Origin of the sequence: Nonomuraea basaltis, from assembly GCF_005893125.1 — a bacterium.
Taxonomy (GTDB): Bacteria; Actinomycetota; Actinomycetes; order Streptosporangiales; family Streptosporangiaceae; genus Nonomuraea; species Nonomuraea basaltis.
Genome location: NZ_VCJS01000078.1, coordinates 1 through 53,125, shown reverse-complemented (window position 1 = coordinate 53,125; position 53,125 = coordinate 1). Strand labels below are relative to the sequence as shown.

General features: G+C 66.6%; 50 protein-coding genes. 22 read left to right on the top strand and 28 right to left on the bottom strand.

The window, feature by feature from the left end; translation table 11 throughout:
• The first annotated feature begins 2 nt into the window (after positions 1–2).
• Entirely contained in the window at positions 3–458 is a 456-nt protein-coding gene (locus EJK15_RS32270; RefSeq protein ID WP_138714260.1) for a nuclear transport factor 2 family protein, read from the top strand.
• Here the strand turns inward: EJK15_RS32270 and EJK15_RS32265 are convergent.
• Positions 451–1,743 carry an ArsB/NhaD family transporter gene (locus EJK15_RS32265; protein ID WP_138714259.1) on the bottom strand — a complete coding sequence of 431 codons (1,293 nt, stop codon included), beginning with the start codon at positions 1,741–1,743 and terminating at the stop codon, positions 451–453. The two genes, EJK15_RS32270 and EJK15_RS32265, sit on opposite strands and share 8 nt — an antisense overlap.
• Before the next feature lie 309 nt (positions 1,744–2,052).
• Here EJK15_RS32265 and EJK15_RS32260 point away from each other — a divergent pair, with 309 nt between their 5' ends.
• Entirely contained in the window at positions 2,053–2,256 is a 204-nt protein-coding gene (locus EJK15_RS32260; RefSeq protein WP_138714258.1) for a hypothetical protein, read from the top strand.
• Between the two features lie 6 nt (positions 2,257–2,262).
• Here the strand turns inward: EJK15_RS32260 and EJK15_RS32255 are convergent, their stop codons facing one another.
• Complete coding sequence (locus tag EJK15_RS32255) at positions 2,263–2,862, bottom strand: mycothiol-dependent nitroreductase Rv2466c family protein (protein ID WP_138714257.1); 600 nt, start codon at positions 2,860–2,862, stop codon at positions 2,263–2,265.
• A 342-nt stretch (positions 2,863–3,204) separates the two neighbouring features.
• Here EJK15_RS32255 and EJK15_RS32250 point away from each other — a divergent pair, with 342 nt between their 5' ends.
• Both EJK15_RS32250 and EJK15_RS32245 read left to right on the top strand, forming a co-directional pair.
• Entirely contained in the window at positions 3,205–4,806 is a 1,602-nt protein-coding gene (locus EJK15_RS32250; RefSeq protein ID WP_138714256.1) for a pectate lyase family protein, read from the top strand.
• 10 nt (positions 4,807–4,816) lie between these two features.
• Complete coding sequence (locus EJK15_RS32245; protein ID WP_138714255.1) at positions 4,817–5,776, top strand: pectate lyase family protein; 960 nt, start codon at positions 4,817–4,819, stop codon at positions 5,774–5,776.
• 106 nt (positions 5,777–5,882) lie between these two features.
• Here EJK15_RS32245 and EJK15_RS32240 read toward each other — a convergent pair whose 3' ends face one another.
• On the bottom strand, positions 5,883–6,935 hold the full coding sequence (locus tag EJK15_RS32240; protein ID WP_138714254.1) for an ROK family protein: 1,053 nt from the start codon (positions 6,933–6,935) through the stop codon (positions 5,883–5,885).
• Between the two features lie 309 nt (positions 6,936–7,244).
• On the opposite strand from EJK15_RS32240, the gene EJK15_RS32235 reads away from it, so the two are divergent.
• Positions 7,245–9,023, top strand: a complete 1,779-nt coding sequence (locus tag EJK15_RS32235; protein WP_138714253.1) for an ABC transporter ATP-binding protein — start codon at positions 7,245–7,247, stop codon at positions 9,021–9,023.
• Positions 9,023–10,846 carry an ABC transporter ATP-binding protein gene (locus EJK15_RS32230; protein WP_138714252.1) on the top strand — a complete coding sequence of 608 codons (1,824 nt, stop codon included), beginning with the start codon at positions 9,023–9,025 and terminating at the stop codon, positions 10,844–10,846. The genes EJK15_RS32235 and EJK15_RS32230 overlap by 1 nt, the downstream gene beginning before the upstream one ends.
• 17 nt (positions 10,847–10,863) lie before the next feature.
• Here EJK15_RS32230 and EJK15_RS32225 read toward each other — a convergent pair whose 3' ends face one another.
• On the bottom strand, positions 10,864–11,403 hold the full coding sequence (locus EJK15_RS32225) for a helix-turn-helix domain-containing protein (protein ID WP_138714251.1): 540 nt from the start codon (positions 11,401–11,403) through the stop codon (positions 10,864–10,866).
• A 90-nt stretch (positions 11,404–11,493) separates the two neighbouring features.
• Here EJK15_RS32225 and EJK15_RS32220 point away from each other — a divergent pair, with 90 nt between their 5' ends.
• Positions 11,494–12,483, top strand: a complete 990-nt coding sequence (locus EJK15_RS32220) for an alpha/beta hydrolase family protein (RefSeq protein ID WP_206061215.1) — start codon at positions 11,494–11,496, stop codon at positions 12,481–12,483.
• Positions 12,484–12,634: 151 nt separating this feature from the next.
• Here EJK15_RS32220 and EJK15_RS32215 read toward each other — a convergent pair whose 3' ends face one another.
• Complete coding sequence (locus tag EJK15_RS32215; protein ID WP_138714250.1) at positions 12,635–14,233, bottom strand: SLC13 family permease; 1,599 nt, start codon at positions 14,231–14,233, stop codon at positions 12,635–12,637.
• 206 nt (positions 14,234–14,439) lie between these two features.
• Here EJK15_RS32215 and EJK15_RS32210 point away from each other — a divergent pair, with 206 nt between their 5' ends.
• Both EJK15_RS32210 and EJK15_RS32205 read left to right on the top strand, forming a co-directional pair.
• A complete protein-coding gene (locus tag EJK15_RS32210) occupies positions 14,440–15,486 on the top strand; it encodes a tartrate dehydrogenase (protein WP_138714249.1) in 1,047 nt (348 codons plus the stop codon).
• A gap of 191 nt (positions 15,487–15,677) precedes the next feature.
• Complete coding sequence (locus EJK15_RS32205) at positions 15,678–16,073, top strand: YciI family protein (RefSeq protein WP_138714248.1); 396 nt, start codon at positions 15,678–15,680, stop codon at positions 16,071–16,073.
• 123 nt (positions 16,074–16,196) lie between these two features.
• Here EJK15_RS32205 and EJK15_RS32200 read toward each other — a convergent pair whose 3' ends face one another.
• Both EJK15_RS32200 and EJK15_RS32195 read right to left on the bottom strand, forming a co-directional pair.
• Positions 16,197–16,928 (bottom strand): alpha/beta fold hydrolase, encoded by a 732-nt coding sequence (locus EJK15_RS32200; protein WP_138714247.1) that lies wholly within the window; start codon positions 16,926–16,928, stop codon positions 16,197–16,199.
• A gap of 249 nt (positions 16,929–17,177) precedes the next feature.
• Positions 17,178–17,786, bottom strand: a complete 609-nt coding sequence (locus EJK15_RS32195) for a TetR/AcrR family transcriptional regulator (protein ID WP_138714246.1) — start codon at positions 17,784–17,786, stop codon at positions 17,178–17,180.
• Positions 17,787–17,872: 86 nt separating this feature from the next.
• Between EJK15_RS32195 and EJK15_RS32190 the strand changes: the two genes are divergently transcribed.
• Positions 17,873–18,361 carry an HXXEE domain-containing protein gene (locus EJK15_RS32190; RefSeq protein WP_138714245.1) on the top strand — a complete coding sequence of 163 codons (489 nt, stop codon included), beginning with the start codon at positions 17,873–17,875 and terminating at the stop codon, positions 18,359–18,361.
• 11 nt (positions 18,362–18,372) lie between these two features.
• On the opposite strand, the gene EJK15_RS32185 is transcribed toward EJK15_RS32190, so the two are convergent.
• Together EJK15_RS32185 and EJK15_RS32180 are read right to left on the bottom strand one after the other, a co-directional pair.
• On the bottom strand, positions 18,373–19,158 hold the full coding sequence (locus EJK15_RS32185; protein WP_138714244.1) for a phytanoyl-CoA dioxygenase family protein: 786 nt from the start codon (positions 19,156–19,158) through the stop codon (positions 18,373–18,375).
• A 204-nt stretch (positions 19,159–19,362) separates the two neighbouring features.
• Complete coding sequence (locus tag EJK15_RS32180; protein WP_138714243.1) at positions 19,363–20,268, bottom strand: class I SAM-dependent methyltransferase; 906 nt, start codon at positions 20,266–20,268, stop codon at positions 19,363–19,365.
• Between the two features lie 104 nt (positions 20,269–20,372).
• On the opposite strand from EJK15_RS32180, the gene EJK15_RS32175 reads away from it, so the two are divergent.
• From EJK15_RS32175 to EJK15_RS32160, 4 genes are all read left to right on the top strand, one after another.
• Entirely contained in the window at positions 20,373–21,560 is a 1,188-nt protein-coding gene (locus tag EJK15_RS32175; protein WP_206061214.1) for an amidohydrolase family protein, read from the top strand.
• A gap of 144 nt (positions 21,561–21,704) precedes the next feature.
• Positions 21,705–22,211, top strand: a complete 507-nt coding sequence (locus tag EJK15_RS32170) for a SigE family RNA polymerase sigma factor (protein ID WP_138714242.1) — start codon at positions 21,705–21,707, stop codon at positions 22,209–22,211.
• Positions 22,208–23,308, top strand: a complete 1,101-nt coding sequence (locus EJK15_RS32165; RefSeq protein ID WP_138714241.1) for a hypothetical protein — start codon at positions 22,208–22,210, stop codon at positions 23,306–23,308. Before EJK15_RS32170 ends, EJK15_RS32165 begins: the two co-directional genes overlap by 4 nt.
• A 92-nt stretch (positions 23,309–23,400) precedes the next feature.
• Positions 23,401–23,970, top strand: coding sequence for a dihydrofolate reductase family protein (locus tag EJK15_RS32160; protein WP_138714240.1), 570 nt, complete (start codon positions 23,401–23,403; stop codon positions 23,968–23,970).
• Here the strand turns inward: EJK15_RS32160 and EJK15_RS32155 are convergent.
• The gene (locus tag EJK15_RS32155) at positions 23,963–24,652 is read right to left on the bottom strand and encodes a DUF4386 domain-containing protein (protein WP_138714239.1); all 690 of its coding nucleotides are present in this window, start codon (positions 24,650–24,652) and stop codon (positions 23,963–23,965) included. The genes EJK15_RS32160 and EJK15_RS32155 overlap by 8 nt on opposite strands.
• 230 nt (positions 24,653–24,882) lie before the next feature.
• Here EJK15_RS32155 and EJK15_RS32150 point away from each other — a divergent pair, with 230 nt between their 5' ends.
• Positions 24,883–27,771, top strand: coding sequence for an AfsR/SARP family transcriptional regulator (locus EJK15_RS32150; RefSeq protein ID WP_138714238.1), 2,889 nt, complete (start codon positions 24,883–24,885; stop codon positions 27,769–27,771).
• A gap of 216 nt (positions 27,772–27,987) precedes the next feature.
• Here the strand turns inward: EJK15_RS32150 and EJK15_RS32140 are convergent, their stop codons facing one another.
• The gene (locus EJK15_RS32140) at positions 27,988–28,311 is read right to left on the bottom strand and encodes a hypothetical protein (RefSeq protein ID WP_138714237.1); all 324 of its coding nucleotides are present in this window, start codon (positions 28,309–28,311) and stop codon (positions 27,988–27,990) included.
• Between the two features lie 373 nt (positions 28,312–28,684).
• Here EJK15_RS32140 and EJK15_RS32135 point away from each other — a divergent pair, with 373 nt between their 5' ends.
• Complete coding sequence (locus EJK15_RS32135; RefSeq protein WP_138714236.1) at positions 28,685–29,437, top strand: hypothetical protein; 753 nt, start codon at positions 28,685–28,687, stop codon at positions 29,435–29,437.
• An 85-nt stretch (positions 29,438–29,522) separates the two neighbouring features.
• Here the strand turns inward: EJK15_RS32135 and EJK15_RS76490 are convergent, their stop codons facing one another.
• Positions 29,523–29,651, bottom strand: a complete 129-nt coding sequence (locus tag EJK15_RS76490; RefSeq protein WP_276615446.1) for a hypothetical protein — start codon at positions 29,649–29,651, stop codon at positions 29,523–29,525.
• A 322-nt stretch (positions 29,652–29,973) separates the two neighbouring features.
• Here EJK15_RS76490 and EJK15_RS71020 point away from each other — a divergent pair, with 322 nt between their 5' ends.
• Together EJK15_RS71020 and EJK15_RS32125 are read left to right on the top strand one after the other, a co-directional pair.
• The gene (locus tag EJK15_RS71020) at positions 29,974–30,117 is read left to right on the top strand and encodes a hypothetical protein (protein WP_171074652.1); all 144 of its coding nucleotides are present in this window, start codon (positions 29,974–29,976) and stop codon (positions 30,115–30,117) included.
• 28 nt (positions 30,118–30,145) lie between these two features.
• On the top strand, positions 30,146–30,334 hold the full coding sequence (locus EJK15_RS32125; protein WP_138714235.1) for a hypothetical protein: 189 nt from the start codon (positions 30,146–30,148) through the stop codon (positions 30,332–30,334).
• A 131-nt stretch (positions 30,335–30,465) separates the two neighbouring features.
• On the opposite strand, the gene EJK15_RS32120 is transcribed toward EJK15_RS32125, so the two are convergent.
• Positions 30,466–31,257 (bottom strand): neutral zinc metallopeptidase, encoded by a 792-nt coding sequence (locus EJK15_RS32120; RefSeq protein ID WP_138714234.1) that lies wholly within the window; start codon positions 31,255–31,257, stop codon positions 30,466–30,468.
• Between the two features lie 312 nt (positions 31,258–31,569).
• Between EJK15_RS32120 and EJK15_RS32115 the strand changes: the two genes are divergently transcribed.
• On the top strand, positions 31,570–32,307 hold the full coding sequence (locus tag EJK15_RS32115; protein WP_138714233.1) for a phosphotransferase family protein: 738 nt from the start codon (positions 31,570–31,572) through the stop codon (positions 32,305–32,307).
• A gap of 122 nt (positions 32,308–32,429) precedes the next feature.
• Here the strand turns inward: EJK15_RS32115 and EJK15_RS77765 are convergent, their stop codons facing one another.
• The 5 genes from EJK15_RS77765 to EJK15_RS32090 all read right to left on the bottom strand — a co-directional run bounded on the left by EJK15_RS77765 (position 32,430) and on the right by EJK15_RS32090 (position 37,329).
• Positions 32,430–32,615 (bottom strand): transposase, encoded by a 186-nt coding sequence (locus tag EJK15_RS77765; RefSeq protein WP_420847112.1) that lies wholly within the window; start codon positions 32,613–32,615, stop codon positions 32,430–32,432.
• Positions 32,616–32,841: 226 nt separating this feature from the next.
• Complete coding sequence (locus tag EJK15_RS32105) at positions 32,842–33,576, bottom strand: aminoglycoside 3'-phosphotransferase (RefSeq protein WP_138714232.1); 735 nt, start codon at positions 33,574–33,576, stop codon at positions 32,842–32,844.
• A 290-nt stretch (positions 33,577–33,866) separates the two neighbouring features.
• Entirely contained in the window at positions 33,867–34,610 is a 744-nt protein-coding gene (locus EJK15_RS32100) for a hypothetical protein (RefSeq protein WP_138714231.1), read from the bottom strand.
• A gap of 341 nt (positions 34,611–34,951) precedes the next feature.
• Positions 34,952–36,220 (bottom strand): hypothetical protein, encoded by a 1,269-nt coding sequence (locus tag EJK15_RS32095; RefSeq protein ID WP_138714230.1) that lies wholly within the window; start codon positions 36,218–36,220, stop codon positions 34,952–34,954.
• Complete coding sequence (locus EJK15_RS32090) at positions 36,217–37,329, bottom strand: HesA/MoeB/ThiF family protein (protein WP_138714229.1); 1,113 nt, start codon at positions 37,327–37,329, stop codon at positions 36,217–36,219. Before EJK15_RS32090 ends, EJK15_RS32095 begins: the two co-directional genes overlap by 4 nt.
• Positions 37,330–37,756: 427 nt before the next feature.
• Between EJK15_RS32090 and EJK15_RS32085 the strand changes: the two genes are divergently transcribed.
• Positions 37,757–38,944, top strand: a complete 1,188-nt coding sequence (locus tag EJK15_RS32085) for an HNH endonuclease (protein WP_138714228.1) — start codon at positions 37,757–37,759, stop codon at positions 38,942–38,944.
• 302 nt (positions 38,945–39,246) lie between these two features.
• On the opposite strand, the gene EJK15_RS32080 is transcribed toward EJK15_RS32085, so the two are convergent.
• The 7 genes from EJK15_RS32080 to EJK15_RS32050 all read right to left on the bottom strand — a co-directional run bounded on the left by EJK15_RS32080 (position 39,247) and on the right by EJK15_RS32050 (position 50,081).
• Positions 39,247–39,999, bottom strand: coding sequence for a M48 family metallopeptidase (locus EJK15_RS32080; RefSeq protein WP_138714227.1), 753 nt, complete (start codon positions 39,997–39,999; stop codon positions 39,247–39,249).
• Positions 40,000–40,007: 8 nt separating this feature from the next.
• Positions 40,008–43,430, bottom strand: a complete 3,423-nt coding sequence (locus tag EJK15_RS32075; protein ID WP_138714226.1) for a type I restriction endonuclease subunit R — start codon at positions 43,428–43,430, stop codon at positions 40,008–40,010.
• Between the two features lie 29 nt (positions 43,431–43,459).
• The gene (locus tag EJK15_RS32070) at positions 43,460–44,674 is read right to left on the bottom strand and encodes a restriction endonuclease subunit S (RefSeq protein ID WP_138714225.1); all 1,215 of its coding nucleotides are present in this window, start codon (positions 44,672–44,674) and stop codon (positions 43,460–43,462) included.
• Entirely contained in the window at positions 44,664–47,105 is a 2,442-nt protein-coding gene (locus EJK15_RS32065) for a type I restriction-modification system subunit M (RefSeq protein WP_138714224.1), read from the bottom strand. The genes EJK15_RS32070 and EJK15_RS32065 overlap by 11 nt, the downstream gene beginning before the upstream one ends.
• A gap of 13 nt (positions 47,106–47,118) precedes the next feature.
• A complete protein-coding gene (locus EJK15_RS32060) occupies positions 47,119–47,790 on the bottom strand; it encodes an RloB family protein (protein WP_138714223.1) in 672 nt (223 codons plus the stop codon).
• Positions 47,790–49,049, bottom strand: coding sequence for an AAA family ATPase (locus EJK15_RS32055; protein ID WP_138714222.1), 1,260 nt, complete (start codon positions 49,047–49,049; stop codon positions 47,790–47,792). Before EJK15_RS32055 ends, EJK15_RS32060 begins: the two co-directional genes overlap by 1 nt.
• Positions 49,050–49,607: 558 nt before the next feature.
• Positions 49,608–50,081 (bottom strand): NUDIX hydrolase, encoded by a 474-nt coding sequence (locus tag EJK15_RS32050; RefSeq protein WP_138714221.1) that lies wholly within the window; start codon positions 50,079–50,081, stop codon positions 49,608–49,610.
• Between the two features lie 194 nt (positions 50,082–50,275).
• Between EJK15_RS32050 and EJK15_RS32045 the strand changes: the two genes are divergently transcribed.
• A complete protein-coding gene (locus EJK15_RS32045) occupies positions 50,276–51,211 on the top strand; it encodes a DUF2332 domain-containing protein (protein ID WP_138714220.1) in 936 nt (311 codons plus the stop codon).
• Positions 51,212–51,416: 205 nt separating this feature from the next.
• On the opposite strand, the gene EJK15_RS32040 is transcribed toward EJK15_RS32045, so the two are convergent.
• A complete protein-coding gene (locus EJK15_RS32040) occupies positions 51,417–51,644 on the bottom strand; it encodes a GntR family transcriptional regulator (RefSeq protein WP_138714219.1) in 228 nt (75 codons plus the stop codon).
• Positions 51,645–51,936: 292 nt separating this feature from the next.
• Here EJK15_RS32040 and EJK15_RS32035 point away from each other — a divergent pair, with 292 nt between their 5' ends.
• Positions 51,937–52,224, top strand: a complete 288-nt coding sequence (locus EJK15_RS32035; protein WP_138714218.1) for a hypothetical protein — start codon at positions 51,937–51,939, stop codon at positions 52,222–52,224.
• Positions 52,225–52,258: 34 nt separating this feature from the next.
• Here the strand turns inward: EJK15_RS32035 and EJK15_RS32030 are convergent, their stop codons facing one another.
• Positions 52,259–52,489 (bottom strand): P-loop nucleotide/nucleoside kinase family protein, encoded by a 231-nt coding sequence (locus EJK15_RS32030; RefSeq protein WP_206061212.1) that lies wholly within the window; start codon positions 52,487–52,489, stop codon positions 52,259–52,261.
• 131 nt (positions 52,490–52,620) lie between these two features.
• Complete coding sequence (locus tag EJK15_RS32025; protein ID WP_138714217.1) at positions 52,621–52,926, bottom strand: hypothetical protein; 306 nt, start codon at positions 52,924–52,926, stop codon at positions 52,621–52,623.
• Between the last annotated feature and the right edge of the window lie 199 nt (positions 52,927–53,125).

The window sequence follows — 53,125 nt, the reverse complement described above, 5'->3', positions numbered from 1 at the left end:
AGATGTGTATAAGAGGCAGGCCGTTCACCGAGGAGAGCGCCCGCGTCAAGGTCCAGGCCGCCGAGGACGCCTGGAACACGTGCGACCCGGACCGCGTCGCGCTCGCGTACACAGAGGACTCCGCCTGGCGCAACCGCGGCGAGTTCGTGACCGGCCGCGACGAGATCAGGGAGTTCCTGCGCCGCAAGTGGGCCAGGGAGCTGGACTACGCGCTGCGCAAGGAGCTGTGGGCCGTGCTCGGCAACCGCATCGCGGTCCGCTTCCAGTACGAGTCCCGCGACGCCTCCGGGCAGTGGTGGCGCAGCTACGGCAACGAGCAGTGGGAGTTCGACGAGTCCGGGCTGATGAGGCGCAGGGAGGCGAGCATCAACGACGTGCGCATCGAGGCCGCGGACCGCCGGATCTTCGGCCCGCGCGGCGACGACGAGCGCGGGGTGGACGTCCTGCCGCTCAGGTGAGGTAGCGCAGCCACAGGTACGGCACCGACAGCGCCACGGTCACGAACGTCACGACGACGCCGTACCTGGTGAACTGCCAGAAGCTGATCGGGGTGCCGTTGCGGGCGGCGATGCCGAGGATCACCACGTTGGCCGCCGCCCCGACGGCCGTGGCGTTCCCGCCCAGGTCGGCGCCGATGGCCAGGGCCCACCACAGCACCTGGGCCGAGCCGTTGCCGCCGTTGGCCTGGACGAGGTCGGCGACGATGGGGCTCATGGTGGCGACGTACGGGATGTTGTCCACGACGGCCGACAGCCCGGTCGAGGCCCACAGCAGCAGCATGGTGGTCAGCGCCACCTGCCCCTGCGTGGCCTGCGCCGCAGCCTCGGAGATCAGCCGGATCACCCCGGTCTCCACCAGCGCCCCGACCATGACGAACAGCCCCGCGAAGAACACCAGGGTCGGCCACTCCACCTCGCCGATGGCGTCCTCGGTCGTCACCTTGGTCGCCGCCACCAGGACCCCGGCCCCGAGCAGCGCCACGACCGACGGCTCGTAGTGCAGCACCGGATGCAGCACGAACGCCGCCATCACCAGCGCCAGCACGGCGAGCGACTGCCAGAGCAGCCTGCGGTCGGCGATGGCCTCCCGCTCGTTCAAGGCCATGATCTCCGCGGCCCGCTCCGGGTCGTAGATGAACGATTTCCTGAACAGCCACCGGCACAGCCCGACGAACACGCCCAACAGCACGATGATCAGCGGCGCCAGGTGGATGAGGAAGTCGTTGAAGGTCAGCCCGCCCCGGCTGGCGATGATGATGTTCGGTGGGTCGCCGATCAGCGTGGCCGTGCCGCCGATGTTGGACGCCATGGCCTCCGCGATCAGGAACGGCGCCACGGGTAACGCCAGCCGCTCGCACACCAGGAACGTCACGGGCGCGATCAGCAGCACGGTGGTCACGTTGTCCAGCAGCGCCGACGCGGTCGCCGTGATCAGGACCAGCAGGACCATGAGCCGGAACGGCCGGCCCCTGGCCCGCTTGGCCGCCCAGATCGCCAGGTACTCGAAGACCCCGGTCTGTTTGAGCACCCCGACAATGATCATCATGCCGAGCAGCAGGAAGATCACATTCCAGTCGATCCCGGCAGCCTCGTCGAAGAAGGCCGCGTTCGCGTCGGTGGCGTGGATCAACAGCATGATCCCGGCCCCGCCGAGCGCCGCCGCCACCCGGTGCACCTTCTCGGTGGCGATCAGCGTGTACGCCGTGAGGAAGGCGGCCACCGCCACCCAGGCCGTAACCGTCAAGCCATCTCCAGGATCAGCGAGTGGACCGCCGAATCGGACCTTTCCGGCGAACCCGCCGATAACTTATCAAGAGCACTCGCGTTACAGCAGGGGCGGGGGAGCTCTGCCGGAAGGGGTGGGCTGCACCGGCTGCGGTCCCCTCCCGTCCCGTCCCGTCTGCGGGAGCTGTGGTCCGAGATCGAGTGGTGGTGGCTCTCCCTCCACCGGCACCTGGAGGGCAATGCGCTCTCCGTCTTCAACGCCCTGCCGGCGGCGGCCACGCTCTTGGCGGGCGCGGCCTGTCTCTGGGGAGGGCGGCGGCTCGGCACGGTGGCCGGAGTGCTGGCGGTGCCGATCATGGCCGTCGTCGCCCTTGACTGGGCGTTCATGACCCTCTCGATGTTCTTGATCAACTGCGGTGGCTGGGAATGGCACTACGGATGGACGCTGTGGCGCCTGCTGATCCTGCTCGGATACACCGCCGCGATCGTCCTGATGACCACCGCGATCCGGGCCCGCCACGGGGCACGCTGAACGCCGTCAATCCGGCCGGGGCTCCTCGTGCGGCCGGCCCTTGAGCTCATGGAACCCCGGGGTCCCGGCCACCAGCAGCGTGCCGTCCCAGAGCCGGCCGGCCGCCTCGCCCCGGGGGACGCGGGACACGACCGGTCCGAAGAACACGACGCGCCCGCCGTCTACCGAGACGATCGGGGTGCCCACGTGGTCGCCGATCAGGCCGATGCCCTCGGCGTGCGAGGCGCGTACGACGTCGTCGTAGTCCGCCGACATCCCGGCCTCGGCCAGCTCCACCGGCAGCCCTGCCGTGGCCAGCGCCTCGCGCAGATCCCCGATCCAGTCGCCCGAGCCGGTGGTCCACATCGCGGTGTACAGCCTGCCGAGCGCCTCCTGCCCGTGATCGTGCTGGACGGCCGCACAGACGCGTACCGGAACCCACAAATACCCCTCGGGATCACCCTCGGGGTCGTCGTCGCGGCCCTCGTTGAGCACCGACAGGCTCATCACGTGCCAGCGCACCTCGATCGGCCGTACCGCCTGCGCCTCCAGCAGCCACCGGGAGGTGAGCCAGGTGTACGGGCAGGACGGGTCGAACCAGAAGTCCGCCACAACAGCGCCACTCATGATCCCCACAGTAGGCCCTTGGCTGGGTGATCTTTCCACAATCGCTTGCAAGATCTGTATCTCACTACAGGATCGATGCACCTCCTGCCACAGCAGAAGAGCCGACCAGCTGCGACAACCGATTGCAACAAAACTGCACACCATTCGAATTGACTCGCCTAACAATCGGCTGCATAAAGGTGTGAAGCTCGCGAGTTTACGCGCAACACCACATCCAGTGAGGAACCCGTTCACGGCAGCGGGTTCCACGGCCACGGCTTGCCGTCATCACTGCGATCGGGCGCGGACATCGCTCGCGAGGGCGGAGCGCGCCCGGTCGCCATCACGACCGGAGGCTCCACGGTGCGCAGAACGAAAGCACGCAAGACCCGCTTAGCCCTCGCCGCGCTCGCCGCGGCCATCGCCACCGCGACGGCCGCGGCGCTGGTGCTGCTGGGGGTGCCCAGCGCGTCCGCCGCGACGCTGTACGGCGACGACTTCGAGGACGGTGACGCCACGGGCTGGTCGCGGTCCGGCGGGAGCTGGTCGGTGGTGACCGACGGCTCCAGGGCGTACCGGCAGTCCGGCACCAGCGCGGACGCCCGGGCGGTGGCCGGCGCCGGGTGGGCGGACCAGGCGGTGCAGGCGCGGGTCAAGCCGATCGCGTTCAACGGCTCAGGCCGGCACGTCGCGGTGCTGGCCAGGGCGCAGAGCACCAGCAGCTACTACTTCCTCGGGCTGAGCAACGGGGGCTCGGTCGTCCTGGGCAAGCGGACCGGCGGCGGCCCGGTCACGCTGGCCACGGCCGCGGCCGGGGTCACGGCCGGCACCTGGTACACGCTCCGGCTGGAGGCGTTCGGCACGACGCTGCGCGGCTTCGTGGACAACGTACAGGTCGTCTCGGCGACGGACTCGTCGTTCGGCTCCGGCCGCGCCGGACTGGCCGGCTACTACGCCAGCGCCTCGTTCGACGACGTGCTGGTCACGGATGTCGGCGGCCCGACCGACCCGCCGACCACCCCGACGATCCCGCCGGGCACGTGCGCCACCTCGGGTACGCCCACCGGGTTCGCCTCGGTCAACGCCTGGGGCCAGAGCGGAACCACGGGCGGCGCGGGCGGGCCCACCGTCGAGGTGGACACGGCAAGCGAGCTGATCGCCGCGATCGGCCAGAGCGGCCCGCTGAACGTCTGCGTACGCGGGATGATCACGGTTCCGGCCGGCATGCACAACGTCGCCTCCGACAAGACGATCGTCGGCGTCGGCGCGGGTTCCGGCATCACCGGGGGCGGCTTCAACATCGGCCTCGCCGTGGACGACTCGATCACTTCGCCGCCCGCGAACGCCGTCCACAACGTCATCGTCCGCAACCTGGTGTTCAGGAACGCCACCGACGACTCGATCAACGTCCAGATGTTCAGCCACCACGTCTGGATCGACCACAACGACCTGGCCGGCGGCTACGACGGGCTGGTCGACGTCAAGCGCGGCTCCTCGTACGTCACCATCTCCTGGAACCACGTGCACGACCACACCAAGACCATGCTGCTCGGCCACGACGACGGCAACGACGCGCAGGACGTGGGCCGGTTGAAGGTCACGTATCACCACAACTGGTTCGACCGGACGCCGCAGCGCAACCCGCGGGTGCGGTTCGGGGAGCCGGTGCACGTGTTCAACAACTACTACGTCTACAACACCGACGTCGGGGTGGCCTGCCAGGCGAACGCCGGCTGCGTGGTCGAGGGCAACTACTTCGAGCGGGTCGAGGAGCCGGTGACCAACTCCTACGCCGGACCGGGCGGACGCTGCGTCGCGCGGAACAACGTGTTCGTGGACGAATCCGGTACGCCGGACTGCAGCGGCAGCGTGCAGGAGCCCAGCACGTACTACGCCTACACCCTGGACGATCCGAACTCCGTGAAGGCGGCGGTCACCGCCGGCTCAGGGACCGGGAAGATCTGAGGAGGCCACCATGTCAACGCTCTTCCGCCTCGTCGCCGCGGCCGCGCTGGTCATCGCACTGACGCCGGTGCCGGCGGCCGCCGCTGACGGGCCGATCGGATTCGCGTCCGTCAACGCCCTCGGCCAGAACGGCACCACCGGCGGCGCCGGCGGTACCGAGGTCACCATCACCACCGGCGCCCAGCTGCAGGACTACGCCGGGCGGGCCGGGGCGTACATCCTGCGGATCTCCGGCCGCATCCAGATCAGCGACATGATCACCGTGGTCGCCAACAAGAGCATCCTCGGCGTCGGCAGCACGGCCGAGATCACCGGCGGCGGCCTGCAACTCGGCTCCACGACCCGGCCGGGCAACAACGTGATCATCCGCAACATCACGTTCACCAACGCCGACGACGACTCCATCAGCGTCACCAACAAGGCCCACCACGTGTGGATCGACCACAACGATCTCTCCGCCGGCTATGACGGCCTGCTGGACGTCAAGCGGGAGTCGGACTACGTCACCGTCTCCTGGAACAAGTTCCACCACCACAGCAAGTCGATGCTGCTCGGCCACTCCGACACCTACACCGCCGACATCGGCAAGCTGCGGGTCACGTACCACCACAACTTCTTCGACGGCACCGACCAGCGCCACCCGCGCGCCCGCTTCGGCGAGCCGGTGCACGTGTTCAACAACTACTACCGGAACAACTCGCTGTACGGCATCGCGTCCACGCAGAACGCCGGAGTGCTGGTGGAGGGCAACTACTTCGAGAACGTCGCCCATCCGATCCACGTCGGTTACGCGGAGAGCGATCCGGGCCGGGTGGTCGAGCGCCGCAACGTGTACGTCAATTCCGGGGCGCCGGAAACGGCGGGCACCGTCGTGGAGCCCGGCACCTACTACTCCTACACAGTCGACGACCCCGCGACCGTCCCGGCCGCGGTCCAAGCGGGCGCCGGGGTCGGCAAGATCGGCCTCTGACCGCCTCGGGCCGCCGCCCGTTCCCTCCGGGCGGCGGCCCTCGCCCGCACCATCCCTTCACCGCCCCGCCGCCCCGGCCTCGCGCGGCTCTCGGAGCTGACTGCCGTCACCGGGCGTGACCGGCACCTCCGCCGGAGCGCGCCGGCCGCAGGGCGTTGCGAGCGGCGATCGCCGCGCCGCGGGCCCCGGCCATGTCCAGGTCGGGGACGAGGGCGAAGGCCGCCACTCGCAGTTGCTCGACGCGGAGCACCGTGTGCTCGCGCACCCGCGCCAGCAGCCAGTTCCGGAACCGGGACTCGGCCGCCACGACACCGCCGCCCAGGAAGTAGGCGTGCGGATCGGTGAAGTCGGCGGCCATGGTGAAGAGCCGCCCCAGTGCCTTCGCCTGCTGCTCGAAGATCGCCAGCGCCATGGGATCCTCCCGCTCGGCGTACGAGCGAAGCGCCCTGGCCGCGTACGGGAGTGGCTCCGCGGCCAGGGGATGCCCCGGGAAGCGGGTCAGCCAGTGGGGCAGCAGGTTCCGCTCGATCGCGGTCAAGGACGCGAAGCTCTCGACGTCCCCGGCCTTGCCGCAGTTGCACGCAGGCGGCGGCTGCCCCTCGTCGAGCAGGCCGTCGAGCGGCAGGCCGATGTGGCCGAGCTCGCCGGCCATGCCGGACGCGCCCCGGATGACGTGCCCGGACTCGACCACTCCGCCACCCAGCCCGGTGCCCACGATCGCCGAGACCGAGGAGCGCCGCATCGCCTCGGGCCCGAAGTACGTGTGATGCGCGTAGAGAGCCGCCGCATTGGCGTCGTTGCTGTACACCACCGGAAACTGCAGCTTGTCCTCGAGTGCCGTACGGATGTCGAAGCCGCACCACTCCGGGTGGATGAAGTTCGTCGAGCCGCGGGCCGAGATCACCCCGTCGGCGCTCGCCGGCCCCGGTGTGTCCAGTCCGATTCCCGCCACGGCCGATCTGGGCGTGTCCGTGAGCTCCAGAACCTGGTCCAGTGCGGCGGTGAGCGCTTGCAGGGCCGCCTGGGGACCTTCGCGGACGTGGCTCGGCGACTCCGCCATCCCCAGCACGAGGAACCGCCCCGAGGAGTCGAGGACGGTGGCGTTGTTCGCGGTGCCGCCGTTGTCGAGACCGACGATGTACCACGGACTGGAGCTCATGCTCGCTCCTCATGGTGAAGCCGACCATTCTGGGCAGCCGAGGCCCCGCCGCTGACCCACCCACAGCATGGCCGACCTCCGCCGGACCAGCAAGGTCCGCTCACCAGCCCCTGCCGGTGGGCGTCGATCTGCTCCTGCGTGCCCTCCCACGATCCCTGAATCCACCGGCGAAAAGCGCTGTGAAATTGTCGGTGGCCGGTGATAGAAAGCAGGTTCGAAGTTTGCCTAACCGCAGCGGGGGCGGTGCCAGTGACCACCAGCCATTCGGAGTTCTCCGTTTCCGGTCCACGCCATAGCCGGCATGGCCCGGTGCGCTGGCTCTGGTCCCATCTACGGCGCCATCCGCTGCACCTCGCCGGGTTTCTCGGCGGGTCGGTGGTCATGGTGGTGCTCAACGCCATGGTGCCGCAGTTCACCGGCGACGCCTTCGACGCCGTGCTGGGCGAGCGGGGTGAGCCGCTGGACGCGCTCGGGTTGATCGCGCTGGCGCTGCTGGCGATCGTGCTGGCCCGAGGGCTGTTCGATCTTGTCGCGCGGCTGGCGAGCGAGGTGCTGGCCAAGCGGCTGGAGCGGGATACGCGTGACGAGCTCTACGTGAGCCTGCTGGGCAAGAGCCAGACCTTTCACAACCGGCAGCGGGTCGGCGACCTGATGGCCAGGGCGGCCAACGACATCCGGCAGCTGTCCTTCATGATCACGCCTGGTGTCGATCTCATCGTGGACTCGGGGCTCACCGGGATCGTGCCGCTGTTCTTCATCGCCACGATCGATCCGCGGCTGCTGCTGGCCCCCGGAGTCTTCGCGGTCGTGTTCGTGATCGCGCTCTGGCACTACATGAGGCAGCTCAACCCGGTGGCGACCCGCATGCGGGAGCAGTTCGGCGATCTCAACGCGGGGCTCAACCAGGCCGTGCGCGGCATCGAGGTGATCAAGGTCACCGCGCAGGAGGGGCAGGAGCGGGAGCGGTTCCGGGCCAACGCGCGGCGCTATCGCGACCTGTTCGTACGGAACGGGCTGGTGCAGGCTCGCTACCTGCCCACTCTGCTGTTCTCCTTCGCGATGGCGGGGGCGTTGTGGCACGGCCTCTATCTGCAGGGCATCGGAGCGATCACCATCGGGGAGATGGTGGCGTTCATGGGGCTCATGGGCATGCTGGGGTTCCCGACCCAGATGTCCATCTTCACGTTCTCGCTCATCCAGATCGGGCTCGTGTCCTCGCGCAGGATCCTGAGCATCATCACGTCCGAGAGCGAGATCGACCAGCCGGCCGACGGGCACGCCGCGCCGATCAGCGGAGAGATCGTCTTCGAGGACGTCACGTTCGGCTACGAGGAGGACGGGGATCCGGCGCTGCGCGGGGTGACGTTCACCGTGCGGCCGGGGGAGACGGTGGCGATCGTCGGGGAGACCGGGTCGGGCAAGAGCACGCTGACCAAGCTGGTTCCACGGATCTACGACGTCAGCTCCGGGCGGATTCTCGTTGACGGGGTCGATGTGCGTGAGTGGGACCTTGACTCGCTGCGGTCGCAGATTTCCACGATCGAGCAGGACATCGTGCTGTTCTCGCGGTCCGTGTCCGAGAACATCGCCTTCAGCCTCGGGCAGCGGGCCGATCATGAGGCGGTGGTCAGGGCGGCCGAGGATGCCCAGGCCGCGGAGTTCATCGCCGAGCTGGACGACGGTTACGAGACCGTGATCGGGGAGCGGGGAGTCACGCTCTCCGGCGGTCAGCGGCAGCGGCTGGCCATCGCGCGGGCGTTGCTGACCGATCCGGCGATTCTCGTGCTCGACGACTCCACCAGCGCCATCGACTCGGCGACCGAGGACATGATCCAGCAGGCGATCGGGCGCATTCTCGATGGGCGCACCACACTGCTGATCACCCATCGGCTCTCGCAGATCCGGTGGGCGGACAAGGTGCTGCTGCTCAGGCGTGGCGAGGTCGTCGACTTCGGCACGCATGACGAGCTGATCGCGCGCAGTCGCCTCTACCGCCGGGTCTTCGCCCATTACGACGAGGTCGAGCTGGGCGATGAGGTCCATGAGGAAGGGCCGGTCATGGCGAGCGAGCAGGGAGGGGCACGCTGATGGGCTTCCTCATGGACGGCCTCGACGCCGAAGACTACGACCGCACCTACAACGACCGCGACCTGGTGCGCCGGATCCTGTCGTACTTCCGGCCGAAGCTGGGCGCGATGGTCCTGGTCGCCACCATGATCGTGCTGCTGTCCGCCGGGCAGGCGGCCGTGCCGGCGCTGAGCAGCCTGGCCGTCGACGCGCTCGCGGACGGCACGATCGGCGAGGTGGGCTGGCAGCTCACGGCGGGGATTCTGATCACCGGAGCGCTCTCCTGGGGGTTCAACTTCGTCCGGCAGAAACACAGCGCCCGGGTCACCGGCGACGTCGTGCTCCGCCTGCGCGAGGACGCGTTCGACGCGGTGCTCCAGCGGGACCTGTCGTTCTACGACGAGACGCCGTCCGGCAAGATCGTCAGCCGGGTGACGTCCGACACCGACGACTTCGCCACCGTGTCCACCCTGACGATGGACCTCATCAGCCAGGTGCTGATGGTGGGCTTCGTCACGGTGCTGCTGTTCGTGCGCAGCGTCGAGCTCGCGCTGCTGACGTTGCTGGTCGTGCCGGTCGTGGTGGGGCTCGCGCTGCTGTTCCGGCGGCTGGCCAGGGCCGGCACGCGGCGGGCGCAGCGCTCCCTGAGCAGGGTCAACGCCAACCTGCAGGAGACCATGGGCGGGATCGCGGTCGCCAAGAACTTCCGCCAGGAGCGGCAGGTCTACGACGAGTTCCGGCCGATCAACCAGCAGAGCTACCAGGTGACGCTCAGGCAGGGGTTCGTCTTCTCCACCATCTTCCCCGTGCTGTTCCTGGTGGCCGGGCTCGCGACTGTCGCGCTCGTCCAAGCGGGCGGGGCGAGCGTGGTCGCCGGCGGCCTGTCCGCCGGCGACTGGTACCTGTTCCTGCAGGGCGTGGCGCTCTTCTGGTTCCCGCTGACGTCGATCGCCGCGTTCTGGTCGCAGTTCCAGCAGGGGCTGTCCGCCTCCGAGCGGGTCTTCGCGCTGATCGACGCGCCGCCGCGGGTGGTGCAGACGGATGCGCTGCCTGCGGGGGAGCTGGCGGGGCGCATCGAGTTCCAGGGCGTGACGTTCGGCTACGACCCGGACAATCCCGTGCTCCGCGACTTCGACCTGGTCATCAAGGCCGGCGAGACCGTGGCGCTCGTCGGCCACACCGGGGCCGGCAAGTCGACGCTGAGCAAGCTGATCACCCGGTTCTACGAATACCAGGACGGTCGCCTGCTGATCGACGGGCGCGACATCCGCACCCTGGAGCTGGGCAGCTATCGCCGGCAGATCGGCGCGGTGCCGCAGGCGCCGTTCCTGTTCAGCGGCACGGTCGCGGACAACATCCGCTATCCGCGGCCGGAGGTGGGCGACGACGAAGTGCGCGCGGCAGCCGCGGCGGTCGGCGGCGGAGACTGGATCGACGCCCTGCCGAACGGCCTGCAGACGGACGTGGGCGAGCACGGCCGGGCCCTTTCCATGGGGCAGCGGCAGCTCGTCGCGCTGGCCCGGCTGCTCGTCCAGGACCCGGCGATCGTGGTCCTGGACGAGGCCACGGCCAGCGTGGATCCGCTGACCGAGGCGCAGATCCAGGAGGGCCTGGACCTGGTGCTGGCCGGCCGGACCTCGATCGTCATCGCGCACCGGCTGTCCACGATCGAGCACGTTGATCGGATCATCGTGCTCGATCACGGGCGGATCGTCGAGGAAGGCGATCACGCGACGCTGCTGGCGAGCGGGGGCCGATACTGCGAGGTCTACAACACCTATTTCCGGCACCAGTCGCCGAACTACCGGGCCGGAAGCGGGTTCGTGCAGGTGGGGACCGACTGAGGGCCGGTCAGCTCAGCTCAGGGCGCCGACGGGTCCTCGATGGGGAACAGGATCGGGCTGAGGAGATAGCGCGTGCGGTGCGGCTCGGGGTCGTGCGCCAGATGGGGGACTATGGCGGCGCGCATCTTCTCGATCAGGTCGGCGAGCTCGTCCGGGCTGAGCCAGAGCGCGTGCTGGCGGTAGCCCACGGAGTCGGCGACCGGGTCGGCGTGGTCGCGGTCGAGGTAGGCGTTGAACTCGGCGAGCAGTGTGGCGATCGCCGCCTCGAACACCTTGCGATGGTCTTCGCGCGACAGCGCCGCGATCATCTCGGGATCGACCGTCGCGCGGTCCCTGCGTAGCCGGTAACGGCGTTCCACGGCGCCGCGTATCCGCTCCTCGCCGTCCACGCCGAGGACGCCCGCGTCGGCCAGCACGCCGACGTGCCGGTAGACGGTGGCCTTCGAGACGTCGGGGATGAGGTCGCAGAGCTGCGAGGTCGTGAAGACCCGGTTGCCGGCCATGGCATGCACGATGCGCAGGCGTACTGGATGGGCGAACAGTTTCAACGCGTCCACCACACCATGATTTCATGTCGCGATAACGTTCGCAGCGATTGCGAACATTATCGTCTATTGATAGCGTCTTAGCCAAGGACGCGACATATCGTGACCGGACTCAAAGGGTGGTTCTGGTCCGAGGAGGAGAGGAAGGCGATGGACGCGACCGTGCGAGAGATCGATCTGACGGTGACGGCGGATGACGGGCTACCCCTGTCCGGCACGCTGACGTTGCCCGCTGCCGAGGGCCCGCACCCCGCCGTACTCCTGCTTCTTCCCGGCAAGCTCGACCGGGAGGGCAACATCGGCAAGGCCCGGATCGCGCTGGGCCGGGCGCTCGCCGCGGTGCTGGCCGACAACGGGGTGGCGACGTACCGATATGACCGCCGCGGTGTGGGTGCGACGCCCGGAGACTGGCGGGCGACGGGGTTCTACCAGCACCGGCAGGACGCCGCCGCGGCACTTCGCGGGCTGGCGGACCGTTCCGAGATCGGTGCCCTCGGCGTGATCGGCTACAGCGAGGGCGCGCTCCACGCCGCGGCCCTCGGCGCGTACGAAGGCGCAAAGGCCGTCGTCATGCTCTGCGGGCATGCCAAGACCGGCGAAGAGACACTGCTGTGGTGGGCTGCGCGGCAGGACGAGGCCGGGTTGTCGTGGCCCATGCGGATCCTGGTGCGGCTGACAGGGCGCCGGACGATGCGGGGTCTGGCGGCGCGTTTGTCCGGCAAGCTCAAGGCGACCACGGGTGATGTGGCACGCATCTACGGCATCAAGGTCGGCGCCCGGGCCTTGCGCGAGTTCCTGACCCACGATCCCAAGAAAGACCTCGCCGACGTCCGGGTTCCCCTGCTGGCGATCACTGGCGACAAGGATGTGCAGGTCGACCCCGATGACCTCGATATGATCGCCGAGCTGGTGCCCGGACCTGTCGAAACGCGCCGTTTCCCGGACCTTACTCACCTGCTCCGCCGCGACTTCGGCCCGGCCACTCAGCGCACCTATGGTGAGCAGTACAGCCGTCCGGTGGACGCCGGCCTGCTGGAAGAGGTGGCGGCATGGACCGCCGCCCGTCTCGGGGCGCAGGCGGAGCGTACGTAACCGCCGCCGCAGGCCGCTCAGCGAGCTCGTCCTGGCCGCGGTCGACGAGTACAGGCCGGACTCGGCGCCGGGGCGCGCCGGCCCATCACAGCTCAGGTCCCGTGGCCGGCGCACCGGCCAGGGGAAAGACCCAAGCGCTGAGGGCGGGGCGTCAGCCGCCGATGCCGGTCACCCCGATCAGCAGCGGCAGGAGCACGATGAGCAGGATGGCGCCCAGAACGTCGAAGCTGACGCCCGAGCGGATCATCGTGGTGATCGGGACCACGCCGGAGCCGTACGCGATGGCGTTCTGCGGCGTCGAGACCGGCAACATGAACCCGAACGACGCCGCGAACGTCGCCGCCAGGGCGGGCACGAACGGGTTGATCCCGGCCGCCACGGCGATCGGGATGATGATCGGCACCACGACGGCGGCGGAGGCCGTGTTGCTGGTGGTCTCCGAGACCAGCACGGCGAGCAGCACGGCGAAGGCGGTGATGGCGAACACGCTGCCCAGCCCGAGCGCCGAGGCAGCCGAGGAGCCGATGGTCTTGGCCAGCCCCGTGTCCTCCAGCAGGGAGCCGAAGATGATGCCGGTGCCGAACAGCACGATCGTGCCCCAGTCGATGCGGGCGGCGTCGCTCCAGTTCAGGGTGAACTCGCGCCTGCCCCAGTCGGTAGGCAGCAGGAACAGCAGGGCGGCGCCCAGCACGGCCACGATGCCCTCGTTGAGCCGGCCGCTGACGGTCGTGTAGAGGGCGGACTCCGTCCCGGCGACCAGCGCGATCACACCCGGGAAGATCCACAGGAACACGGTGACGCCGAAGGCGATGAGCGTGTTCTTCTCGGCGCGCGACAGCCTGCCCAGGGTGGCCCGCTCGGTGTGCACGTACTCCTCCACGCCCTCGATCTTGCGGATCTCCGGCCGGTTGAGCAGGAGCAGCACGGCCGCCAGTGCGACGAACATGAGCGCGCAGATCGGCAGGGCCGTGATCATCCACTGCGCGAACGAGATGCGCCGCCCGGTGGCCTCCTCGATGAGGCCGCGGCCGATCAGGTTGGGCGGGCTGCCGACCGGGGTGAGCAGGCCGCCGACGCTGGCGCCGTACGCGAGCATCAGGACGAGCGCGGCGCCGACACGCAGCCGCAGCGGGTTGAAGTCGGCGGCCACCAGCCCGCGGTCCTGCAGGAGCTTGGCGATGACCGCGAGCATGCCGAGCGCCGTGGGCAGGAGCATCGCCACGGTGGCGGTGTTGGACACGAACGCCGACAGCAGACAGGTGATGGCGCCGAAGGCGACGATCAGGCGGAACGTCGAGCGGCCCACGCCGGGCAGCGACAGGACCCGGAAGGCGAAGCGGCGCGCCAGGCCGTGCTTGAGCATCGCCTGAGCCAGGATGAACGCCCCGATGAAGGTGAAGATGGTGGTGGAGCCGAACGGGGCGACCGCGTCCACCGCGGAGACCACGCCGAGCAGCACGATCACGCCGACGCCGATGAGGCCGCCGACGGGGATGGGCACCGGCTCGGTGACCCACAGGACGATGACGCCGAGCAGGACGGCCGCCAGCGTGTGCTGGTTGGCGGGCATGTCGATGGGCAGCAGCAGGAAGCCCACCGTGATCAGCGGCGCGAGCCACATGCCGGTGGTGCGCCTGCCCTTCTCGAACTTCTCCTCGGCCGGTGACAGCTTCTGCTCGCCGAGGCTGCGGTAGGTTGCGTGGCCCAGCAGGGCTTGGTCGACGTCGGTTCTCGGACCGTTGGAGTTCATCGCCTGCTCCTCACGTTTCCGCCGTCATTGAAGATCGGGGTAGCGCGCGGTGCAAGACGCGTCGGCTACTTGGCTTATAGGTACCTCCGATGAGGAGCGTTCAAAGGGCGTCCGGAGAGGGATCTGGGCCTGCCGCCCGCGGCCGTGCCGGAAGTATCGAGCGCGTGTGTTGGACGCTTTCGCGGCCCGCCGATTGAATCGAGAGCATGACGACGCATCACATCGCCGTGATCCCTGGAGACGGCATCGGGCTCGAGGTCACCCCTGCGGCTCTGGAGGTGGCGCAGGCAGTCGGCCGGCGGCACGGCTTCGAGTTCCGGTTCACCCAGTTCGACTGGTCGTGCGAGCGGTACCGGCGCGAGGGCGCCATGATGCCTCCCGACGGACTGGAGAGGCTGCGCGGCCACGACGCGATCTTCCTGGGCGCGGTCGGCGCGCCCGGCGTACCCGACCACGTCTCGCTCTGGGGCCTGCTCATCCCGATCCGCCGCGCCTTCCGGCAGTACGTGAACCTCCGGCCGGTCCGCCTCTTCGAGGGCATCGAGAGCCCCGTACGCGCGGCGATCGACCTCGTGGTCGTCAGGGAGAACACCGAGGGCGAGTACAGCGAGATCGGCGGCCGGATGAACCGCGGCTTTCCCGAGGAGATGGCGGTCCAGGAGGCGGTGTTCACCCGCGCGGGCGTGACGCGCGTGCTCGACTACGCCTTCGAGCTCGCGGGCCGCCGCAACGGCTACCTGACCTCCGCCACCAAGTCCAACGGGATCGTCCACACGCTGCCGTTCTGGGACGAGCTGGTCAGGGAGCGCGCGGCCGGCCACCCGGGCGTGCGCTGGGACCAGGAGCACATCGACGCGCTCTGCGCCAAGCTGGTTCTGGAGCCGTCGCGGTTCGACGTGATCGTCGGCTCCAACCTGTTCGGCGACATCCTCAGCGACCTGGCCGCCGCGGTCGCGGGCAGCATCGGGATCGCCCCGTCGGCCAACCTCAACCCCGAGCGCGAGTTCCCCTCGATGTTCGAGCCCGTGCACGGCTCCGCCCCCGACATCGCCGGCCAGGGCGTGGCCAACCCGATCGGCGCCATCTGGTCGGCCGCGATGATGCTGGAGCATCTCGGGCATCCGACGGCGGCCGACGAGGTCGTGGCGGCCATCGCCGCCGTCCTGGCCAAGGGCGACGTCCGTACGCGCGACCTCGGCGGTACGTCCGGCACCAAGGAGTTCACCCGCGCGGTCCTCGCCCTCCTGACCTGACGCCCTGCAAGGCGTTCGCACGCGTCAGAACGCTCTGCCACCGCCCAGCCGCGAGCGAGTAGCCGACGGACGCCAGCGGGCCCCGGACGGACTCAGAGAAATTCTCGCAAGAGACGTCGAGACCCGGCCCCGGGCTCCGACCACTGATCAAAGGCACCCGGCCGTGGGCGCCACGAACGTGAGGAACTGCCATGCGGTACCTGCTGATGATCTACACGAACGAGCACACCTGGGGCCACCCCGCCTTCCTGTATACGCCCGAGGCGCAGGCCATGCCGGAAGAGGGGCGCGAGGAGCTGAGCGCGCAGTTCGGGGCGCTGATGCAGGAGCTCGTCGATTCCGGCGAGCTGGTCGGCGGCGAAGCGCTCGCCGACCCGGTGACCACCAAGACCGTCCGGGTACGCGGCGGCGCCCCGGTGGCCACGGACGGGCCGTACGTCGAGGCGAAGGAGCACCTCGCCGGCTACTTCGTCATCGACTGCGAGAACGCCGAACGGGCGATGGAGATCGCGTCCCGCTTCCCCGACGCCCGTTTCGCGGGAGTGGAGGTACGCCCCATGATGAGCTCCTCAGGCGAGGAAATGTGAACAAGGAGCAGATCTTCGCCGCTGTGACCGAAGCCCGCCGACTCCAGTCCTGACCTGGGGCGATACCGGTCCTCGGCGGCTGTTGACCACGTCAGCGGCCGAGGACCCCGTGGAGCGGTCGCCCTACGAACTCGCCTTGAGGAGTGCGGCGGCGAGCTCGGCCGGGCGGGTGAACTGGGCCTCGTGGCTGCCGGGATGCTCGATGACGGGGGTGTCGGCGCCAAGGCGCTCCGGGAAGCGGGGCGTCCAGCCCATGTCGCCGGGCGGCAGCGCGATGTCCTCGGATCCGACCACGTAGACGGCGGGCACGCCGAGCGCGGCCGGATCCACCGGCGTGACGGTCTCGGTGAAGTAGCGCATTGGCTGGGGGACGAGCAGGCCGTGGATCAGGCGCTGCATGTCCTCGGCGGCGTCCTGCATGAACGCGGCGCAGAAGACCTCGAAGGGGAAGACGACGCTGTTGTTCCCTGACGCCGCCGCGACCTGCGTGAACATCTCGGCGAAGTGCGGAGGCACCTCCTCCATCAGGGGCCTGCCCTCCGCCGGGACGAACGCGCCCCAGTAGACGAGCTTGCGCAGCCTGGGGGCGAGCCGATGGCTGGCGCCGGTGAGCGGGTAGCCGCCCCAGCTGTGCCCGACCAGGGTGACGTCCCTCAGGTCGTCGCGTTCGACGAGGTCGACGATGAAGTCGCTGACATCCGCCAGGCTGTGCTGCCGCGGGTCGTCGCCGTCACCCAGGCCCGGCAAGGTGGGGGCCAGGACCCGGTGGCCTGCGGCACGCAGGTGCTCGGCCACGAGTCTCCAGGTCCAGCCGCCATGGCAGGCACCGCTGATAAGGACGAAGGTCTCGGCCATGACGTCTCCTCGCGACGTGGCGGCACCGCCACTCGGTGTGGAGGCGCGCATTTGAAATATGGGCCGAATGTGAGACGTTCGTCAAGCAATTGACACATATTGTGAGTGGCTTGTGCGTAGCCTCCATGATCTGTTCGGGGAGATGGCGGGCTCCATCGGCGCTTGTTGCCTTCCAATTCCCATACGGCCGCCTCGGAGATGTCACATTTTCCCGGCGGACGCCCAAGTGGCGTGACGTGAAGTGCCCGCCTAGCGCAGGTATTTGGTCACGATCGTGCTGATCTCCTTGGCCAGCCCGTCCGCGTCGACCTCGCTGGCGCGGCCGATGAAGCGGTGGGTCAGGGACTCGATCGTGGCGATGACGAACCGTGCCCGTACCGCCACCTGTGACGCTTCCAGCCCGGGATCGCCGCGTAGCAGCTCCTCGACGGCGATCACGGCCTCGTGTTCGAGCCGGCGGAACAGGCCACGCAGGTCGGGCGGCCGGGGAGCCTCTTCGAAAAGCACCTGGTGCAGGCGTGGATTGCCCGCGTGCAACTCGACCACCGCTTCGGTGAGCGCCGGGAGCCACTGGTCCAGCGGACGGGGCTCGGCGAGTGCCTGCCGTACGGCTTGGGCGGTCTCGTCCAGGTGAGTCCGAGCGAGGATGAGCAGGATCGCGTCCTTGTTCGGGAAGTACTGATACAGCGAGCCGATCGACAGCCCGGCCTCTTCGGCGATGCGGTCGGTGGTCCCCGACGCGTAGCCGTACTCGGCGAAAATGTGAGCCGACGCCGCGAGTATGCGTTCACGGGTCTGCCAGGCCCGCTGTTGTCGCGGCGTCTTCCTGGGCTCATACGCCGACCTGGGCATCGGCATCGCGCGCCTCCAATGCGAATACAAAAACCGAGGAATTCCTCATATTCTAGCGACCTCCTCTTCCAACAACCCCCAGGAGGTATACGTTGACGCTCACATCCAGCACACCGAGCACTCAGGCACCGGTGCACCCGGCGGCACTCTTCCTGCTCCCGTTCGTGGTCTACGTCCTGCACACTCTCGAGGAACTGCAGGGCTTCGCCGCCTGGGCGACAAGGCACTTCGGCCCAGAGACCACGGACATGTTCGCGGCCTATCACATCCCGCTGATGCTGCTGGTCCTGCTGTGCTCATGGCGGGCGACCCACGCAGGACGGCACGGTGGCTGGGTGGTGATGGCCACCGCCTTCCAGTGGCAGTTCGGTGTCAACGCCCTCTTCCACCTGACCAGTTGGGTCATCCTCGGTGAGTACGCGCCCGGAGCCGTCACCGCGGCCGTGGTGTCCATCCCGGCGACGGCGTACTATCTCGCGTGGATCCGGCGCGAAGGCCGTGCGACCGGCCGGGAGATCGCCCTGGCGATCGGGATCGGGACCATCATCGCCGCCCTCGCGATCGGCTTCCTCTTCCTGTGAAAGTCACCAGGTCACGCCAGTCCGAGCAGCACCGCGCGTTCGACGGGCGAGTGTGCGCCGTCGGGGTGGTCGAGATCAAGAGGGGCGGTCGGGAGGAGCGGGGGCTGGGCGATGAACCGGGGCACGGTGCCGCGGTGGGGCTGTGCGCCGTGGATGAGGAAAGGGTGGCACAGGTAGACATCGCCTGCCTGACCGGTGGCCAGCGCCAACGGCCGATCCGGTGAATCGAGCTTGCCCGCGGCGTCCATGGTTGTGCACAGGTCGAACATGTTCATGCCGCGCTCGCCCGTGGGTGCGAGGAAGGGCGGGACGTCCAGGTGCGAGCCGACCTTGATGCGGGTCGGCGCGTCGTCGGCGCCGATGTCGGAGAACAGAAAGAGCATCAGCAGCGCCCGGCCGCGGGAACGCAGGTTGAGCCAGAATCCTTGTTCACCCTCGGGTGCGTAGCTCGCGTCCATGTGCCATCCGGCGTCGCCGGGATCGTCCGCGTGCGGGAAACGGATGGGAAAAGTGCCCAGGCCGCTGCGGGGCACCCATCGGCCCGCGCCGACGATCTGGTCGAAGGCGCTGTGGAGGCGTGGTGTGCCGGCTGCTTGCTGGAACGGCCCGTGCCCGTACCCGTTGAGCCTGATGACGGGCTGTGTCCAGGTTGTGGGGTCGTCCGGGTCGAGACCGGTTTCACGCCAGAGAAACGCCCGGCACTCATCGGCCACCGAGCGGGGGAAGGCCGCGGGGAGATGGACGAAGCCGTCGGTGATGAACCGCTCGACCTGATCTGCCGTCAGCGCTGCCGTCATGCTGACGATTGTCGAAGATTCCGGTAAAGATCGACAACCGATTTTCCGTCCGCCAAGAACGGGCGCAACGGGTGGCGTCCCTCACCCGACAAGGACCGGTGCCCTTAAGCGGTACGGCGCGGTTGCCGGCACCCGGCTCCTGAACGATCTCGAAGATCACCATCTGACCGAGGTCCTGCGGCGGGCGGGAGCAGCGGAAGCCGACTACTTTCGAGGAGTGGAGCGTCGGCGGAGCCAACCGGCCGCGCGGTGAGCGACCGGGCCGAGCAGGCTGACCTCTCTGGTGGCCTTCTTCAGCGCCTGAACGGCGTTCCGCGACTCCGCCGTGACCCCTTTCAGCTCCGCCGTCGTGCGCCGCAGCTCGGCGGTGAGCCGGTCCAGGTCGTTCCCCGGCGACGCGGGCTTCGGCTTCTTGCGCTGGTTGACGCGTACGAGATCCCGATCCCCGAGCACGTCCGTCGTGTGCCACAGATCGGTACGGGACTCAAGCCATTCGAGCAGGCGCCGCTGGACGGGCACTGGATCGCCCCACGTGGCGTACAGCTTCTGCGTGCTGATGCAGATCGGCGCCAGCCCGAGGCCGGCGACGGCCTCCCAGACCGCGAGCGCGACACCCGGCGTGTGCTCGCTGCGGTAGTCGTCGAAGGCGACGATCCCGTCGTCCTTGAGCACGGCCCGCGCCGCCAGGACGTCACCCTTGACGTGGGTGTACAGGTGCGACGCGTCGACATGGACGAACCTGCAGGTGTCCGCCTTCACGTGATCGAGGATGATCGACGTCGGCCCGTGCACGATCTCGGGCAGGGTGTCGTGGACGCTCAGGTAGTTCTGCTCGAACTGGCGGCGGGTGAGCGTGGAGTACGACCCGGTGGTCTCGGCGTTGTTGTCCGCGTCCGGCGCGTCCGACTCGAACAGGTCGCAAACGGTGAAGGTCTCTCCCTGCCGCACATGCCCGCCGATCAGGACGGCGCTCTTGCCGAGGTACGTCCCGAGTTCGAGGACGTCGCCCGGGGCGCTACCCGACAGGAACCACTCGAACAGGCGCTGGTCGGCCGGCCAGAACCAGCCGGGAATGCGCTCCAGCGCGGCGGTGAGATCTTCTGTGGACATGCCCGGACGCTAACAGCCTCGGTTTCCGAGGTAGAAGGGACTTTGCCGCATGGCCATCGGGAGGTCGCCGGGAGTTCCAACAGCCCCGGCGAAACGCTGGGGCAGTGACGCGGCGAGAGGCCTTCGCGGGTTTCCCACCACCACAGGGGAACACCCCGTACGAGAGCATGAACATGGCGAACGAGACGGGGCGCACAGGCGACGGCCGCCACCGGGAGCGGCTGCGCGTGCGAGGCGTTGCGCTGCCGTCGGAGGAGTGGGTCGAGTTCTGGATCGCGAACGGCAGGCTGACGCGCGAGCCGCTGCCTGGCGCCATCACGGTCGTGGACGGCGGCTGGCTGCTGCCGGGGCTCGTGGACGCGCACACGCATCCGGGTGCCCTGCATCCGGGAGACCCGCTGGATCCGGCGCTGCTCCGGCGGCACGGCCGCGAGCACCTGGAGGCCGGCGTGACGCTCCTGCGCGTGCCTGGCTCGGCCGACAGGCTCCCCGCGTGGTTCGGCACAGAACCGGACCAGCCACGCGTCGTCTCGGCCGGTCGCTGGCTGGGACTGCCCGGCATGTTCTACGACGGATGGACGCGGCACGTCGGCGAGGCAGAGCTGGCGGACGCGGCGGTCGAGGAGGCACGCGCGTCCGGGGGCTGGTGCAAGGTCTACGCGGACTGGGTGGTCGGCGAGGAGGGGCTGGAGGCGCAGCCGCTCCCGGCCGGCCTGCTCGCCGAGCTGACCCGGCGGGTGCACGCGATGGGCGGCCGGGTCGCCGTGCACGCGCAGACGGCGGCGGGCGCCCGGGCCGCGGTCGAGGCCGCGGTGGACAGCCTCGAACACGGCCTGTGCCTCGACCCGGCGCTGCTGGACCGGATGGCCCGCCAGCGGACGGCCCTGGTGCCCACGTTCACCGTTTGGGAGACCTTCGAGCAGGTCGCCCGCTCCTCGGGCTCCGAGCGGTTCCGTGAGTGGTTCCGGGCGGCCCACGCCCGTCTGGGGCCGCTGGTGTCGGCCGCGTACGAGGCCGGCGTGACGGTGCTGGCCGGGACCGACAGCTACGGGACGCCCGAGCTCCCGCACGGACGGGTGGCCGGCGAGGTGCGCCATCTGGCGGCGTCCCCCATGCCCGCCGCAGCGGCGATCGGCGCGGCCTCCTGGACGGCGCGGTCCTTTCTCGGCTTTCCCGGACTCGGCGAGGACGCCCCCGCCGACCTGGTCGCCTACAACCTGGACCCGCGCACCGATCTCGCCGTCCTCCACACGCCCGCGCGCGTCATCCACCGCGGCCGGATCATCCGCTGAGCCCTCCGCGCACGTCGCGTACCGGCGTTCGATGTCGGATCTGGGCCGGATAAGAGAGGCGGAGCGTAACCGGCGTAAACCTGAGACAGAGGTGCAACCTTTCGCCTAGCGGGTCGCGTTTGAACGGGGGGAGAGGAGAGCACATTGGATCATGACGACGGCTTCCGCGAGTTCGTGCTGGCCCGTCAGCAAGCGCTGATGCGGACCGCGTACCTGCTCATGGGAGACGCCCATCTCGCCGAGGACCTGCTTCAGAGCGTGCTGACCAAGGTCGTCGGGCATTGGTCCAAGCTCGCCAGGGACGGCAATCCCGAGGCGTACACGCGCAAGGCGCTGGTCAACCAGTACATCTCCTGGAGACGCCGCCCCCATCCCGAGTTACCGAGCGCCGACCCGCCCGAGCGGAGCGCCTCCTATGACGAGGCCACCCTCGACCGGATCGTGCTACGCCAGGCGCTGGCCAAGCTCACCCGCAAGCAGCGAGCCATGATCGTGCTGCGCTTCTGGGAGGACCTCACCGAGGCTCAGACGGCCGACGCGCTCGGCTGCTCGATCGGCAACGTCAAGAGCCAGACCCATCACGCACTGGCCCGCCTGCGCGCCCTCGCGCCCGAGCTGGCGGACCTGCACACCGAGGAGGTAGCCCGATGACGAGGCTGCGCAACGCGATGAACGGCCTCGCGGAGGAGGCCCCGCTGGTGAGCCTGGCCGACGTAGCCATCGTGGCCCACCGGCGCAGGCGGCGCACCACGCTGGCGGTGACCACTGTCGCGACGGTCGCGGCGCTGGTGGCGACGACGGCGGGCGCGGTGGTGGTCTGGCCCCGTGGCGACCACGCGGCCACCCCGCAGCGCGTGGACACGGTGCCTGACCTGCCCGACGGCAAGGTGGGAGCGATCAGGTACGCGTACCGGACGGACTGCAAGATCGACACGGTGAGGCGTGACGCCGACTGCAGTGCCGTGGAGTGGCGGGTGGTCACCCAGAGCGGCAAGACGTACAGGGCGCCGCAGGCGCTCGTCTCGTCCCGCAAGGCCCCGCGGGTGCCCGTCGCGATCAGCCGGGACGGGCGCATGCTCGCCTACTACAGCCGCGACACCCAGGCGCACGTGGTCCGCGACCTGGCGACCGGCGCCGTGGTGACCTCCCCCGTCACGGTGAAGGAGGACCGGATCGGCATAGGCTCCCTGCTCGCGGTCTCCGACGACGGCCGGTACGTGGTCTTCGACCCGCGCGAGGGAAGCAAGGAGCCCAGTCTGCTGATCGACATGCGCACTGGCAAGACGGTGTCGATACCTGGCAAGTACGAGGTGATCAGCATCAAGGACGGCGTCGCCGAGCTGATCCGGTACGTCAAGACCGACCTGTGGCTGATGCCTGTCACGGGCGGAGGCAAGCCGGTGCGCTTCGACGGTGTGTTCATCATGTTCAGCGAGCTGTCTCCGGACGGCCGTACGACGGTCGCCGTCGAGTTCCCAGAGCTCAAGAAACGCATTCTCACCCTGCTGGACACCAGGACCGGGCGGACCCTGCGGAAGGTGCCCATCCGCGGCCTGCCGAAGGCCGGCTCGGTCGACGGCACCGCCATCTGGCTGAGCCGATCCGAGGTTACGGTCGTCGTCAATGACAGGGGAGACAGGTACTCCTACGCGGTCGACGTCAACACCGGGCGTGCCCGGCGCTGGGCCGACCACTCCGCCCAGCGCAGAGGTAGCCTGATCCTGCCCGGAGTCAGCTACGGCTGGTGATAGCCGAACGGCTTGGGCCCGCCGTGTTCCTCCCGATGAGTTTTCGGCGGCTGAGTGGTCCATCTCCTGAGCGTGAGTTTCAGGAGGTCTGGATGAGCATTGTGGTGCTGCACAAGAGCATGTCGCTGGACGGCTTCGTCGCCGGTCCGAACGTCGGCGCCGAACATCCGATGGGCGAGGGTGGCATGCGGCTGCACGACTGGCTGCTGACCGATCGTCCCGATACGCGTGACAAGGAGGTCGCCGCCGCGGTGTCGGCCTCCGTGGGTGCGGTGGTGGTCGGCAGGCGGACGTTCGACGTCGGCGTGCCCATCTGGGAGGACACCCCGTACCCCGTGCCGACGTTCGTGCTCACCCACCGGGCCCGCGAGGAGCTCGTCATGCCAAGCGCGACGTTCACCTTTGTCACCGATGGCGTCGAGAGCTGTCTGAAGTCGGCCCGGCTCGCGGCCGGCAACGGAGATGTGGTTCTGATGGGCGCGGAGACGGGGCGGCGGTTCCTGGCCGCCGGGCTGGTGGACGAGATCCAGATCAACCTGGTGCCGGTCGTGCTGGGCAACGGCCTCCGGCTGCTGGAGAACCTGCACCACATCGAGCTGGAACGCATCGGCCTGGTCGCCTCCGAAACCGTCACTCACCTGCGGTTCAGGGTGCTCAAGTAGGGCGGGGCGTTCGCGCCACTTCGCTGAATCCTTTTACCAGCAGCCAAACCGCCAGCACCATCTCGTTCAGCGCCAGTGGGGAGACAAGAATGGCATGGAACGCCGAGGACGGGGCGAGCAGGCCGAACATGACGAGGAAAGCATCGGCCAGGTACGGCACCACCGCGACGAGCGCCCAGCCCGCTATCCATCGGGGGACGAGTCTTGACCGGTACAGCAGGTAATTGAGAAGCAGGGCGCCGAGGCAGAAGAAGAACAAGCTGCTGGCGTGGCCCCACCGGTCGTACGTCTGTGTCAATATCCGCACGGTATCCAGGTGCACCGCGTTGTCAGGTGTGCCGGCGTCCGATTGAGTGGTGCTTATCGACACCATCATGAGGGGACCGATGGCGGCGGGAAGCAGGAGGACGACCTCGATGATCCTGGCGGCGACGTAGCCAAGCGCGGGTGCCTCGCCGTGTTTGTTGAGAACCGGAAACAGCGTCGGCGGGATCATCGCGATCGCGAGGGTCATGACCAGCACCATGATGGCGCCCGCCGTTATTCTGTGCGCATTGTCGGCGATGGATTGGGACGAGTACCAATTATCGAGTGGCCCGAGAAGGACCGCGCTGAGCACTCCCGCGGCCGTCGCGGTGAGGAAAAGTAAACCCGTCACCCGTGCCGTTGTCTGCTTGTGCATACCCTCGCTCCGTCAGTCCGATGTTGCTTCCACCACGATCGGGCTCTTGACTGGCCCACCGTCCGGGAGGCCGGCAAGTCATGGAGCCGTTGGCCTGTCGTGTCCGCCGTGCCGATGGTCGCCGACGCCGGTGTGCGGACGGTGGGTTCCCGGTGTGCGGGCGGTGGGGGCTTGCCCAGTGTTTGGGCCTGTGGCAGTCTCGGCGAAGGTCAACGTCCGGGAGCAGCCCTGTGGTGCGGATCGGTCTGCTCGGTGGTGTCCGCGCCGCTACCGACGACGGCCGGCCGATCGACATCGGTCCGGCGAAGTCGCAGACGGTGCTCGCGGCGCTGGCCTTGTCGCCCGGGGCACCGCTGGCGGTGTCGCGCCTGGTGGAGCTCGTGTGGGGTGACGCGCCCCCGCGAACGGCGTACAAGACTCTGCAGTGGCACGTAGCGCGACTGCGCAAGGGCCTTGGTTCCGCGACGATCGTGCGGGTCGGTGCCGCGTACCGCCTCGACGTAGCGCCCGACGCGGTCGACGTGACGCGCTTTCAGCGGCACTTGCGCGAGGGCGATCTCGCTGCGGCCCTCGCGCAGTGGGGCGGACCTCCGCTGGCCGGTCTGGACGCGCCCGGCCTCGCGGCGGCGGTGGCCGGTCTGACCGAACAGTGGCTGAGCGCTGTCGAGGCCGACCTTGAACGCCGTGTCGAGTCCGATCCGAGGGGGGTCATCGGGCCATTGGCGGAGCTCGCGGAGCGTCATCCCCTCCGCGAAGGTTTCTGTGCCCTGCTGATGACGGCTCTGTACCGGGCGGGCCGCCAGGCCGACGCCCTCGCGGCCTTCCGGCGGGCCCGGCACCATCTCGTCACGCAGCTCGGTGTCGAACCTGGGCCGGCGTTGCGCGAGCTCGAGTCGCGGATCCTCGACCACGACGAGCGGCTGCGCGGACGTGCCGTACCGGAGCACGCGCCGCCACGCCGTCCGAGCGGGACGGTGACCTTCGGGCGGCTGACCGGGACCCGGCGGGGCTACCTACCCCATGGCGTCGGCCGCCTCATCGGCCGCGACAGGGACCTGCGGGCCGCCGCCGACGCGCTCGCGCGGTCCCCGATCGTGACCTTGGTGGGACCAGGAGGGATCGGCAAGACCCAGCTCGCGCTGGCGGCGGCCCGCACGGCGGCAGCCGGTCACGGGTCGGACGGCTGGCTGATCGAGCTGGCGGAGATCACATCGCCGGCCGACGTGCCCCGCGCGGTTGCCGACGTACTGGGAGTCGCGCAGCGTCCGGGACACACTCTGACCCAATCGATCGTCGCGGTCCTGCGGTCGCGCCGGGCATTGCTGGTCATCGACAACTGCGAACACGTCATTGACGGCGCGGCCAAGCTCGTACAGGCCATCGTGGCGGGCTGCCCGCAGGTGCGCGTGCTGGCCACCGCACGGGAACGTCTCGCTGTCGCAGGCGAACAGGTGCTGGTCGTGGAACCACTGGACCCGGCCGCCGGCACCGAGCTGTTCCATGCCCGCGCGCTCGCCGCCGACCGGACCTACGATGCGGATGCGCATCACCGCCACGTCGAGGAGATCTGCCGGCGGCTCGATGGCATACCGCTGGCCATCGAGTTGGCCGCCGCCCGGACGATGAGCCACCGGCCGGTCGACCTCGTCGCCCGGCTCGACGATCGTCTCCGGGCGACCGGTGGCCGCCGGACCGGCGCCGCACGGCACCGCACGTTGCGGGCAGCCATCCAATGGTCCTACGACCTGCTCACGCCAGCCGAGAAAACACTGTTCCAACGCCTGTCCGTCTTCAACGCACCGTTCGACCTCAGCGCGGCGGAAGCCGTCAGCGACGAGCAGGACGTCGACGACCTTCTGGGCGACCTGGTCGAGCGGTCGATGGTCACCGTCGCCTTCGGCCCGTCGGGCCGGCGTTTCCGGCTGCTGGAGACCATGCGCCAGTTCGCCGCCGAGCACCTGCGTGAGCATGGGCATACCGACCTGGCCGCCGGACGCCACGCGCGTTGGTGTCTGCGCGAAGTCACCCACATCCACCGCCTGCTCACGGGCCCCGGCGAGATCGAGGGCGTCGCTCGCCTCGGCGACCTGTGGGCGAATCTGCGTGCGGCCGTCACGTGGGCGTGTGCGGCCGGAGACCCGCGGCTGGCCGACGCGCTGGTCCGGCCGGTCGTCACGGAACTCCCCCTGCGGGGGCGGCAGGAGATCGGCGTCTGGGCCGAGCACATCCTGGCCACGACGCCGGCGGAGGACCAGGAGGACCAGGACCTGCGTGCCTTCTGGCTCGTCTGGGTCGCCGAGCGCTACACCCAGAACGCCAACCAGGCAGGTTACCGCCACGTGGCGGACCGGCGCGGCGAACCCGCCCGGCCGCTGAGCCGCTATGCGCACGCGTACGCATCCGGCGACGGCGAGGCCCTGCGGCGGCACCTGCCGGACGCCGTGACCGATCTACGCCGCCAGGATGAGCAGTATCTGGCGGCCTTCCTCGAAATGACTTCGGCGGGGCCGCTGCTGGGCATCGGGCGTTTCGAGCAGGTCGATACGTCAGTCTCGGCCCTGGCGGATCGCTATCGGACCCACGGCCCGCCAACCCTCCTGCACTGGGCGCTGCAAACCCTCGGCTACTCCGCCTCGTTCCAGGGCCGGCACGACGAGGCCGACCGGTATTTCGACGAGGCAGCCCGCGTCGACGTCCCAGCGGGCGCGCTGTCGGCCAACAAGACCACCGAAGCCCGGTCCGCGTTCCGGCGAGGCGACCGGCCGCGCGCCTTTCAACTCCTCCGGTCCCACATCGACGAACTGATCGACACCGACAACGTGATCGCCGCCAGCGTCGTCTGCATCGAATTCATCAACATGATGGCCGCGATCGACCGGATCGCCGAGGCGGCCCGCATGCTCGGATATCTTGAGGCGGCCAACGACTTCGGCGCCCTGGCCGCCCGGACTCTCGTCACCGAAGCCGCCGACAAGATCGCTGCCAGCGTCCGGCACAGCTCAGATCCGACACCGGCATCCGTGCGCCACATCGACGACCGCGCCGCCCTCGTATACATGCGTGACGTTCTCGTAGGACTCGCTCGGCCTGGCGCGCAGCCCGAAACCTCGGCCAGTTGAGCGTCTGCAGTTCGGCTACAACCGCACCTGTCCCGGTCACCGAAGACGAGCGCGCGGCGGTGATCGAGGAACTGGAAGATCTCGACGCCGAGCATGAGCGCCGCCGCGGCGGCGGGCGCGGTCCCGGCCGTCCGGCGCGGCGGCCGTGTCCGCCGCCGGCGCCGGAACAGCGATCATCTTTGTCGCCCGGTCAAGCCGGTGACATCACCGGCAGCCTTACACGCACCACCAGCGGATGCCGTCGTACCGGTTTGATCGAGCCCACTTGAACGACCTCCACCTGTTGGCCCCGACGGAGACGCAGGGACCGTCCAGGAAGAGTCTCTTGAGCACCAAGCTGACGCGGTAGCGGCAGCGGTTCTTGACGGTCACCGTCTGCGTCGCTATCCCCACGGAGTGGCTCACCGACACGCAGGACGGCTTGGCCGCCGTGGCGGCCTGAGCCGGAGCGGCCGCGACTCCTGCGCCGCCCAGCAGTCCGGCTGCCAGGACCAGCGCGCCGGCGGTGGTGCGGACTTTGCTCGTGATTCCCTGTGCCATTGCGGCTCCTTTCAGATGAGCGAGGAATTGGCCGGCGGCCGGCGCCCTCATGGCGGATCTCCGCGTTCTCGTGGACAACCTGATGCACCGAAGCGACGATGTAGGTGCTCTTTCGCGCGTCTCGATGTCACCTGAGGACGTCGGCCGCCCCGTTGCCATGGTTTTCCGCGGATGGGGGCGCCCGCCACACCATCGAGTTGCGCAATGAAAGGCGCAACAAAGGCAACAATTCCCGGGAGACGGCGGGTCCTCCATGAGCGGACGTGGAAGGAAAGACCGCCCCATTGATCGGAACGCGGGGCCGGTTGCGGAGTTCGTCGATGACCTGCGCAGGCTGAGGGGACGGCTATCCCTCAGGCAGGTGGGACAGCGCATGCTGTACCACCCGAGCACGGTGTCGCGCAGGCTCACGCCGACGGAACTGCCGCCTCTCGACTTCGTCCAGGCCTACGTCGCCGCGTGCGGGGACGACCTTGAGACGTGGGAACGACGCTGGCACTCCTTGGCGCATGACGGAGCCTCCACATCCGGGGAACCGGCCGCATCCTGGGAACCGGCGGCATCCGGGGAACCGGCCGCATTCGAGGAACCTGCTCCCACCGGGACACCGTCCGATACCGTCGCGCCGGCCCGCCGCGGCCGTCCCCTGCTACTGGCGGGATCGGCTGTCGCGGTGGTCGCCGTGGTGACCATCGTGTTGGTCCCGCGCCTGGCCGGAACCGCTCAGCCGCCAGCCGAATCGGCCGCCTCCGCGAGCGGCGTCCCACCGTCGGTGCCCGCCGAGTACGGGTTCAGCTGGGAAGTCGAGCGAATGTCGGTACGTCTGATCTCACGGTCGTGGACACAATCGGCACCGGGCGCGATCGAGGTCTGGGCGAATATCGCCTGTCCTCGCGAGGTCGCCTCGTACTGGATGGCGATACGCCCCGACACGAAAGCGGTCAGGTTCGCCTGCAACTCCTGGCAGTACCACAAATGGACGGAAGTGGCGGCGGGCACGCACCATTTCGAAATGTGGAAGGCCGGCAATGGCCTGGCCATTCATGGGAGGGGCGCGCTGCGCTCGAGCATGACCATCCGGCAGCAACCCAAGCCCGTGTCGCCTTCACCTTCTCCTGCAACGTGACCCGGGCACCGGGTCTCCCACCGAGCGCTCGTCGAGCAGCGCGGACAGCTTTCTCATGGATGCGCAGCAGCAAGGCGCAGCGCCACTAGCATGAGCGGCTACGCCGTCCAAGTCCGAGCGTGCCCGCCTCGACGCGCTCATCGAACAGGCCACCGTCGACGCCTATGACGAGCACGAGCAGCTTGTCGGGTTCCAGACGGTCATCGAAGAGCACCTGGCCGTTCCGTTTCAGACGCAGGTGCTGGGCGTCGAGGTGACCGTACGGAAGATCGACTGGCGTCCCGGGTCGGGGATCGTCGCGATCTGCGCCCGAGGAAAAAAGAGCGGTAGGCGATCGGCATTCTCGACCTGCCGATGCCTGCTCCGCCTCCCGCCGGCGCCGAATGGATCGAAGCCTTCCGTCAGTGGGGGCCATGAGGGATGAGCGAGTACCAGTACTACGAATTCCTCGCGATCGACCGGCCGCTGGACGATCACCAACAGTCCCAGGTGCGGGCACTGTCCACGCGAGCGCACATCACCGCGACGAGTGCCGGGTGCTGCTTCGCCTGCTGTGCACCGTACTCAGCATGAAGACCGCCGAGCAGTTCTGCGTGGGCGAGCACGTCACCGCCCAGGCCTCCGGCGGCCATCTGATCCTCGACCTGTCCAGCGAGGGCGAGGAGGAGTGCCCGGGATGAGGAGGGGGCGTGGGCGCGGGTGGAGGCGTTGATCGCGTCCAAGCGGCCCGGGGACTATGACGAGGCGGTCAAGCTGCTCAAGGATCTCGAAGCGGTGGCGTACGGGGCCGGCGCGATCGGCCCGTTCTCGGACCGGTTCACGAACCTGCGAGCCCGGCATCTCCGCAAGCCGACCCTTATCCAGCGGTTCGATCGCGCCGGGCTCATGCCGAACTGAGCACAGGGCGGCGAACGGATTCGCCTGTGAATCAGCTCGGGATCACCTCCGGGCACCAAGGTCGCCCCCCTGCTAGGGCTGTCCACCACGGCCGACCCGCTCTGCGGTGGCCCGAAGCCTTTCACTCCCGGTCAGGAGACCTTGGCAGAGGAAGTCGTCCAGGTGTTGCAGGTCTTTGGGGAGGTGGCGCGGAAGCCCTTGCCCAGCCAGGCCGCTATGTTGCGCCCCTTACCGTGATCGCGGACCTTGGACTGTTCGTCCCCGCTTTCCCGCATGATCTGCAGCAAGATGTCCCAGTCTTCTTCACTGCGCTCTTGGAGGGAGTCCCAGACGCTGCCGATGAACACCCCGCCCAGGCATTCCGCCTGCAGCTCAAAACGGCGGATCTGCTCGTTCAACTCGCTCTTGTTTCGGTACGGATAGCGATCGTGGGCGCGGCCGATCCCGGTGAGATACTGCACGTGGTGCCCGTACTCGTGGGCGGCCAGACGGAACAGGAACAGGTCGGAGGTGTCCTCGAGCAGATCCCGCTCCAGCAGCACGATGAAGCGCCGCTCGGCGTCGCAGTAGGTGGCCGCGGCGGCACCCCAGGCGCTGCCGCAGTACTTGCGCGGCTTGGTGATGAATCCGATCTTCGCCTTGGTGAAGGGCAGGCCCGCCCGCTTGAAGTGCGCGCCCCATGACCGGTTGAGGCAGTCCAGCACTGCGGTCAAGTACCGCTTGGCGGCGGCGACGTCGTTCGGCTTGATATCGCGCTCTGGGCAGTCGCTCTGTTGCAGCTCGCCCGTGCCGTACAGCTTGTTTCCGGTCAGCGCTCGGTCGCGGATGGGGTAGGCGCCGGCCGCCGCGGGCGCAGTGCCGGATAACAGTAGGCAGGCGAGGGTGGCTGCGGCGAGAAGGGGAGCAAAACGCATGATCGGCATCGTAGGGTATACAGCCTTCACCTCCGGCCGATCCCTCGCAGAAGGAATGCATCGGCGTCACCAATGACCTGCGCGGCCCGCTCGTGCCCACGATGCATCCTGTCGCTGCGACGCTCATCCTTCGACAGGCCCTGCCGCCAATTACGAGCAGCAACTCACGTCTCGGACATCGACGCGCCGTTCGGCGGTGTCCGGCCCGTCGGCGGCCGGGGTCGTGCACGAGGTCGCCGGCCAGGGGGACCTGGTCAGCCGGGCAGTGGCACGCGATAAACCCGTTGTGACGTCGGTGATCATCTCCCGATAATGGCCGGCATGGAGGAGATTGAGGTCGTCGTCGCCCACAGCGAGCGAGCGACCCTGCGCGTCGGTGATGTGTTCCTGAAGATCGACGCTGATCAGACGCGCACCGATGTCGAGGTCAAGGCGATGGCCATGGTGCCGATCCCGACTCCGGAGGTGCTGTGGCGCAAGCCGCCCGTGCTTGCGCTCGCCGCCCTGCCCGGCACGGCACTCGGCCACCTCGGTGAGCCGTCGACCGCGTCGTCGGCGGCGTGGGCCGCGGCGGGTGCCGCCGCACGACTGCTGCACGACGCGCCGCTGCCGCCCTGGCCCGGCCGGAGCCTCGACGAGATCGCATCGCGCCTCGACGGCGAATGCGCGTGGCTCGTCACGAACGGCGTCCTTCCCGCCGACCTGATCACGCGGAACCGCCGGATTGCCGAGGCTGCGCTTCGGCCATGGACACCGGTGTTCATGCACGGCGACCTACAGGTCAGCCACGTGTTCGTCGACGGTGACGAGATCACCGGCGTGATCGACTGGTCCGAGGCGGCCCCGGGCGATGCCCTGTACGACCTCGCCATCTTGACGCTCGGACACGAGGAGCACCTTGGCGACGTCGTCGCCGGCTACGGCACCCACGTCGACCTCGACGTGATCCGTGCGTGGTGGTCGTTGCGAAGCCTGCTGGCGATCCGCTGGCTGATCGAGAACGGCTTCGACCCGTCCATGCCAGGCTGCGAGTTCGACGTGCTGCGAGCCCGGATGTGAGGCCGCACGAGCCCGACGACCACGAGTACGCGCCCGTGACCAGGCGTAGAGGCTGACGCGAAGACCGGCAGGCGGGTGATCAGCGGCGCGCCGTACCTCGGGCTCGCGATCTTTGTACGTCGTCAATACGTACCTGTCTCTGCAGCAGAACCCGTACGCCGACGCCCGGGAGGACAAGGAGGAACCATGGGATGACTATGGTCGGGATGTTGCGGCCAATGGCGGTCCCGGGCCTGGACGGTGACGCGGCGGCGGACCTCGGTGACGGCCTGGTTGGCCAGCTGGACTACGTGAAAATGATCGACCACCAGCCTGGCCCGGGGTAACGCCGCCCGGACAGCGGACCTGAAAACCGTGGACAGAAATGATCAACGAGAGCCGCGAGCTCCCTCAAGAGGTGACCTCATCCCACACCCCGCGCGAACATGCCCGGTCAGGCCTCATGCCCTGTCTCGCTGAAGCTGAGGCAATCTCATCGATCACGAGGCATCTTGTCGTTGCCTCACCGATCTGAGGCTTGATCACCGTCTTGGGTCAGAGAAGCTCGTCCAGGAGCCGGTAGTAGTACATCCGCTCTTCCTCGATGTGATCGACGAGGGCGTAGGCAGAAAGGAACCCCTCCCAGGCCGCCGGGCCGTGGTCCTCGGACAAGTCCCTGTGGGCGATGGCGAGGTCGCGGTACCGGTCGGCCACACCCAGTGCCGGGACATCGATGACTATGGGCTCTCCCGAGGCGGGCACCAGCACGTTGGAGGGGGTGTAGTCCCCGTGCGCGACGACGAGGTCCTCGACGCGCGGGCGCGTGGCCAGCAGTCGTTCGTAGACCACCTCAGGGGTCAGCCCGAAATGGTCGGCGTCGAAGTCGTCCGGGTCCACGAGGCCGTCACGGATATTGGCGTCGGCGCGTTCGAGAACCGCCGGCAGTCGGCCGTCGAAGGGGCACTCGGTGATGGGCAACTCGTGCAGCATGCGCAGCGTCCGGCCCAGCACGGCGCCTATGTCGGCGGGTGCGGCGGCTTCCAGGGACGGAGCGCCCACGTCGGCAAGAACGAGAACAGGGTCTTCGAAGGCGACCACCTCAGGGATGGGAACGCGTCCATGAAGCCAGCACAGTCGCAGGTGCTCGGCTCTGGCGAGGGGGCCGTGCTTGACGTAGAACACCTTCGATCCCGACATGACCCTCAGGGCCGTACCACTGGCTCCTTCGTGGTCAGTCGACCAGGAGGCGTCCTGCTCGATTAACTGGCGAAGTTGGTCTGGGAGCTGCATAGATCACGTTCTCATCAAACATGCCGAACTGAGCACATTGCCCGCCCAGTCGAGGGGCCTGACGGTCAACGTCTGAGGGAACACGTTGGTGGGCGTGAACGTCACCGTCGCCTACCGCCATCCAGTGGTCCGATGTGTCGACCCGCGGCTGGATGGTGGCAGGCCCCTCCGCATCGGCCCAGTTCGGCGTGAGAGACACAGCTGGTGCCTGCCCGGTGGGTGAAGGCGAAAGAGCCTGCGGGACCAAGACGACTCACACCGGGCTCGGGAAGAGCCGGACCCGGCGTCGCTCAGCTGGTCAGCTTGTCGGTCACGGTCTTGGGATTCGGCGCCTTGACCGACACCTTGCTTCCCCAGCCGGTGTAGCGGGTGTCGACGATGAAGGTGCTGCCCTCGTAATCGGAGTAGTCGTCCGGGACGCTCTTGGCCGTGAACGAACTCCACAGCTTGCTGACCAGGCCGGCCGAGGTCAGCGTCAGCGTGTAGGAGACCTCCGTGCCGCCGGGCCAGGTGCTGAGCTCCGAGCGGGAGAACCATGGCGAGACCTTGGCCAGATCCTTAAAGGCGATCTTTCCGGTGACCTTGTTCCCGGCCGTCGTGCCCTTCCTGAGCAGCGCGGACAGCGTCGCCGACTCGGCGGGATTGAGGATCTGCCCGTACAGGTATGGCAGCCCGCCGCCGCCCTTGTACTTGTACCAGGTCTTGCCCTTGGGCAGCCCCTCCGCGAGGGCCCCGGAGAGGTATGTGGTCTTGTCGATGTAGATGACGCGATCTTTCTCCTCGTCCCAGGCGGTGCTCACGATGTCGTAGGCGGCCGGCTTTTTCGCGTCGAACTGCAACACGCCCTTGTTGGTGTACGCCTGCTCGGTGTCGGTGCCGTCGGACCAGTCGGCTATCTCGGTGAAGTGCACGCCGTGCCCGGCGACCAGCTTGGCCTTCAGCGCGCGTACGGGATCTTGGGGAGCTGCCTGAGCGGGCGCCGTAGCCACCAGGAGAGTCCCGCACACTAACAACGCGCTGATCATCTTCTTCATAACGGGCGATCATGCCGCACTCGGATCACATCCAGAGCACGAGCCCTGCATGGATCTGCATCGCAAAAGCGACGGGGTTGTGTCACCCCCAGGCCCAACCGCTTCTCCGCAGGCCACTTGAGGTCTTTTGGCAGCTCTGCGCCGTTGAGGACGAGCGAAGGCGAAATTGATGATCTTCCTGCTGTGTGGTCAAGTCGGCTGCACGGTGGGGGTCCGGCCCGTTCTGCCGCCGTTCGCCACCCCTTCAGAACAAGCCCGCCTGTACCCCCTTCGAGATCGTTTAGGAGCCGGGTGCCGGGAACCGCGCTATGGGCCCTTCAGTGTCTCTTCGAGGACGAGGATCATCCAGCGCGGGACCGGTCAGCACTGCTGCGCCGACGGAACCAATGCCGGTGGCCCCGGATGAAGGTCACAACGAAGAGGACCTGGATGCCGCCTTCGATGAGCACCAGGAGCCCGGAGTCCAGCGCCAGGAGCACCGGTCCGCCGTTGAAGCCGTCGGCGATGGCGAGGAGGGCGCGCACCAGCGCCGCGATCGCGATCGGAACGCCGAACAGGGCGAAGAAGCTGAGGCTGATGGTGGCACCGAGTACGAGGACGACGGAGTAGACGCGGGTCGCCCGCCGCTCATGGGGGGCCAGCCCGGTCGTCGGGTCCGCGACAGGAGCGGGACGGCGGCGCAGGCCTGCGACGGTTCTCGCGAGCAGATACCTGGCGTAGGCGAGCCCGTCGTCGAAAAGGTTCCGGGTCCGCAGCAGATCGCGGAGGACGTAGTACAGGTCGGTGCGCATGTAGACCTGGAGCTGGAACGGAATGGTCATGAGGACGCAGACGACGAGTGCCTGAAGTACGGCCTTCACCGGCTGAGGCATGGCCACGTGGGCGACCAGCAGGGTCAGGGTCGCCATGAGGAACAGATCCCAGACCATCCCCGCCAGATACACCCGATAGCGGGATCGCCTCGGCACGCCCCACACCGCCGTGACGTCGGTCTGCACCACCAGGTTGTGGAGGCGGGTGCCGAAGCCGATCCGCCCGGGAACGCCGAGTGACCGGGCCGCCGTCAGGTGCATGAGCTCGTGCATGCTGATGCTGATCGACATCATCACCGTGTTGACCAGCACCGTCAGGCCGACGTAGTCGCCCCAGAAGAAGTCCGTGTAGTTCGGCAGCAGATCGGGCCGCATGGCGAGGGTGACCAGTGCCGCGCCCATGACCAGCAGCCAGACGAGTTTCATCGGCCGGCTGAAGAGCCACGCCACATGCCGCTCGGTCAGTCGGCTGAAATGGCTGCGCGGAGTGTTCGCCTCCGGATCCGGCAGCGGCTGTCCGTTGACGGAACGGACGAATCCCAGGTCCGCCAGAGCTTCCACGAGCTCCGCGACGTCGAGCTCCACGTCCTGCTCGGCTGCCATCCGCTCCTCGGTGGCGCTTATGGAGAGCCCTGCGCCCAGGAGACTGATCGCGTCGCCGTAGACCGCCGGTAGCTCTATGAACTCCCCGATCTCTGACCGGCCGACGACCACGACTTCCGGGTCGTCGTCGTCCGGGCGGACGATCAGCGCGTGGAAGCCGACGTGGCTGTCGGCGGTGAGCGGTGCGGCACTCACGACGCTGTGGGCCCGCAGGCGGGGCAGTCGTCGTCGTGCGGAACGTCGATGTAGTAGGAGTGATCCCACATGGCGTAGTTCCAGTGGAAGACCCGGCCGCGCACCTGGGTGGGCAGGCCGCCGAGGTGATACAGGACTTCCAGCGCGCAGAGGTGCCCGCTGATGTTGGCGCTGGCCGCGACCACGGCGTTCGGGCGCTCCTCGGTGAGTGAGCGGCCGTGGGCGTTGAGCTCGCGACGGTCCTCCTGACGGTGCAAGCACGCCCAGCACCCGGTCTCGCGTGGGATCAGGGATCCGACGACGGCCATCGGCCCCGTGTAGAAGCTGACGAACCATGGAGTGCCGGTGCGCAGCGCCGCCTCGTTGGTCCAGAACATGATGTCCGGGTGCGGCTTGTCCGCGCAGAGGACGAACACGTCGCAGTCTTCCATCAGGGCGGCGATGTCATTGGACGCGCCTGCCTTGACGGTGTTGCCGGTCACGGTGACCAGACTGTTCATGTCACGTAGCCGATCCACCGCGCTGTCGACCTTGGGGCGGTCGATGTCCTGCTCGGTGTACAGGAGCTGGCGCGTGAGGTTCGGTTCCTCGACAGTGTCGAAGTCGGCGATGTGCAGAGCTCCGATACCGCTGGAGACCAGTCCGGCCGCCACGGCGGAGCCCGTGCCGCCGATGCCGAGCAGGCACACCTTGGCAGCTTTGATCTTGGACTGGATGTCGTACGGAGAGCTCCGCGGAGTGGAGTCGATCCACGCGAAGAAGTTTTTCGCCGGTTCGTAGCGTGCCTCCTCACGTGGGGTGAGGTTGCCGGGAAGCGGCGCGCCGGCGTCTTCGACGAATCCGTTGTCGATCAGCCCCGCGATGACCTCGCGGACACTCTGGTCATCGAAATCTGGGTGTGTCTCGGCGAAAGTGGCACAAATCTGATCGATCGTCTTGGTGCCGTCCATAAGGACGATCAGCCGGGCGATCGAGCCGTCCTCATCGTCCTGGATCTCGGAGGAGATGCCCTGCTGCATGAGACCTATGACGATGCGACCATCCGGCAAGGCCATGGGCTGATGGACACTCTTGATGCGGGGGAAGAGCACGAGAACCTTCCAGATCACGCCGAGAACACAGGAGGGCCGGCCAGGTCCTGCCTGACCGGCCGGGTATTCGTCGGGGTCAGCCGAACTGGCGGAGCATGGTGGTCTCCACCTTCTCCAGCCGCTTGATCTTGAGATCGATCTTCTTCGTGGGCTTCTTGTCCTCGGTTGCCTGGCTTGACTTCTCCACGTTGCCTCCCCGATCGAAGGGCGGTGCGCGACGAGTTACGCACCATGATCAGTGATCATAACCACAAGATCCCGCCGACGTAAGCCCCGATTCCCTGCGTCTCCGGATTGAACCGTGTGACTAGGTCATCGGGTCGCTGAACGCCCGTTCCATCACATACCGCCCCGCTCCTACTGCCCAGCGAGCGGCTCAGCCCGGTTTGTGATCTCCGTAGCCGAGAAGCCCGGGGCCCGATAAATAGGCCCATAAGCTGTCGCTGTGGGACTCTCCGATCTTCGTCGTGAAATGATCCTCGCCGCCATTGCGGAGTACGACACGATGGGCCGGGATGCCTTCCTGGACACCTACGGGTACGGGCCGGCGCGTGGGTACTTCCTCGTTCACGAGGGTCGGCGCTACGACTCGAAGGCCATCGTGGGAGTCGCCCACCGTGGAGTCACCGGGCGACCGCTTCTTCCTGAGGAGTTCTCCGGCGGCAGGGACACCGTGGCGCGCCGGCTCATCCGCCTGGGGTTCGAAGTCACCGCCCCGGGGCTGGCGCTCGGTGAGCACACGATCGAGAACTTGCTCATGAAGATCGATTCGCTCCGCACCGACAGATCGAAGCTGACCGATCAGCCCCGCCGGCATCAGCCGCTGACGCTGTTATGGGCGCTCGGCCGAGCCGCACAGGGGGAGCCGCGCCTGGAGACCTGGGCGCGGACCAGCGCTGAGATCTCCTCACTCATCGACACGTTCGGCCATGGCGACGACCGGCCGAATCCCGAATTCCCTGTCCTCAGGCTGTTCCACGACGGCCTCTGGGAGTTGGACGAGTCCGACGTCCCGCCGGCCAGCACGAGCACTGCCCAGCGATGGATGCGCGACCACGCACCCATGGGAGGCCTGCGACCATGGGTCCACACCATCGTGACCCAGCACGCGGACGTGCGCGCGCAGATCGTGTTGCATCTCCTGGAGGTGTACTTCCAGGGCGTAGATCACGAGGCGCTGCTCACCGCTGTGGGCCTGTCGAGCGCCTCTGACGCCGAAGTGCCCTTGAACGACGGCTCCCCGAGCCCACAGCGCCGACAGTCCACCACGATGCGGGTGATTCGCGATTCGGTCCTTGCGCAGCAGATCAAGGACTTACACGGACATCACTGCCAGATCTGCGGTGTACGGCTTCGACTTCCCGACGGCTCGTACGCCGAAGGCGCCCACATCCGCCCAGTGGGCCAGCCGCACAACGGCCCTGACGAGCCGGGCAACATCCTCTGCCTCTGCCCGAACGATCACGTTCTCTTCGACCGTGGCGGTCTCACTCTCACGGACGACCTGCTCATCTTCGACGAAGTCGCCGGCCAGGTCAGAGGCAGTCTCCGCCTCGCTCCGCAACACGTGATCAACATTGCGCACGTGGCCTACCACCGCGAGGCGGCCCGCCAGGTGCCGGGTCGGGCTTGACGAACGTGCCGTCAGCTGAGGTTGCGAAGCCACTGCTCGATGCCATGTGCGTCGCTTCTTCCGCCCTGCGGCACCCGGTTTAGGAGAGCGCGGGCGGAGATACTTGTTCGCGTACGCTGACCTGCCGAAACACTATGCTAGGCCAGTGCGGCCACCTTGATCATCCCGCGCATGTCCCGCGTCTCCAGCTGACCACGGTCACCTCGTCATCCGGTGGCAAGCCGACCCGGAGCGCAGGGCCACCAGGCCCGAGCACCGGAAGCGGCGCGGCAGCCTGACCTCTTGTTGTCCCGAAAGTGTGCTCACCCTGCGTGTGTAGGCTCGGAGACGTCGCCCAGCCAGACCGTTCGTCCTAGTTCGGCGAGTCGACTCTTGCGGGCCGCGAAGTCGGGCAAGATACACTCGACTCTCTCCCAAAACTCCGGACCGTGATGATGGCCGTCATAGTGCGCCAGTTCATGGACGATGACGTAGTCGACCAATGATGGATCCAGTTGAAGCAGCGCCCAGTGAAAGGCCAGGCCGGATGTGCGGTCGAGCAACCCCCACCGCTGCCCTAGATCGCGTACGTCGACAGCGGGCTGGACGATGCCGAGCCGTCCAGTCCAACGGTCCAGGCGGGGCGTCAGCCACTGGCGACCTTGATCTCGATACCAACCAACAATGGCCTGTGCACCTGCCTCCGGGGCCATTCGTCGCAGCCGTAGCCAGTTGCCTTCGAGCTGGATGGGAACGTCCTGCTCGCTGACGACAAGGAGTCGCTGGTGGCGCCCGAGGTACGGGTAGTTCTCACCGCTGACGATCCGTTTGATGGGATGGGCGGCGAGCGTCGCCGCACGCTGGGCGCTTTTCTTGAGCAGCCACGGCCGTCGATTGCGGATGAACGCCGCGACCATCTCCGGATCGACCGTAGGAGGGACCGCGACGGTGACCGAGGCATCGCGTTCGATCGTCAATCCGAGCGTGCGTCGTTGGCTGACCCGGATCTTCCAGGTCAGTCCTTTGAGAGCGCCGGACGCCGCCAGCGCCGCATAGATCTTTTCGGGCGCGGTCACCTACACCATTATCGGACCCGCCGTTCCCAATCCGAGTACCGGCTCGCGTTAACCCGTACGACCTGCATGAGCCGGACGGCGACAGGACCGGCATCCTTCAGATCGCAGACCCCTTCATCGATCAGGGTGTTGAACAGCCATCGGCGGAGCTTGTCCTGGGCGTACGGACGGTGGACGAAGTCGATCCTGCTTGTTTCGGCGGCGATGTGACGAGTGCAGGCGCGGGTAAGTGCCTGGAGCCGCTGCTCGACTAGCGCCTTGCCCTGATCCTTCATTGCCTCGGCCATGATTTCGTACAGCGGGCGTTCCAGCCGTGGGTCCAGCCCCGAGTCGTCGGTCTGGGGACCGCGGTTCACGTCTCGGATGAGTGCGCGCAGTTCTAAGGCGAGCTGGTCGACCTGAGTTTCCAACTCGCGTAGAAGCCGCCCCAGCCGTTCACTGAGCCGCTGGTACCGGATCGGGTCCTCCGGGGCGTGCCTCTCGATATGGAACCGGAGCGCGTGCTCCATCTCGGCGGCGGCCGCCTGGCTGTCGGGCAGAGCATCCACGCGATCGAGGAACTCGGGAGCCGTGATCTCCACCGGCGGGATCACCTGGTCGATGCCGAGAACCTTGATGTGCTTGTCGAGCAGTCGACGGATCTTCGCCCCGTACAGCTCCGGATCCAGATCGCCTGTGCGGGTGTCGCGGTAGCGACGCCGGGTCAGCTTCTGGATCAAGGCCAGGTTGCGGGCATCCTCAACGTATTGGAGTGACTTGGGATGCGGCAGCACGCTGTTCAACGGGTCGAGGAACTCACGGAGGAGTTCATCGAATTCGCTCCGCAAGTCCTGGTCGCCCAGGACCTGTACGGCTTGTTCGCGCTGACCTGGACCGTCGAACGACGTAACACCGTGACGGGCGAAGAAGTTCTGGACCGCGCGGTGGGCGTCGGCCAGGCTGGGAAGCGTGCTCCGCAGGTCGATGAACGCGTTGGTTAGGACGCTGTCGACGTCCTCCTCGTCATAGGCGTCCAGCGCCTCGCGCAGGTGCAGGGAAACACCGACGTAGTCGACGAAGTAGCCGACCTCCTTGCCAGGGGCCGGCCGGTTGGGGCGGGCGATAGCTTGGAGTAACTCCTCGGCACGGATGACCCGGTCGCCGTACAGCACCTGCTCGATCGGGGCATCGAATCCGGTCAGCAGCATGCTCTGAACGATGAGGAACCCGATGAACGATGGCCCTTCGTCGTTGTCGTGGGCCGCTGCTACTCCCCCAGGGGGACCTTCCGGACCGCCGTCCGACCCCCAGGGAGTATGGGACACCCCCCCGTCCTCATCCGGCTCATCGTCGTCATCGCCTTCGGAGGACCAAGGCGTTGCAGCGATCGATGGGAGCGGCTCGTCTTTGAAGCGGGCTATGTGGTCCTGCTGCTTGTCTTTGTCTGTCCACTCCGACCAGTCTTCGGGGTCATTGGCGCCCTCCGAGATGACTGGGACGAACTGCATCCGCTGGAGCACCGGACGGTGAAGCCGTACCTTGAGCAGCAGGTCAGTCTCAACCTCTATCTCGGCGTTCGGGTCATGGGCGATGCTCGACGGCACCGACGCCGCCCGTGCGAGCAGATCGTCGCGGGCGTCCATTAGTGCCGCGCGATAGCGCACGACCGCCAGCCTGCTTGCCGCGATGACCTGAGCCTTGAACCGGCCGGGCAGCACATACCGCACGTAATGGCGGAGCATGTCGGCTGCCTTATTCTGGATCTCGTCCTCGGATTCGAGGATGGCCCGGATGCTGGCATGCCGTCGCTGAACCTGCTGCCGACCCTCGGCGGTGGCCTGGGGGAACAGGTCGTCGAAGCCGCGGTCGAGCCGCTCGGCCTGGTCAACGTCACCAACCGCGATCTTTGCCTGGTACAAGATCGGCACGGTGGCGCCGTCCGCGACGGCGTCTCGCAGTCCGTAGTCATCGATGTAGCGCCCGAAGATCTCGGTGGTGCGCTTCTTGCCCTTGGACACGATCGGCGTACCAGTGAAGCCGATCCGGGCACAGTTCGGCATGGAGGCGAGCAGTCGAGCCTGGAGCACCGACGCGTGCGACCGGTGGGCCTCGTCGATGAGGACGAGGATTTCCTCGGACGTGTTAAGAACGGGAAAGTCGATCTCGTCGTCATCCAGGTCGTCGGCGAACCGCTCGCTGCCAGAAACGGTTTCGGCGTTGTCGTCCCGAAGATACTTCTGGATCATGGCAAAGACGAGCGAGGCATCGTCTTGCCGCACCAGCGACTTGACGCCCGAGGCCGTCTTGGCCACCTGGATCGGCTCATCGGCCAGCAGCGCGGTGCCGTGCAATTGGTCCTGCAAGTCAGTGCGGTCGGTAACAATCACGATCTTGAACCGGCGCAGTTGCGGATCCGATCGCATGGCCCGGATCAGGAAGACCATCGTTAGGCTTTTGCCAGAGCCCTGCGTGTGCCAGACGATTCCGCCACGCTCGTCCCGTTCGCCCTGCTTTCGCCGGGTTCGGCCAGTACGTAGCCGGTCCAGTATCTTGGTCACGGCACGGTATTGCTGGTAACGCGGAGCGACCTTGATGCGTCGTTTGCCGCCCGCCCCGGCCGGCATGAAGATCACAAAGTGTCGGAGAATGTCGAGCAGTAGCCTTGGACGTAGTACGACCGCAGCGAGCTTCTCCTGGCCGGTCAGCCAGTGTCCCGATCCCGCGCCTAATTCGCTGAGAACTTGTGTCTCCGGAACAGGATGGATTTTCTTCCACTCGGCGAAGTGGTCGGGGTCGGAGGAGATGGTTCCGAGTCGGGCTCGGTCGCCGTGCGTGGCGATCAGCAGCTGATTGGTGTAGAAAAGCTCGCGGATGCCTTCGGTAAAGGCGCTGTCCTTCTTCCCCGTGTAGGCGAGCAACTGGTCAATCGCCTCGACCATCGCTGTGTCACGATCACCGCGTTTGCACTCAATGACGACAACGGCGATTCCATTGATGAAAAGGGTGACATCCGGAACGGAGAAAAGTCGGCCGCGCCCGGTCGGCCGATCCACCCGGAACTGCCGGACCGCGGTGAACGTATTGTTGGTCCATTCGTCCCAGTCAACGTAATGAACCGTGCGTTCCTTGCGGGTCACCGGGTCGGGGATCCTGGTGCCTTCAACAAGAAGGCGGGTAGCCGTCTGGTTGGCCTCGACCAGGCTGTCTTCGTTCCTCCGGATGAGGTCGTTGACTGCCTGTGTCAAACGCTGCTCATCCAGCCACGGATTGATGCGCTTCAGGGCCTCCCGCAACCTTGTGTCAAGGTGGACCTCAAAGAAGCTTGTGCGCCCCGAGGGCTCCGGGACGCTCGGAATCGCACCTGGGGCGGCGCCGTCGAGGACCTCCCACTCCATGGCTCTAAGCTGCTCAATGAGGGGTTGTTCGACCTCCTCAAACTCCGCGCTCGCCACCTCGTGCCTCCGTCGCCGCTGACCAGGCCTCACACCAACTTGAGCCGCACCTTACCCGACAATAGGTCATCGATCAGCCCCTGCCGGATTTGCTGTAGTTTATCTACTTTGTGACACTCTCGAGTGATAAGTTCCATATGGCTCTCATAGATTCGAGCGATCTTCCGCTGCTCTTCTGGAGGAGGCAGCGGAATCCTGAAGGGTCGCAGGTCTTCTAGATTGATGTTTGCCTGCGCGCTCTGTGGGGCATGGGCTCTGAACTGGCGCTTCGCTCTTCGGAGGCACAACTCGACGTATCGGTTCGAGTGTGGCTTGTGCACGACCACGCCAACGATACTGTCGGGAAAGCACATAGGCCTTCCGAGGATTCCGGTCTCACCGATGTTGGCGGCAATGGTCACAGCAATAGAGCCAGCCGGGAACTCTCGACTCCCCTTAAAGCCAAGTTCATTCAGAGTCTGCGAATAGTTTTCGATAATGCCGCCAGCTGCCGCAGTCACATCTCCGGTCTGAATAAAAGGAAACGTCCCTCCAAAGAATCGGGAATCGTTGCGGGGTCGATAAATAAATTTCCCGCGGTCGACCCGGGCAATAGCGTCCAGGCGATCCCACTGGACTCCGGTGTCCGACTGAACAACTTCTGTAAGCAAGTGTTCTATAATCCCCTGCTCGATCACCTGGCGCTTCTTTATGTCTTCCCTGCACCACGCGATCTGTTTATCGAGTGCATCAAGGATCTCTGTTGCTTGTTGCTGATCGGGCAGTGGCGGTAGTGCAATCCTCATCGTTTTCAAACGTGAGGTCATAAGCTCAACTTGGTTGGTCGATCCCGAATAGCAATGAGTCTCCAGAAAATTCTGACCGGCAGGGCTGGCCAGGACAGCCTGTATCCACTTCCCGCTGGCCATATTTCGTTTTGGCCTTATAATAGTGACATGGGAGTCGACAATGAATTTGTCGTCTATATCAAAAATGCAAGAGCGGCCAATTGTTCCCGTTCCAGTAGAGTTAAGTAGAACATCGCCTGGTAGCGGACGAAGATGTCCCCTAGTCAAACTGGCATCGTGCGGACGAGTTTGTGATGCATCAAAACCCTGTTCTCTAACACAGCGCTGGCCGATCGCATGTACCGGGCTCTCCCCTACATAATTAGGTGCTTTACCGCGCGATACGAGATTACAAACATCGCCCAGCGGAACGTAACGCCAGTCAGGCGGAAGGAGAAGGGCGGAGTTAGTCGGCATAGCCCAACTCCTTAAGGTAAGTGGTGACAGTGACGGCGCTTTGTTCGCGAGACCTCTCGATCTGAACGAGGGGGACGGCGTATTTGTCCGCCCAGACGCGAACGAATGTCTCTAGTTCGCGGCGATGGGTGGCCATGGCAGTGGTCAGGCGTTCGGACAGTTGGTCGCGGAGCACTTTGAGGACGAGGTCGTGCCGGTCAGGTTCCTCAAGGGCGCGGACTTTGGTACCGAGTTCATTGAGGAAGTTCTTCTCGAAGTGCTTGCGCTTGCGTCCGAGGGTAGCGCGGACTGTCTTGAGCAGCTCCAAGTCTTGAGGAGAGATCTCCTCGATGCGCTCGGACTCGTTCTCCTCATCTTCGGTCTCGGTATCAGGGATAGCTGCCTTAATACGGGCAGAAATCTCCATGTATTCGGCCTCGACTTTGTCCCAGTAGGCCATGTAGTCCGGCATGAGCGCTTTTACAAGGCGATGATCATAGCCCTGACGTCGTTCGGCGGGTTTCCTGCTAACTACAGACCCATCGGGCAAGACCTCATCCTCTACGGCGGCCTGGATAGTGGTTACCCAGCCGTCCAAGACCTGAGCAAATCCGCCGGCTGACAGGGCCTTGAAGTCGTACTGCGACTCCTCCCACCAGCTCGCGACTACACCTGCGAGCTGATAGCGGTTCAGCATAGCGGTTGACAGCAGCGTATCGACGAAGCTCAGGATCAAGTCCGCCCGTACAAGCCATAGTGCCTTGGTGGAGGGCAGTTCGACGATCTTCTTCAGATGAGAGCGCCACCAGTCGTCAAAGAGCTCGACAATTTCGCCTTCGCGGAGGATGGCCAGTTCTGCGATGCGTGAAGCCGTTTCCTCCGGGCCTTCGGGAAGGAAGTCGTAGTAGCTGGCATCTCGCTCTCTGAACAACTTAGTGACGTCGATACCGTGGGCGGTGAATCGAGTCGCCTTGGCTTCGACTTCTCTCTTTGGTACGCCGCCGTACAGGTGCGCACGCACGTCCTGGGGCTCGGACGGCGGTGTATTGTCTGCATAGCGGCGGATATTGAGATTGTCGTCATTCTTGTCCAATTCGGCGCGCGCGACAATCTTGGAGAAACCTTCGATTTCAGTGTATTCGTGATAAACGGTTACGATCTTTTCAATATGCTCAGGCGTCAGGTGGTTCTGTGCCCGCCCTGCTGAAAACTCGCGTTCGGCGTTGATAAATAGCACCTTTTTGCGCCGCTCCGGAGGCTTGCTGTTCGGCGCACGCAGCACCAGGACGCATGCCGGAATGCCGGTGCCGTAGAAGATGTTCGGCCCCAGGCCGATTACGGCATCGACCAGATCCTCATCCAACATCTTGGTACGGATGTTGCCTTCATCGCCACCGCGGAAGAGCACGCCATGGGGCATGACGGTGGCGATAATTCCCCTATCGGCAAGCACGGCCAGCATGTGCTGAACGAACATCAGGTCGGCCTTCTTGCTCCCCGGTGGTGTCCAGCCGAAGCGGAATCGGTGTTTGAAGTTCTCCTTCAGCTCGTCCGTGTCGTACCCTTGAGAAAACGGCGGGTTTGTGACCACTCGGTCGAAGCGCATGAGCTGCCCGTCGCGTACATGTTTGGGATCGGCAAGGGTGTCGCCGTTCTGCAGGTTCGCTTCGATGATGTCGTGCAGCAGCATGTTCATCTTCGCCATCGCCCACGACCCGCCGTTCGCCTCCTGACCGGCCAGAACGAGGTCCTTGCCGTCGCCGCCGTGCTCTTCGACGTGCTCCTTAGCCAAGATCAGCATGCCGCCGGAGCCCGCGCAGGGGTCATACACGCTCATCCGGGGCTGCGGGGCGACCAACCGGACCATCATGCGGACCACGGGACGCGGAGTGTAGAACTCGCCGCCCTTCTTGCCTGCGGAGTCGGCGAACTCGCGGATCAGATACTCGTAGGCGGCGCCGAGCAGGTCGGGGAACTCGAAGTCGTCGTTGCGCAGCCGGTAGCGGTTGAAGTGGTTAATGAGGCTACGCAGCTTACGGTCGCCGAGGGTGGTCTGGCCTACCCTCTTGTTGAAGTCGATGTGCCGGAAGACCCCTTCGAGCTCGGGGTTCTCGTGCTCGAGCGCCAGCATGGCGGCGTTGAGTTCTTCGCCGACGTCCTTCTTGACGTCCTTAACTAGATACGACCAGCGGGCGACCTTCGGCACGTAGAAAGAATTTAGGTACGAGTCGCGATGCTCGGCCCGTCCGGCGGCATCCTCCTCGCTCCAGTTGTGCTTGTGCGCTTTGTCGAGGATGGCTTCGTACTCAGCGTCGAACTCGTCCGAGCAGCGCTTCAGGAACAACATCCCGAAGATGTAGTCCTTGAACTCGGCCGCGTCCATCTTGCCGCGCAGGATGTCGGCGGCGGCGAACAGGTGCCGCTCGAGTTGCCGCAGGGTGAGCTTTGCCACGTGGTTGCCTCGTTCAATAGATGATCTTCAAGGAGTCGACCAAATCGGCCATATTGCAGGATGGACTACGCTTGCTCGGCACGCAATCCTCTCCATGATGCGGCGGCCGGCAGATGCAGCCACAGTGAGAGATCAGCTTCTGTGCGTTCATACGGGCCGTTGGATAGAGCTCTTGCAGAGCGTTCCACCGGTCAGAGGTCAGGTGCTTGTTCTTGCTCAGCCCACGAAAGGCCCGCGTCTGGCTGAGGCGGCCAAGCTTCATCTTGATCGTATCGGCGTCGAGACTGCTGGTCACAGGCTGAAAGTGCAGCAACCACCAGAGTTCGAGGCACGGATGGGAGAATGCGATCTGAACGCCGTGTCGCGCTGCCTTTCGGAAGAGACTGTCGACGCGGTCATCGTCGTCGTAGTCGAACACGCACCATGTCCGAGGGTATTCGTGAGGCCTGCGCAGGTCGGCGGCCTTGCCCATTCTCGATTTGCGGAGCGCGATGGCGTCCTCCACGAGTCGCCTGCGGTCGGTGCTGCGTTCCTCGATAATGAGGTGAAATTCCGCTGTCTCTGAGTTCAGGTGACGAATGTAGTCTTCTTCGGTCTCTCCCTCGACGAAGAAGTAAACTGGTGTCTGTGAGCGAAAGGCTCTGTTGCGGCTATAGAGTGGGACGCCGGGGGCTGGACGTGGCATCAGTTTTCGCCCTCGGCTGCTTTCTCCAGGCGGATCCACCAGGCTAGTTCACCTGGGGAGAACTGTGGTTTGGCGCCGTATCTGCCTTCGTGGTAGCCCCGATAGAGGTTCTCGTCTGGTCGAGGTTTTGCGGCGGTGAGCGGATAGAGATCGGTCGCCCCGTCGTCGTTCTTCTCGGTGAGCCAGACCTGGGCGCGATCCAGCGGGCGGCCTCCAGGGAGGTACCCGAAAAGCGCGGTGTCGTGCGAGGTGAAGACGAGCTGGGCATTCTCGGAGTTGGCTTCAGGATCGTTGAATAGCCGGATCACCTCGGCCGAGATCGCTGGATGAAGGCTAGCGTCGAGTTCGTCGACGAGCAGCACGGCGCCCTGACTGAGGCTGAGCAGTATGGGTCCCAGCATTGCGAACCATGTGCGTGTGCCGAGCGACTCGTCGGCGAAGTCGAGTGTGACCCTTTCGGTGCCGGTTCGGTGGACGAAGCGGATCTCCGGGGGATCGGGGTCTCTGGGGATCGCTTCAATGCCCTCGATCCCCATGTCGGCGTGCTGGAGTAGTCCCTCGATCCGAGATTTGAACCGGCCCAGCATCTGCCGTCTGCTGTAATTCTCCCGAGCCTTGCGGCCTCGTTCCGGTGTAACCAGCCAGAAGTTATCGGCGAACCAGCGTTGGAGTGCTCCCAACTGCTGTTGATTGTTCGCCGCGGCGGTAGAGAGGAATAGCGCGTTTTCCCGGGTGAGCTTGGCTAGGGTTGCTTTAGGGCCCTTGAGATTTTCACCAGGAAATTCGAAGGGGACCCGTGCCGATGTGTCCCGGTTGAACAAGACTTGCCGTGTATGCCGCCGGGTTCCCGGATACGCGTACAACCATTCGGATTCGACTCGTCGATCACTTAGGGAGAACCCGTAGGTGTAGTGCACCGGCGGATTTCCTAGCACGACATCAATCTCAAAGAACGAAGGTTCGTTGGCATGGACGGGATCAAACGCGAACGGCTTGCGTGGAACGCCTTCCCCCTTGGCCCACTCCGCATGCGAGTCAAGTACGGCACTACGCATGAACTCCATTGCCCGCAGCAGGTTGGACTTACCAGCGGCGTTTGCGCCGTACACCCCTGCGACGGTGTGCACCTGCACCGCTTTGCCGTCGATCGTCACGCCAGCATCTCTGGCATCTGGAGCGCCATACTGGTCTACCACGAACGACAGCTCTTGCTCGTCGCGAAGCGACATGAAGTTCGCCACGCGGAACCTGAGCAGCATTAGACCTCCTCGGTAGGGAGGTTACCGTCTCTAAGAGCTTGTCATGCATGACTCCTGCACACAATCCCCTAATGGCAAGGCAACTACTATTCTAAGGTGCTCGCGTTGAGTGCTAGGCCGTGTCCGGTGCATCTTGGCGTCGGGCAGTAGGTGGTCTTGGCGGGCTTTGGCTGTGCGCTGTGGCGCTTCGTCGCGAGTCGACCGATTCGGCGTGTTCGTGGATCGAGCTGCCTTGCTCGTGCAGTCGGTGGAGGTGGCGATGGCTGGATCGCCGCACCGTGCTAGATCGGATTCTATGGAAGCTGGCCGCCATCCTGATCATGCGGATCGACGCGTGGGCGGCGTGGGCCGCGACCGACCGAAGAGCCGCAGCGCGGCCAGCGACCGCCCCCAACGCGCGCCGACCGCCGTAGGCGGGCGGCCTTGAAACCGTAGAGTAAAGTCTCATCCAGCCGATCTTTCGCACGATCTTTCGCGCCTCTGAGCTGCGGCTATGCTGCCTGGTGACTGCTGTGGCCGTTCCGGTTGATGCTTGACACCACTGGCTGCGGGGTGAGTTTAGCCGATGTGCGGGCTGTCCCCTTGGAGGTAGTGGCTGATCCTCAGCCGCATGGAGCGGTGCATGCCGTAGTTGTCGAGCTCGTGCCGCGGCACCCGGCGGACTTCCCGAGATTCTGTGCTCGGAGTCGGCTGGCCGCCGATGGGCCGGGCCGTAAGGACGAGAGAGAACTCCTGCCGGACCTCGCCGTTGCTGGTGTGGAGGATGACGTGGCGAGGGTCGCTGTAGGTGCCGACCAGTCCCGTGATCTCGCAAGTGATCCCGGTCTCTTCGAAGGTCTCGCGGATGGCTGCCTGAGGAATGGACTCGCCGAGGTCGATGGCTCCGCCGGGTAGGGCCCAGTTGTCATTGCCGGAGCGGCGGATCAGCAGCAACTCGCCGGCGTCGTTGGTGACCACGACGTTCACGGAGGGGACGAGGCTGCTGGGGGCAGGCGCGTCTGGGTCGTTGTGATAGTCGATCCGCTGGCTCACGGCCCCAGGAGCCTACTCTGCCGAGGGTTCGTCGTTAGGCTCGTCGGTGTCGTTGCGGAAGGCTGACGAAGCTGCCCATACGCGGGTTGCCGAAGCTCGAGCGCGGACGGCCTGGGCGAACAGCTGGCGTGTTTCGTGCGACAGCCTGTGGATGTGAGTAAGTGCGGGCGGAAATTCGCTGCGATCATTGGGACATGACGATCGCTGCGATCTACACGGAGTTCGCCGCGCGCCAGGCGCGCGGCGTGTCGCCCGCGTACGAGCGTCTGGCATCCGGGGTGTCGCGGGACAGCGAGCTCCTGGCGTTGCTCGCCGCGCTTCCGTCGGCCAAGCGCCAACCGAATCTGCTGTTCGGCGTTGTCCGGCTGCTCGGCGGGCCGGTTGAGGACCCGGCAGCGTTTCATGACTACGCGGTGGCGAATTGGCCGGTGATCGAGGCGGAGATACGCATCCGGGCCACGCAGACGAACGAGGCCGGACGGTGTGCCGTCCTGCTGCCGGTGCTCGCCGCGCTTCCGCAGCCGGTCGCGCTGTTGGAGGTCGGCGCGTCCGCCGGACTGTGCCTCTACCCCGACCGGTACGCCTACCGTTACGGCGATCACTTGGTCGGCTCCGGTGAACCGGTCCTCGCCTGTACGGCCACCAACATGGCGCCGCCGACCGGCCTACCGCAGGTGGTGTGGCGGGCTGGGTTGGACCTGAACCCGCTTGATGTGACCGACCCCGCGGATGTCGCCTGGCTCGACGCCCTCATCTGGCCGGAACACACGCATCGCCGCGCCCGGCTGCGGGCGGCTGCGGCCGTCGTCGCGGCCGACCCGCCGCTGCTTGTACGAGGCGATCTGGTAGACGACCTGCCGGCATTGGCTGCGCAGGCCCCGCCCGACGCGACGCTGGTGGTGTTCCACAGCTCGGTCATGTACCACGTGCCAGCGCCGCGGCGGGTAACGTTCGCCGAGGTGGTACGCAGGCTACCCGGACATTGGATCGCGAACGAGGCCCCCGACGTGCTGCCCTACAACACGCTGCCGACGCCGCCGGGCGAGGAGCTGTACAACGTGCTCGCGCTGGACGGGACCCCGCTCGCCTGGACCCGACCACACGGGCAGGCAATCTTCTGGTTCGCGTGACAGCCCATGCCAGGTCGGGGGAGCCTCGGACGTTGCAGGAGCATGAGCAGACGGCGCTCGGGTCGTTGTAGTAGTCGATCCGCTTGCTCACGTCCCGGGAGCCTACTCGTTGATGGCTCGTGTTCGGGGTCGTCGGTGTCGTGCCATGGCTTCATGACCACCGGGAAGCGGGGTCTGATCTTGGCGATTGGAGCACTCGACAGGGCTACTGCGGCGCGACTATAGAGCCCTTGCCCGGCTTGGTCGTGATCAGTCCTCGGTCCCTGAGGGCGCCCATCGCCTTGCGGACGGTGACACGCGCAACATCGAACTCCTCCTGAAGCTTCACCTCGGAGATCAGGGCAAGAGGAGGGTAGGTGCCGCTCTCGATGCGTTCGGCGACGACATTCGCTATCTGCTCCCACTTGTAGAGCCTGGGGTCCCACTCAATCACAGGACGACTCTATGTATCTCTGTACCTTCCACCATAGAACAGCCATTGCTAGCAATGGAGCAGACAGCTTAGGACATGCTGATATAGGCTTGCCGTATGGCGTTGGTGAGCGAAGGCCAAGAGTCCCTCCGGGTGGGGCTTTGCATGTGCGCTCCGGCCGGGCCGCCGATGAGAGCGCGCAGTGCGGCTGAAGTTCGCCGCCCGCTCACCAACGCCTGTCCAACGCCCACGGTCTTCGCTGGCATCGGCGGCGGGATATGGGCGCTCACGCGGTACGGAGGATGGTGAACCTGTGGCTGAGTTCGGCGACTTTCACAGCATGCACCCTGCCTCGCCCCGCCCTGATGCGGTGCCGGTGCAGTGGTCGCGGAGCCAGCGGCGTACAGACCGTGTCCGGGTCCGCGCCTACACCTGTGAGTGCTGGCTTCTGGTCTTCGAGCACTGCATGGCTGCCGGGCTGGGGTTTGTACGGCGGTATGACCGCTCCGTGTCCCCGCCGGCCATCGTAGAAAGCCCGTGGATGAGGGTCCGCGACGCCGAGACGCTGTGGCAGCAGATCATGCAGGGCGAAGCGCGGTGACGACACGCCAGGCTGACGACTCGCATACGTCGCGTCACGCTTGTGAGTACCCCGATGTACGAAGCTCGGAGTGGCGGTCGTGAGGATCGCCGCCTGGGGAGATGATCAGGCGTTCGGCCATGGGGCGGGTCAGGGAGTCCTTGTCCAGGAAGGCCCAGCCGGTGATGTCGGTCAGGAATCGGGAGAACTCTGTCTTGCCCGAACCGGCGTAGCCGCCCACGAGGGTGACGGCCTGGGGCTGCCCTGACCGTGGCGGCGTCGCCATGCGTCGACGACGCGGTTGAGCAGCGCGTTCCGTTCGGGGTTCTCGGGGGGCCGGAGACTTTGATCAGGGTCTGCTCGATGACTTTGGCGCGCGTCGCATCGGATGGCACACGTCGCACGCAGAAGCGATTGTCAGTTCGGCTTAGGGGTGCATCTGTGGAGTTCGCCGTACCGTTTGCGGGCGAAGCTGAGTAGTTGCGTCAAGTCGGTCACTGGGTCACGTCCCTTGGCTACCTCGGACAGATCGACGCTGATCCAAGGCCGCTCGTCGCCGCACCGGAACAGCATCGTGGTGTAGTAGGGCCTGGTGCGTGGCAAGCGGGCGGTGTAGGCGATGAGTCCGGTACCGAGATCTGTCGGCAGCGCGGCCAGTTGATGGCTGCCGTAGTTCTTGCGCGCGAGGTCCGTGATGCCGTCGCCGTCCCATACCGACCACACGACGGAGAGCCGGTCATATTCGTTGCGAAGCGCGCATTGCCCGTGGGTCGCGGGTACTCAGCTCTTGCGCTCCTCCAGTGGGATCGTGAGGCCGGTGATCGTACGGACGGCCTGTTGCGGGAGGAAGTCGCACCAGTAGGGCGGGGAGCTGTCTCTTATAAACATCTGACGCTGCCGACGATAGGCAGATATGACGTTT

What these genes read in the sequence shown, in the direction of transcription:
- EJK15_RS32270 (WP_138714260.1), top strand. Translation starts at nt 3, where the DNA reads ATGTGTATAAGAGGCAGGCCGTTCACCGAGGAGAGCGCCCGCGTCAAG.
- EJK15_RS32255 (WP_138714257.1), bottom strand. Translation starts at nt 2,862, where the DNA reads ATGAGTGGCGCTGTTGTGGCGGACTTCTGGTTCGACCCGTCCTGCCCG.
- EJK15_RS32245 (WP_138714255.1), top strand. Translation starts at nt 4,817, where the DNA reads ATGTCAACGCTCTTCCGCCTCGTCGCCGCGGCCGCGCTGGTCATCGCA.
- EJK15_RS32240 (WP_138714254.1), bottom strand. Translation starts at nt 6,935, where the DNA reads ATGAGCTCCAGTCCGTGGTACATCGTCGGTCTCGACAACGGCGGCACC.
- EJK15_RS32230 (WP_138714252.1), top strand. Translation starts at nt 9,023, where the DNA reads ATGGGCTTCCTCATGGACGGCCTCGACGCCGAAGACTACGACCGCACC.
- EJK15_RS32215 (WP_138714250.1), bottom strand. Translation starts at nt 14,233, where the DNA reads ATGAACTCCAACGGTCCGAGAACCGACGTCGACCAAGCCCTGCTGGGC.
- EJK15_RS32210 (WP_138714249.1), top strand. Translation starts at nt 14,440, where the DNA reads ATGACGACGCATCACATCGCCGTGATCCCTGGAGACGGCATCGGGCTC.
- EJK15_RS32205 (WP_138714248.1), top strand. Translation starts at nt 15,678, where the DNA reads ATGCGGTACCTGCTGATGATCTACACGAACGAGCACACCTGGGGCCAC.
- EJK15_RS32200 (WP_138714247.1), bottom strand. Translation starts at nt 16,928, where the DNA reads ATGGCCGAGACCTTCGTCCTTATCAGCGGTGCCTGCCATGGCGGCTGG.
- EJK15_RS32195 (WP_138714246.1), bottom strand. Translation starts at nt 17,786, where the DNA reads ATGCCGATGCCCAGGTCGGCGTATGAGCCCAGGAAGACGCCGCGACAA.
- EJK15_RS32185 (WP_138714244.1), bottom strand. Translation starts at nt 19,158, where the DNA reads ATGACGGCAGCGCTGACGGCAGATCAGGTCGAGCGGTTCATCACCGAC.
- EJK15_RS32180 (WP_138714243.1), bottom strand. Translation starts at nt 20,268, where the DNA reads ATGTCCACAGAAGATCTCACCGCCGCGCTGGAGCGCATTCCCGGCTGG.
- EJK15_RS32165 (WP_138714241.1), top strand. Translation starts at nt 22,208, where the DNA reads ATGACGAGGCTGCGCAACGCGATGAACGGCCTCGCGGAGGAGGCCCCG.
- EJK15_RS32160 (WP_138714240.1), top strand. Translation starts at nt 23,401, where the DNA reads ATGAGCATTGTGGTGCTGCACAAGAGCATGTCGCTGGACGGCTTCGTC.
- EJK15_RS32155 (WP_138714239.1), bottom strand. Translation starts at nt 24,652, where the DNA reads ATGCACAAGCAGACAACGGCACGGGTGACGGGTTTACTTTTCCTCACC.
- EJK15_RS32140 (WP_138714237.1), bottom strand. Translation starts at nt 28,311, where the DNA reads ATGGCACAGGGAATCACGAGCAAAGTCCGCACCACCGCCGGCGCGCTG.
- EJK15_RS32135 (WP_138714236.1), top strand. Translation starts at nt 28,685, where the DNA reads ATGCTGTACCACCCGAGCACGGTGTCGCGCAGGCTCACGCCGACGGAA.
- EJK15_RS32120 (WP_138714234.1), bottom strand. Translation starts at nt 31,257, where the DNA reads ATGCCGATCATGCGTTTTGCTCCCCTTCTCGCCGCAGCCACCCTCGCC.
- EJK15_RS32115 (WP_138714233.1), top strand. Translation starts at nt 31,570, where the DNA reads ATGGAGGAGATTGAGGTCGTCGTCGCCCACAGCGAGCGAGCGACCCTG.
- EJK15_RS32105 (WP_138714232.1), bottom strand. Translation starts at nt 33,576, where the DNA reads ATGCAGCTCCCAGACCAACTTCGCCAGTTAATCGAGCAGGACGCCTCC.
- EJK15_RS32100 (WP_138714231.1), bottom strand. Translation starts at nt 34,610, where the DNA reads ATGAAGAAGATGATCAGCGCGTTGTTAGTGTGCGGGACTCTCCTGGTG.
- EJK15_RS32070 (WP_138714225.1), bottom strand. Translation starts at nt 44,674, where the DNA reads ATGCCGACTAACTCCGCCCTTCTCCTTCCGCCTGACTGGCGTTACGTT.
- EJK15_RS32060 (WP_138714223.1), bottom strand. Translation starts at nt 47,790, where the DNA reads ATGCCACGTCCAGCCCCCGGCGTCCCACTCTATAGCCGCAACAGAGCC.
- EJK15_RS32055 (WP_138714222.1), bottom strand. Translation starts at nt 49,049, where the DNA reads ATGCTGCTCAGGTTCCGCGTGGCGAACTTCATGTCGCTTCGCGACGAG.
- EJK15_RS32045 (WP_138714220.1), top strand. Translation starts at nt 50,276, where the DNA reads ATGACGATCGCTGCGATCTACACGGAGTTCGCCGCGCGCCAGGCGCGC.
- EJK15_RS32030 (WP_206061212.1), bottom strand. Translation starts at nt 52,489, where the DNA reads ATGGCGACGCCGCCACGGTCAGGGCAGCCCCAGGCCGTCACCCTCGTG.